The sequence below is a fragment of the Pseudomonas sp. CFBP2511 genome, from assembly GCF_030209255.1.
GTDB classification, from domain to species: domain Bacteria; phylum Pseudomonadota; class Gammaproteobacteria; order Pseudomonadales; family Pseudomonadaceae; genus Aquipseudomonas; species Aquipseudomonas avellanae.
Map to the genome: position 1 here is coordinate 1 of NZ_JARVSI010000026.1, position 50,462 is coordinate 50,462.

General features: G+C 59.1%; 45 protein-coding genes and 3 pseudogenes. 16 read left to right on the top strand and 32 right to left on the bottom strand.

Annotated elements, in window-relative coordinates:
* Nucleotides 1-219 precede the first annotated feature (219 nt).
* The 3 genes from QRN38_RS21775 to QRN38_RS21785 all read left to right on the top strand — a co-directional run bounded on the left by QRN38_RS21775 (nucleotide 220) and on the right by QRN38_RS21785 (nucleotide 5,141).
* Nucleotides 220-837 carry a TetR/AcrR family transcriptional regulator gene (locus QRN38_RS21775; RefSeq protein ID WP_057418191.1) on the top strand — a complete coding sequence of 206 codons (618 nt, stop codon included), beginning with the start codon at nucleotides 220-222 and terminating at the stop codon, nucleotides 835-837.
* An 81-nt stretch (nucleotides 838-918) separates the two neighbouring features.
* Nucleotides 919-2,034, top strand: a complete 1,116-nt coding sequence (locus QRN38_RS21780; RefSeq protein ID WP_005769274.1) for an efflux RND transporter periplasmic adaptor subunit — start codon at nucleotides 919-921, stop codon at nucleotides 2,032-2,034.
* On the top strand, nucleotides 2,031-5,141 hold the full coding sequence (locus QRN38_RS21785; RefSeq protein ID WP_057418192.1) for an efflux RND transporter permease subunit: 3,111 nt from the start codon (nucleotides 2,031-2,033) through the stop codon (nucleotides 5,139-5,141). Before QRN38_RS21780 ends, QRN38_RS21785 begins: the two co-directional genes overlap by 4 nt.
* On the opposite strand, the pseudogene QRN38_RS21790 reads toward QRN38_RS21785, so the two are convergent.
* The 9 genes and pseudogenes from QRN38_RS21790 to QRN38_RS21830 all read right to left on the bottom strand — a co-directional run.
* Nucleotides 5,138-5,896, bottom strand: a pseudogene (locus tag QRN38_RS21790) (NADPH-dependent F420 reductase); the annotation flags it as partial. The gene QRN38_RS21785 and the pseudogene QRN38_RS21790 sit on opposite strands and share 4 nt — an antisense overlap.
* A 27-nt stretch (nucleotides 5,897-5,923) precedes the next feature.
* Nucleotides 5,924-6,367 (bottom strand): MarR family winged helix-turn-helix transcriptional regulator, encoded by a 444-nt coding sequence (locus QRN38_RS21795; RefSeq protein WP_057418194.1) that lies wholly within the window; start codon nucleotides 6,365-6,367, stop codon nucleotides 5,924-5,926.
* Nucleotides 6,368-6,497: 130 nt separating this feature from the next.
* Nucleotides 6,498-7,601, bottom strand: coding sequence for a glycine oxidase ThiO (gene thiO / locus QRN38_RS21800; RefSeq protein WP_057418195.1), 1,104 nt, complete (start codon nucleotides 7,599-7,601; stop codon nucleotides 6,498-6,500).
* A 28-nt stretch (nucleotides 7,602-7,629) separates the two neighbouring features.
* Entirely contained in the window at nucleotides 7,630-8,028 is a 399-nt protein-coding gene (locus QRN38_RS21805) for a type IV pilin protein (RefSeq protein WP_057418196.1), read from the bottom strand.
* An 11-nt stretch (nucleotides 8,029-8,039) separates the two neighbouring features.
* Nucleotides 8,040-11,246: a pilus assembly protein gene (locus QRN38_RS21810; protein ID WP_057418197.1), complete on the bottom strand. Its 3,207-nt coding sequence runs from the start codon at nucleotides 11,244-11,246 to the stop codon at nucleotides 8,040-8,042.
* Nucleotides 11,230-11,736, bottom strand: coding sequence for a pilus assembly PilX family protein (locus QRN38_RS21815; protein ID WP_057418198.1), 507 nt, complete (start codon nucleotides 11,734-11,736; stop codon nucleotides 11,230-11,232). The genes QRN38_RS21810 and QRN38_RS21815 overlap by 17 nt, the downstream gene beginning before the upstream one ends.
* 11 nt (nucleotides 11,737-11,747) lie before the next feature.
* Entirely contained in the window at nucleotides 11,748-12,455 is a 708-nt protein-coding gene (locus QRN38_RS21820; protein ID WP_057418199.1) for a PilW family protein, read from the bottom strand.
* Nucleotides 12,452-12,967, bottom strand: coding sequence for a type IV pilus modification protein PilV (gene pilV, locus QRN38_RS21825; protein ID WP_032710841.1), 516 nt, complete (start codon nucleotides 12,965-12,967; stop codon nucleotides 12,452-12,454). Before pilV ends, QRN38_RS21820 begins: the two co-directional genes overlap by 4 nt.
* A complete protein-coding gene (locus QRN38_RS21830) occupies nucleotides 12,967-13,440 on the bottom strand; it encodes a GspH/FimT family pseudopilin (protein ID WP_057418200.1) in 474 nt (157 codons plus the stop codon). Before QRN38_RS21830 ends, pilV begins: the two co-directional genes overlap by 1 nt.
* Before the next feature lie 131 nt (nucleotides 13,441-13,571).
* Here QRN38_RS21830 and QRN38_RS21835 point away from each other — a divergent pair, with 131 nt between their 5' ends.
* The gene (locus tag QRN38_RS21835) at nucleotides 13,572-14,072 is read left to right on the top strand and encodes a GspH/FimT family pseudopilin (RefSeq protein WP_057418201.1); all 501 of its coding nucleotides are present in this window, start codon (nucleotides 13,572-13,574) and stop codon (nucleotides 14,070-14,072) included.
* 6 nt (nucleotides 14,073-14,078) lie between these two features.
* Here QRN38_RS21835 and ispH read toward each other — a convergent pair whose 3' ends face one another.
* The 6 genes from ispH to murJ form a co-directional block, all read right to left on the bottom strand.
* Nucleotides 14,079-15,026, bottom strand: coding sequence for a 4-hydroxy-3-methylbut-2-enyl diphosphate reductase (ispH, locus tag QRN38_RS21840; protein ID WP_057418202.1), 948 nt, complete (start codon nucleotides 15,024-15,026; stop codon nucleotides 14,079-14,081).
* A gap of 83 nt (nucleotides 15,027-15,109) precedes the next feature.
* Nucleotides 15,110-15,586, bottom strand: a complete 477-nt coding sequence (locus tag QRN38_RS21845) for an FKBP-type peptidyl-prolyl cis-trans isomerase (RefSeq protein ID WP_003381292.1) — start codon at nucleotides 15,584-15,586, stop codon at nucleotides 15,110-15,112.
* On the bottom strand, nucleotides 15,579-16,100 hold the full coding sequence (lspA, locus tag QRN38_RS21850) for a signal peptidase II (protein ID WP_005769261.1): 522 nt from the start codon (nucleotides 16,098-16,100) through the stop codon (nucleotides 15,579-15,581). Before lspA ends, QRN38_RS21845 begins: the two co-directional genes overlap by 8 nt.
* Nucleotides 16,093-18,924, bottom strand: a complete 2,832-nt coding sequence (gene ileS, locus QRN38_RS21855; protein ID WP_007246770.1) for an isoleucine--tRNA ligase — start codon at nucleotides 18,922-18,924, stop codon at nucleotides 16,093-16,095. The genes lspA and ileS overlap by 8 nt, the downstream gene beginning before the upstream one ends.
* Before the next feature lie 20 nt (nucleotides 18,925-18,944).
* Entirely contained in the window at nucleotides 18,945-19,871 is a 927-nt protein-coding gene (gene ribF, locus QRN38_RS21860) for a bifunctional riboflavin kinase/FAD synthetase (RefSeq protein WP_057418203.1), read from the bottom strand.
* A 133-nt stretch (nucleotides 19,872-20,004) separates the two neighbouring features.
* Nucleotides 20,005-21,543 (bottom strand): murein biosynthesis integral membrane protein MurJ, encoded by a 1,539-nt coding sequence (murJ, locus tag QRN38_RS21865; RefSeq protein ID WP_024667595.1) that lies wholly within the window; start codon nucleotides 21,541-21,543, stop codon nucleotides 20,005-20,007.
* Nucleotides 21,544-21,793: 250 nt separating this feature from the next.
* On the opposite strand from murJ, the gene rpsT reads away from it, so the two are divergent.
* Nucleotides 21,794-22,072: a 30S ribosomal protein S20 gene (gene rpsT, locus QRN38_RS21870; protein WP_003344603.1), complete on the top strand. Its 279-nt coding sequence runs from the start codon at nucleotides 21,794-21,796 to the stop codon at nucleotides 22,070-22,072.
* Between the two features lie 204 nt (nucleotides 22,073-22,276).
* Here the strand turns inward: rpsT and QRN38_RS21875 are convergent, their stop codons facing one another.
* From QRN38_RS21875 to rplU, 5 genes are all read right to left on the bottom strand, one after another.
* The gene (locus tag QRN38_RS21875) at nucleotides 22,277-22,747 is read right to left on the bottom strand and encodes a CreA family protein (RefSeq protein ID WP_005769257.1); all 471 of its coding nucleotides are present in this window, start codon (nucleotides 22,745-22,747) and stop codon (nucleotides 22,277-22,279) included.
* Between the two features lie 25 nt (nucleotides 22,748-22,772).
* Nucleotides 22,773-23,891 (bottom strand): glutamate 5-kinase, encoded by a 1,119-nt coding sequence (proB, locus tag QRN38_RS21880; RefSeq protein WP_003381304.1) that lies wholly within the window; start codon nucleotides 23,889-23,891, stop codon nucleotides 22,773-22,775.
* A gap of 90 nt (nucleotides 23,892-23,981) precedes the next feature.
* A complete protein-coding gene (cgtA, locus tag QRN38_RS21885; protein WP_005769256.1) occupies nucleotides 23,982-25,205 on the bottom strand; it encodes an Obg family GTPase CgtA in 1,224 nt (407 codons plus the stop codon).
* 216 nt (nucleotides 25,206-25,421) lie between these two features.
* Nucleotides 25,422-25,697: a 50S ribosomal protein L27 gene (gene rpmA, locus QRN38_RS21890; RefSeq protein WP_002551972.1), complete on the bottom strand. Its 276-nt coding sequence runs from the start codon at nucleotides 25,695-25,697 to the stop codon at nucleotides 25,422-25,424.
* A 32-nt stretch (nucleotides 25,698-25,729) separates the two neighbouring features.
* Nucleotides 25,730-26,041 carry a 50S ribosomal protein L21 gene (rplU, locus tag QRN38_RS21895; protein WP_003381306.1) on the bottom strand — a complete coding sequence of 104 codons (312 nt, stop codon included), beginning with the start codon at nucleotides 26,039-26,041 and terminating at the stop codon, nucleotides 25,730-25,732.
* 239 nt (nucleotides 26,042-26,280) lie between these two features.
* On the opposite strand from rplU, the gene QRN38_RS21900 reads away from it, so the two are divergent.
* The gene (locus QRN38_RS21900) at nucleotides 26,281-27,249 is read left to right on the top strand and encodes a polyprenyl synthetase family protein (RefSeq protein ID WP_005769255.1); all 969 of its coding nucleotides are present in this window, start codon (nucleotides 26,281-26,283) and stop codon (nucleotides 27,247-27,249) included.
* Nucleotides 27,250-27,321: 72 nt separating this feature from the next.
* On the opposite strand, the gene QRN38_RS21905 is transcribed toward QRN38_RS21900, so the two are convergent.
* The 3 genes from QRN38_RS21905 to selD are packed head-to-tail and all read right to left on the bottom strand — an operon-like array spanning nucleotide 27,322 to nucleotide 30,255.
* Nucleotides 27,322-28,086, bottom strand: a complete 765-nt coding sequence (locus QRN38_RS21905) for a sulfite exporter TauE/SafE family protein (RefSeq protein WP_007246772.1) — start codon at nucleotides 28,084-28,086, stop codon at nucleotides 27,322-27,324.
* Nucleotides 28,087-28,120: 34 nt separating this feature from the next.
* Entirely contained in the window at nucleotides 28,121-29,221 is a 1,101-nt protein-coding gene (gene mnmH / locus QRN38_RS21910; protein WP_057418725.1) for a tRNA 2-selenouridine(34) synthase MnmH, read from the bottom strand.
* A complete protein-coding gene (gene selD / locus QRN38_RS21915) occupies nucleotides 29,221-30,255 on the bottom strand; it encodes a selenide, water dikinase SelD (RefSeq protein WP_057418726.1) in 1,035 nt (344 codons plus the stop codon). Before selD ends, mnmH begins: the two co-directional genes overlap by 1 nt.
* A 236-nt stretch (nucleotides 30,256-30,491) precedes the next feature.
* On the opposite strand from selD, the gene QRN38_RS21920 reads away from it, so the two are divergent.
* Genes QRN38_RS21920 through phnE form a run of 4 tightly spaced genes read left to right on the top strand, consistent with a single transcriptional unit; the run spans nucleotide 30,492 to nucleotide 33,722 of the window.
* Complete coding sequence (locus tag QRN38_RS21920) at nucleotides 30,492-31,343, top strand: putative selenate ABC transporter substrate-binding protein (protein ID WP_057418727.1); 852 nt, start codon at nucleotides 30,492-30,494, stop codon at nucleotides 31,341-31,343.
* Entirely contained in the window at nucleotides 31,340-32,137 is a 798-nt protein-coding gene (locus tag QRN38_RS21925; RefSeq protein ID WP_057418728.1) for a phosphonate ABC transporter ATP-binding protein, read from the top strand. The genes QRN38_RS21920 and QRN38_RS21925 overlap by 4 nt, the downstream gene beginning before the upstream one ends.
* Complete coding sequence (locus QRN38_RS21930) at nucleotides 32,131-32,958, top strand: PhnE/PtxC family ABC transporter permease (protein WP_057418735.1); 828 nt, start codon at nucleotides 32,131-32,133, stop codon at nucleotides 32,956-32,958. The genes QRN38_RS21925 and QRN38_RS21930 overlap by 7 nt, the downstream gene beginning before the upstream one ends.
* Nucleotides 32,955-33,722, top strand: a complete 768-nt coding sequence (gene phnE, locus QRN38_RS21935; protein WP_057418729.1) for a phosphonate ABC transporter, permease protein PhnE — start codon at nucleotides 32,955-32,957, stop codon at nucleotides 33,720-33,722. Before QRN38_RS21930 ends, phnE begins: the two co-directional genes overlap by 4 nt.
* Before the next feature lie 80 nt (nucleotides 33,723-33,802).
* On the opposite strand, the gene ggt is transcribed toward phnE, so the two are convergent.
* Nucleotides 33,803-35,530 carry a gamma-glutamyltransferase gene (gene ggt / locus QRN38_RS21940; RefSeq protein ID WP_057418730.1) on the bottom strand — a complete coding sequence of 576 codons (1,728 nt, stop codon included), beginning with the start codon at nucleotides 35,528-35,530 and terminating at the stop codon, nucleotides 33,803-33,805.
* A gap of 292 nt (nucleotides 35,531-35,822) precedes the next feature.
* Here ggt and QRN38_RS21945 point away from each other — a divergent pair, with 292 nt between their 5' ends.
* The gene (locus QRN38_RS21945; RefSeq protein ID WP_007246780.1) at nucleotides 35,823-36,587 is read left to right on the top strand and encodes a response regulator transcription factor; all 765 of its coding nucleotides are present in this window, start codon (nucleotides 35,823-35,825) and stop codon (nucleotides 36,585-36,587) included.
* Nucleotides 36,588-36,616: 29 nt separating this feature from the next.
* Entirely contained in the window at nucleotides 36,617-37,963 is a 1,347-nt protein-coding gene (locus QRN38_RS21950) for an ATP-binding protein (protein WP_005769235.1), read from the top strand.
* A gap of 170 nt (nucleotides 37,964-38,133) precedes the next feature.
* Here QRN38_RS21950 and QRN38_RS21955 read toward each other — a convergent pair whose 3' ends face one another.
* From QRN38_RS21955 to QRN38_RS21965, 3 genes are all read right to left on the bottom strand, one after another.
* On the bottom strand, nucleotides 38,134-40,104 hold the full coding sequence (locus QRN38_RS21955; protein WP_057418731.1) for a TonB-dependent receptor domain-containing protein: 1,971 nt from the start codon (nucleotides 40,102-40,104) through the stop codon (nucleotides 38,134-38,136).
* A 114-nt stretch (nucleotides 40,105-40,218) separates the two neighbouring features.
* Nucleotides 40,219-41,109 carry a 3-hydroxyisobutyrate dehydrogenase gene (mmsB, locus tag QRN38_RS21960; RefSeq protein ID WP_011103280.1) on the bottom strand — a complete coding sequence of 297 codons (891 nt, stop codon included), beginning with the start codon at nucleotides 41,107-41,109 and terminating at the stop codon, nucleotides 40,219-40,221.
* Nucleotides 41,110-41,143: 34 nt separating this feature from the next.
* Nucleotides 41,144-42,670, bottom strand: a complete 1,527-nt coding sequence (locus QRN38_RS21965; protein WP_057418732.1) for a CoA-acylating methylmalonate-semialdehyde dehydrogenase — start codon at nucleotides 42,668-42,670, stop codon at nucleotides 41,144-41,146.
* Between the two features lie 157 nt (nucleotides 42,671-42,827).
* Here QRN38_RS21965 and QRN38_RS21970 point away from each other — a divergent pair, with 157 nt between their 5' ends.
* Both QRN38_RS21970 and tnpC read left to right on the top strand, forming a co-directional pair.
* A complete protein-coding gene (locus QRN38_RS21970; protein WP_005769228.1) occupies nucleotides 42,828-43,772 on the top strand; it encodes a LysR family transcriptional regulator in 945 nt (314 codons plus the stop codon).
* Nucleotides 43,773-43,825: 53 nt separating this feature from the next.
* Nucleotides 43,826-44,443 (top strand): annotated as a pseudogene (gene tnpC / locus QRN38_RS21975) (IS66 family transposase); the annotation flags it as partial.
* Nucleotides 44,444-44,605: 162 nt separating this feature from the next.
* On the opposite strand, the gene QRN38_RS21980 reads toward tnpC, so the two are convergent.
* The 5 genes and pseudogenes from QRN38_RS21980 to QRN38_RS22000 form a co-directional block, all read right to left on the bottom strand.
* Nucleotides 44,606-45,046 carry a hypothetical protein gene (locus QRN38_RS21980; RefSeq protein WP_005769225.1) on the bottom strand — a complete coding sequence of 147 codons (441 nt, stop codon included), beginning with the start codon at nucleotides 45,044-45,046 and terminating at the stop codon, nucleotides 44,606-44,608.
* A complete protein-coding gene (locus QRN38_RS21985; RefSeq protein ID WP_375233353.1) occupies nucleotides 45,043-45,201 on the bottom strand; it encodes a DUF6402 family protein in 159 nt (52 codons plus the stop codon). The genes QRN38_RS21980 and QRN38_RS21985 overlap by 4 nt, the downstream gene beginning before the upstream one ends.
* A gap of 129 nt (nucleotides 45,202-45,330) precedes the next feature.
* Entirely contained in the window at nucleotides 45,331-45,771 is a 441-nt protein-coding gene (locus tag QRN38_RS21990) for a hypothetical protein (RefSeq protein ID WP_079216472.1), read from the bottom strand.
* Nucleotides 45,768-46,694, bottom strand: a pseudogene (locus QRN38_RS21995) (DUF6402 family protein). Before QRN38_RS21995 ends, QRN38_RS21990 begins: the two are co-directional and overlap by 4 nt.
* Before the next feature lie 5 nt (nucleotides 46,695-46,699).
* Nucleotides 46,700-47,284 carry a PAAR domain-containing protein gene (locus QRN38_RS22000; RefSeq protein ID WP_024666009.1) on the bottom strand — a complete coding sequence of 195 codons (585 nt, stop codon included), beginning with the start codon at nucleotides 47,282-47,284 and terminating at the stop codon, nucleotides 46,700-46,702.
* A 515-nt stretch (nucleotides 47,285-47,799) separates the two neighbouring features.
* Here QRN38_RS22000 and QRN38_RS22005 point away from each other — a divergent pair.
* The gene (locus QRN38_RS22005) at nucleotides 47,800-49,866 is read left to right on the top strand and encodes a type VI secretion system Vgr family protein (protein WP_054089626.1); all 2,067 of its coding nucleotides are present in this window, start codon (nucleotides 47,800-47,802) and stop codon (nucleotides 49,864-49,866) included.
* Complete coding sequence (locus QRN38_RS22010) at nucleotides 49,863-50,414, top strand: DUF4123 domain-containing protein (RefSeq protein WP_057418734.1); 552 nt, start codon at nucleotides 49,863-49,865, stop codon at nucleotides 50,412-50,414. Before QRN38_RS22005 ends, QRN38_RS22010 begins: the two co-directional genes overlap by 4 nt.
* Nucleotides 50,415-50,462: the final 48 nt, after the last annotated feature.

Genomic DNA, 50,462 nt, shown 5'->3' on the forward strand with positions numbered 1-50,462 from the left:
AGATTTGTGACGCAGAGCGTCACCCAAGGCATTCCTAGGCTGGAGCGTGAGGAACGATAGGTGTCTGGGCTGGAGCGTGGAACGATAATCTCGACTATCGTGCGGCGCTCTGTGTCCGGTCCTGTTGGGTGCAGCGGGCGTTGAGGCGAGAATATTCGTGACCCTATTCCGTAGAAGTCACTTATTGTCCACTCACCTCAATGTCAGTAAGCTGCGCCCATGAACAAAACCATCAGCAATCCCGCAGCAGGCCGTGGTCCGGTGGACCATGAGATTCGTGATCAGATCGTGATTGCGGCCACAGAACATTTCAGTCAATACGGTTACGGCAAGACCACTGTGTCCGATCTGGCCAGGGCTATCGGGTTTTCCAAGGCGTACATCTACAAGTTCTTCGAGTCCAAGCAGGCCATCGGCGAGATGATCTGCGCCAACTGTCTGAGTGAAATCGAAGCAGAGGTCAGAGCAGCAGTCAACGAAACCGACCGCCCGCCCGAAAAGCTGCGACGCATGTTCAAATCAGTCGTCGAAGCCAGCATTCGCCTGTTCTCGCATGACCGCAAGCTGTACGAGATTGCTACGTCGGCAGCGACCGAGCGCTGGCAGGCGACGTTGATTTACGAGGACAACCTCAAGGCCATGCTTCAGAACATTCTGCAGGAAGGTCGGCAAACCGGCGACTTCGAGCGTAAGACGCCCCTTGATGAAACCGTCATGGCGATCTATCTGGTAATGCGTCCCTACATCAACCCGCTGCTCCTGCAACACGCCTTCGATCACACCGACGAAGGCCCGAGTCAGCTATCCAGCCTGGTGCTGCGCAGCCTGTCGCCGTGACAAAACAATGATTGTGACCATTGACTAATTTGGTCACTGGAATCAAAGTGCAGATATCGATCACTGCACGTTGAGATTCCCATGCTCCGGCACCGCTTTGCTTTGCTTGTTCTTGCCAGTGTTCTGCCGGTGGCCCTGACCGCCTGCAGCGAAAAAACGCAACCGGACCCACGCACAGACGCGCCGTTGGTGCGCGTGGCGATCCTCCAGGAAGCCAGCGTAGCGCCCCGCTCGTTCACCGGCACCGTGGCGGCGCGGGTGCAAAGCGACCTCGGTTTCCGGGTGTCCGGCAAGGTGCTGGAGCGCTTTGTCGATACCGGGCAGGCCGTCAAGCGCGGCCAACCGCTGATGCGTATCGACCCTGCCGACCTGAAGCTTGCTGCGCACGCACAGCGCGAAGCAGTGACGGCGGCCAAAGCGCAGGCAAAGCAGGCAGCGGACGAAGAGACGCGCTATAGAAGCCTGCGCAGCAGCGGCGCAATTTCAGCCTCCAGCTACGACCAGATCAAAGCGACGGCGGACTCGGCCAAAGCTCAACTCAGTTCGGCCCAAGCGCAGGCTGAAGTGGCCCTCAACGCGACCCGATACGCAGACCTTGTAGCGGATGCCGACGGTATCGTCATGGAAACCCTCGTTGAACCCGGTCAGGTCGTCAGCGCAGGGCAAGCAGTGGTGCGCGTGGCGCACGCCGGGCCGCGTGAAGCCGTCATCCAGCTTCCGGAAAACCTGCGCCCTCTCATAGGTTCTGCCGCCCAGGCCACGCTGTTCGGCAACAAAGACCTGAGCACCACGACCCGGCTGCGACAGCTGTCGGACGTCGCGGACCGCCAGACCCGCACCTTCGAGGCACGTTATGTGCTGGAAGGCGAGATGGCAAATGCACCGCTCGGCACCACCATTACTGTGAAGATCCCCAGTGCCGATGTCGCCGGGCAGAGCACGCTGCAGGTGCCCATCGGTGCGTTATACGACGCTGGCAAAGGACCGGGTGTCTGGGTCATTCAAGGGGAGCCGGCTCAGGTCAACTGGGCACCGGTAGTGGTTCAGCACCTTGATGACGAGCACGCCCGCATCAGTACGCAACTCAAGCCTGGCGCGCGGATAGTCGCACTCGGCGCGCACCTTCTGCATGAAGCCCAGCAGGTCAGGGTGATCGCTCCAGCGAACGTCGCTGTGGCGGAGGGTGCGCGCCCATGAGCGAAGGTCGTTTCAACCTGTCAGCGCTGGCCGTGCGCGAGCGCTCGATCACCCTGTTCCTGATTTGCCTGATTTCGCTGGCCGGGGTCATTGCCTTTTTCAAACTGGGCCGCGCCGAAGACCCGGCCTTCACGGTCAAGGTAATGACCGTGGTGTCGGTCTGGCCGGGCGCAACCGCCCAGGAGATGCAGGATCAGGTGGCGGAGAAGATCGAAAAGCGCCTTCAGGAACTGCGCTGGTACGACCGCACCGAAACCTACACGCGGCCTGGCATGGCATTCACAACCCTGACCCTGCTCGACAGCACGCCGCCGTCGCAAGTGCCGGATGAGTTTTATCAGGCACGCAAGAAAATCGGTGACGAGGCCATGACGCTTCCGGCCGGGGTGATCGGGCCGATGGTCAACGACGAGTATTCGGACGTTACTTTCGCGCTGTTCGCGCTCAAGGCCAAAGGCGAGCCGCAGCGCGTGCTGGCACGTGACGCCGAATCGCTGCGCCAGCGCCTGCTGCATGTGCCGGGTGTGAAGAAGGTCAACATCGTGGGCGAGCAGCCCGAGCGCATCTACGTCGAGTTCTCCCACGAGCGACTGGCAACGCTGGGTATCAGCCCGCAAGAGGTATTTGCCGCGCTGAATAATCAGAATGCGCTTACCCCGGCAGGCTCGGTCGAAACCCGTGGGCCGCAGGTGTTCATTCGGCTCGACGGCGCTTTCGATGAGCTGCAGAAGATCCGCGATACGCCGGTTGTGGCTCAGGGCCGCACGCTGAAGCTGGCGGACATTGCCACGGTCAAACGCGGTTACGAAGACCCGGCAACGTTCATGATTCGCAACGGCGGCGAGCCGGCACTGTTGCTGGGGATCGTCATGCGCGATGGCTGGAACGGGCTGGACCTTGGAAAGGCGCTGGATCATGAGGTGGGCGCGATCAACGCCGAGCTGCCCTTGGGCATGAGCCTGAACAAGGTCACGGACCAGGCCGTCAACATCAGTTCGGCGGTCGATGAGTTCATGATCAAGTTTTTCGTCGCATTGCTGGTGGTCATGCTGGTCTGCTTTATCAGCATGGGCTGGCGTGTGGGCGTTGTGGTGGCTGCCGCCGTACCGCTGACCCTGGCGGTGGTCTTCGTGATCATGGCCATGAGCGGCAAGAATTTCGACCGCATTACATTGGGTTCACTGATTCTGGCGCTCGGGCTGCTGGTCGACGACGCGATCATCGCCATCGAAATGATGGTGGTGAAGATGGAAGAAGGTTACGACCGCATCGCGGCCTCTGCGTACGCCTGGAGCCACACCGCCGCGCCCATGTTATCCGGCACCCTGGTCACCGCTGTCGGCTTCATGCCCAACGGTTTTGCGCGCTCCACGGCAGGCGAATACACCAGCAACATGTTCTGGATCGTCGGTATCGCGCTGATTGCCTCGTGGGTGGTAGCGGTGTTTTTCACACCGTATCTGGGCGTGAAACTGTTGCCTGAGGTGAAGCAGGTCGAAGGCGGCCATGCCGCACTTTACGACACGCCACGCTACAACCGTTTCCGCCGGGTGCTGGCGCACGTCATTGCAGGCAAGTGGCTGGTCGCAGGTTCGGTCATCGGGTTGTTCGTCCTGGCCGTGCTGGGCATGGGGCTGGTCAAGAAACAGTTCTTTCCGGTGTCAGACCGCCCCGAAGTGCTGGTCGAACTGCAGATGCCTTACGGCACCTCGATTGCTCAAACCAGCGCGGCCGCGGCCAAAGTGGAAAGCTGGCTGGCCGAGCAGGCAGAAGCCGGGATCGTCACCGCCTACATTGGCCAGGGCGCGCCACGTTTCTACATGGCGATGGGGCCGGAATTACCTGACCCGTCATTTGCCAAGATCGTGGTGCGCACCGACAGCCAGGAACAGCGCGAGACACTGAAACACCGCTTGCGTCAGGCTATTTCCGAAGGGCTGGCTGGCGAGGCGCAAGTGCGCGTCACGCAACTGGTCTTCGGCCCGTATTCACCCTACCCGGTCGCCTACCGCGTTACCGGCCATGACCCGGACACACTGCGCAGCATTGCGGCGCAGGTGCAACAGGTGCTGAGCGCCAGCCCGATGATGCGCACCGTCAATACTGACTGGGGCACGCGCACCCCAACGCTGCATTTCACCTTGCAACAGGACCGGATGCAGGCCATCGGGCTGAGTTCCAGCCAGGTCGCGCAACAATTGCAGTTCCTGCTGACCGGCCTGCCGGTTACGGCGGTGCGCGAGGACATTCGCACCGTGCAGGTGGTTGCCCGCTCGGCTGGCGACACCCGACTGGATCCGGCAAAAATCATGGACTTCACCCTCACAGGCGTCGATGGGCAACGTGTTCCGCTGTCGCAGATCGGTGCAGTCGATGTGCGCATGGAAGAGTCGGTCATGCGCCGGCGCGACCGCACGCCAACCATCACCGTACGGGGCGACATCGCCGACGGCCTGCAACCGCCAGATGTATCGACGGCCATTACCCGGCAGTTGCAGCCCATCATCGACACGCTGCCCAGTGGCTACCGGATCGATCAGGCAGGTTCAATCGAGGAATCCGGCAAGGCAATGGCGGCGATGTTGCCACTGTTCCCGATCATGCTGGCGGTCACGCTGATCATCCTGATTCTGCAGGTGCGTTCGATATCGGCCATGGTCATGGTGTTTCTGACCAGCCCGCTGGGGCTGATCGGTGTGGTGCCTACGCTGATCCTCTTTCAGCAGCCCTTCGGCATCAATGCACTGGTCGGGCTGATCGCACTGTCCGGCATTCTGATGCGCAACACGCTGATCCTGATCGGCCAGATCCACCACAATGAACAGGCGGGGCTCGACCCGTTTCAAGCCGTGGTCGAAGCCACTGTACAACGTGCGCGCCCGGTGATACTGACAGCGCTGGCCGCCATTCTGGCGTTTATCCCCCTCACCCATTCGGTGTTCTGGGGCACGCTGGCCTACACGCTGATCGGCGGCACATTCGCCGGTACGGTGCTGACCCTGGTGTTTCTGCCGGCAATGTACTCGATCTGGTTCAGGATCAGGCCCGATGGCAACGAGCGGCCGCAAGGCGGTCATTCCTTGTCCACAGGTAAAGGGGTGAGCTAGTGCAAGACCGTTCCGGTGACTGCACGATTCAAGGCAACGGTCTGAGTGTGGCTCAGGGGCTCGGGTGCAGACATAAGCGCTTTCAGCACCGTTTCACGATGCTGCGCGGCTTGAGTTTTATCAGCAGCGGCCAATGCGCGCTCCAGCTCACCAACCAGCAATTCGGTGCAATAAGCCGGAGTGCCCGGCTGCTGACGCCATGAGTCGGATAAACTGCCCGAGTCCACGGCATCAAAGCCCGTTGCATCGACCAGCTTCATCGCTACTGCCTTGGCTTCGTCATTATCGCCAGCAACCGGAAGGGCCAGTCGCAAAAGCGAACCGATTGGCAAGCCCTTGCTGGCAAGCGTCTCGGCCAGCAAAGCATTCCAGGCTTTAACCACCGGGCGGCCGATCTGTTTACTGACCCACACGCTTTCGGGCTGGCCATCGTCAATACCCTCTATCACGCCGTCGCGGATGGGGTAGTAATTGGACGTGTCGATAACCACAACATGCGCAGGCACCTGGCTGAACAGGTTAGCCAGGTCCGGATAGTTTGCGAACGGGATCGATGTAATCACCACATCAACGCCGTTGACCGCCTCTTCCTTACTGACCGCATTGGCCCCCACATCGCGGGCAAGATCGCCAATGGAATCGGGGCCTCTGGAGTTGGCCAATTTGATTTCATGACCACTGGCGGCCAGTTTACGGGCCAGGCTCGCGCCAATCGGGCCTGTGCCGATAATTCCGATCTTCATGTGTTCGTCCTCTTTCGGGGGATAAGTACCGCGCGCCGTTCAGTCAGTTGCAGGACGCGCAAAGTCGTTCAGCGTGTCGCGAAGTGTCTCCAGCCCATCATCGGTAAGCTGACAAGCGCTCTTTATTTGCTCGGTGACGCTCCACGTAGCCTCACGTAACGCCTCTCCGGCCTCGGTCAACGCGATCAATACCCGGCGCTCATCACTCCGATCTCGAGTACGCGTGACCATGCCCGAGACTTCCAGGCGTTTGAGCAGTGGCGTGATGGTGCCGGTGTCCATCGCAAGTCTGGCGCCCAGTTCGCCCACGCTTCTGGGGGCGGCGCTGAACAGCTCAAGCATGACGAGGTATTGCGGAAATGTGAGACCCAACGGCTCCAGCAGAGGCTTGTGCAGACGGATCATTCGATTGGCGGCGCCATAGAGTGCGAAGGACAGTTGAGTCCCGACTTCTCGGCGCGCTTTTGATTTATTGGCACTCATTGCGTTTTCTAGCTCGCTACTATCTAGTGCGCTAGACAATAGCAGCAATAACCGGTTCAGGCAAAACAGGCGGACTTGAATGACAGCATCAGACTCAGGCGAATGTGCTTTGCCGCGTGAGCTCAGTCAGTCAAAAATGCAGACGGCCTAACGGTGAGTAAGGTGCAGGATCGATGATCGGTTTGCGGCCCAGCAGCAAGTCGGTGAGTAGCTGACACGAGGCAGGCGCTAGCACCAGGCCGTTGCGGTAGTGGCCGCAGTTGAGCCAAAGCCCATCGAAGCCAGCCAGTGGCCCGATGAAGGGAATCCCTTCGGGCGAGCCGGGACGCAGACCCGCCCATTGGGCGATGGGTTCGGCGTTGGCCAGTTCGGGAAGCAATTCGATGGCCGACGCCTTGAGACTTTCCAGCGCGGCCTGCGTGGTGGTCTTGTCGAACCCTTCATGCTCCAGCGTGCTGCCGATCAGAATGTGGCCATCGCGACGCGGGATTGCGTAGCGCCCTTTGGCCAGGACCATGCTGGAGAGGAAGTCAGATGCGCATTTGTAGAGGATCATCTGCCCTTTCACCGGCTCGACCGGCAGGTCCAGGCCGAGGGTTTTGAGCAAGTCACCGCTCCAGGCTCCCGCAGCCAGAATCACCCGATCACCGGTCACATCGCCTGACGGCGTGCTCACGCCTGAAACCCTGCTGCCTTCGCGCACAAAGCCGCTGACGTCGCACTGCTCGCGAATGTCCACGTTGGGCATCGCCAGCAGCGCGGCTTTGAGCGACTTGACCAGCCGAGGGTTGCGCACATTCGCCACGTCGGCCATGTAGATCGCCCGCGAGTACCCTTCCCCCAGCGCCGGCACGGCATCGTTCACTGCCGAGATATCGACACTGCTCAATGGCCGGTTCTCACGCGCAGCCCAGTCGAGCGCGCCCTGTTCGTCGTCGAGGTCGAGCCAGTACAGGCCAGTCTTGTGCACTTCGGGGTCGATGCCGGTTTGCGCAAGCAGACGCTCGGCGAGGTGCGGGTAGAAATCCTGCGACCAGTGCGCCAGCGCGGTGACTGCCGGGCTGTAGCGCCACGGATAAAGCGGCGAAACAATCCCGCCGCCTGCCCAGGAGGACTCTTGCCCGACACCCGAACGATCCAGCAATACGACGTTGACCTGCTCGGAGGCGAGATTGAAGGCGGTCAGCAGACCTATGACACCGCCGCCGACAATGACTACTTTTTGCTTGGGCATCTTGGTCTCGGGACAAGGGAAAACGGTTTCAGCGGCCCCAGCAGTCTTTGGTGGTGACGCCAGTGGTGGCGCCTGAGTTGCTGCGCGCACCGGTATTGGTGATGACGAAACTGCCGCATTTGTCGCCGGCCATCAATGTATTGGGGATAGGTGTTGCGGTCAGTGTGAAGTCGGTGGCGGTGGGGGCCGACGCTATTGTGTAATAAGAGTTACCCCCGCTTACCCCTATTCCAACATAGGTTGCTGTTCGCGAAAACCCACGCTCAAGTGCCTGGGTCTGCTCGGAAAGCAAACTGGCGATTGCCGAGCGCTGAGTACGCCTCACGTACTCGGTATAACTGGGATACGCGATGGCGGCCAGAATACCGACAATCGCCACGACGATCATGAGTTCGATCAACGTAAAGCCCCTGGATGTCGCTCGCATGATTCGTTTCCCTATTGGATTTGTCGCCACATGATGCGCTGGTTATTCCCGGCCTCAGGCAGTCCCGACGGAGCGGCACCGCTGGAATCTTGCCAGACCTTGGTCTCATTACCGCCACCACCGGTGTTATTAAAAACAGCGGCTACTACGGGTATACCTGAACCGACAGCAAACCCTGCCACACCCAGATCAAAACTGTTGACAAGGTTATCGCCGTTTGTATCAAGCACCTGATAATTAAGCATGCTTCCGGTAGCAGCATTCAGCTCAAACACCCGCCCGGTCCCCGTGCTTTCGCAGGGATCGGCTGAGTTCACGGAAGCAGTGGAAAATATTATCCGGTCTCGGCTGGTGAGCGCAGGGTAGATAATCCGCTCCCCCACATAAGGCGCAACCGTGGCGAGCGGCATGAACCACCCCTTCTTGACTGACCAATCTACATCGTTGGAAGTTGACGTGAAGTAGGTAGTCCCGTTACTGACAATACTGCCATTGACCGCCTGCGCCTGCAGGTTTGCTTCGACAATACTTCCTGTTGCGCTGTCGGCATCCCAGATGGCGTAGAAGTCCTGCAGGCTTGTAGTTTGTTTGTCTGCAACCTCAAGAAACTTGCCAGTGCCAAAATAAACGATCTTGCCGTTGAGTGGATGATCGAGCAAAAACGGCTGAACCGTTATCGGCTGATTGGCACCGCGCGGTGCGGTAAACAGTGGCGCACCCGAAAATGCCACTTTCCAGCTTGCAGCACTGGCCCCACTCATGTCGAACTTCCACAGCCGCCCTTTCAGATCCCCTGCGTATGCAGCCTGAACCACATTCTGAGAGTTGACCCGCAGCTTGACTGATGACAAACCGTTATCGGTTTCGTTGTTCAGGACAGGCGTCTGAATCTCGGCAATCAATGCTCCGGTATTGGCATTGAGCACAAAGAGCGAAGCTCTGCCGGTGAAGCTGCCATAACCGTTGCCAACCACCACGATCCCGGTACCATTCGCCATTCGAGCGACATCGGGTTCTGAATATGCGTACCCCAGATTATTAAATTTATTGGTGGTATCCGAGGTGTCAGGCGCTTTAACTTCCCACAGTGCACCGATGGTGTTACTGACGCCCTCAAACAACTTGATCGCGAAAAACGCTTTGCCACCCGCTCCAGTACCGCCATAAGCAACGGTTCGCCATGCGGAACCAGCGGAAAGCTGCGTGTCGAAAACGGCTATTTGACCATCCACCGTAAACTTGTGAACGCCAGATCCATAAGTCGTCGATGCGATGGTCGCCAGCGAGGTCAGAGCAGTCGATGGCATATAGGCATACCGTCTGGAGCCATCCGCTGGATTAATTACGTTGAAAAATCCGTCGTTGGCATTGGCCAGAATACTGGAATTCATGCTGCCAGCCTTGGTAGCCAGATAGGTGATGTAACTGGTATCGCCTAACAAGCTGGTAGCTGTCTTTTGCGCAGGTATCGCCACGCCAAGTGATGAATTGACAATATCGCCCAATAGCCGGGTGCGTGTACGCAACTTTGAATTGGCAGTGCCCTTGGCCCAGGAAATCAGCTCTGTCCCGCTGACATTGGTCGGCAAGGTGGCATTCAAGGCAGCTTGCTGGGCAGCGCTGAAGTTTGCGTAATCCAAAGTTATTTTCACCGGGGTGGCGACCGTGCTCCATGACTCGAATACCGGCGCAGTTGATCCGCTGACAATGGCCGTGTCGGTGGTCCAGACAGGCGCACTCAACGCCTTCGTTGTAGGGTCCACATTAAAAGCCCTGATGGTGCCGTGCCAGTCAGTCGGATCGTAAAGCGCTTGATAGAACTGAGTGCCCACCTGGAGCGTTGAAGAATTGCCTGTCCCGGCAGCGCCCGATCCCATCCTGGCATAGATGTCACTCAGCGCCAGATTCAACGCCGAGCTAAGCCCTGAGCTGTCATTGGCTTGAAAGTACTTGCCATGACCATGATCATTGTCAGCCGCATCAATCAGCATCTGGTTTGAAAGAGTAAAACCCACGGTGTAAGTGCTGACGTTCTGCTTGGCGAAACCTGCCGTATCCCAGCTCTTGCCGGTCAGATCACCCCCGGCATTCACGGCATCACGGCGCAGATCAATGTCGTAGGCAAACTTGGCCAGATCATCCAGATACAGTGTATCCCCCTCCCCGTCGCCAGCCAGATTGTCACCGTCGTTGACGGCGTTCAAATCCCAATTGGGCAGTGACCGGGTGGTATCCAGAATGTCGTCAGGGTCGTTGATCGGGAAGGTTCGGTCGTAGGTTGGCAAGCCGTCAGTGATCACGACGCCATAGTTTTTCTGGCAGCGATACTGGATAGGGCTGACATACGTCGAGCCACTTTGATAGAACGGCGTCATGCCTCGAAAGTATCGGGTAATCTCGTAATAGGTTTCAGCCAAAGGCGTGTTGGCCGAGGGCGTCAGGTTGGCAATCGCCTGTTTCAGGGCATTGACGTTGGCCGTTGCCTGGGCCTGAGTGACACCTGTCGGCTGATAGGTCGTTGCAGTGACTGGCGACAGATCCGTAATGACCCGGGCAACCTTTCCCCCGGGACCGGGATCGCCGCTAATGGGTTCATTGTAGGAAGCGAGCCCAATCCTGAGGGTCAGGTTGTTTGAAACCAGATTGGTCGCTACTGTTTTCGCGACATTCATTCGATAATCATTGGGAATTACGTTATTGGTGTAGTTGCGAACCCCCAGCAGATTGGGGCTGACCAGATCGATCAGATAGGACAAATAGTCAGCGGTATAACGCGTCAGCCCATTCCCGGCAGGATCAGGCAGGTTCAGGCAATACTGAAGTCCGTTGCGAAATACTGCGCGACCGCCGAACGGACACATCAACGAAAAGTTGAATATGCTGTTCGCATTGATATCGCCCAGCGACAGGGTCTGATCCTCCGAGATTGTACTCATGAACGGACAAACCACAGTGATAAGACCGCTCAGGCACTGCGTCGAGTAGTAGCCGATATCCGGACGATTGACCGAGGCGTCAAACCCTGAAGCCCAGATAATGTTGTACATGCTGCCCGAGTTATCCACGAGCAGCATCAGGTTGGGGGGCACCGCAGGTGCGCTGAGCAGCGGCACCTGCACTGGCGTAAATGCGTAGACCGGGGTTGTCAGATACAACGCCAGCAAAATCCCGTAAATATGCCTGGAGAAGTGGCGGAGCGACTTAGCAACCCGTGACATAGATACTCTCCAGAACAGTGCGTGATGGCCCTTGAATGGCGACAGCCGTCACCCGGTATACCGTCTTTTTGAGCAGATCAGGGTTTATGCATTTAACAAGAGGGCCGAACGGGGCACCCAGGTTCTGAATGCCGTAAAACGCGCCATTTCCACCAATCCATTTCACACCGGAAGCACCTACGCCAGCAGCTGTAATCACAGTGGACTCCGCAGGCGGCGCGCAGCTGAAAGAAGTGTTACAAGCCGCAAGCGAAAAATTGGCGACCAGTATCGAGGACTCTCCCAAGCGCAACTGCGCTTCAGCAGACTGGAACGATTGATTGCGAATCGTTACGCTACCCGCCATTTTTTCCTGCAGGGTAGCGTTCTGCATCGAAGAAATCCCCAACAGCGTGAGAAGTAAAAGGAATACAAGACTGACCAGCAACACCATGCCACGCTGCTTTACGGGAAAAGGCCTTATCGTTTGATATCGCACGGTCTTGTTCATGCTCGGCCCGTTCAAAAGCGGTTACGCAGGTAGGCAACAACGTTGTACTGCTGATTCTTGACCACGCCGTTCTGCCCATCCTGCAGCGTCAGACTTATGCGAACGCTGCGTACGTTAACAGCGTTGGCGTTGGTGACGGCCGTGGTATAGGACATCGGGTTGCCTGCCATTCCAAAGGAAACTGAAAAGTCCAAGACATTCTGCAACAGCGGTTGTACAGCGCCCCCCGTCCCGTACTGGATGTTCAGGTTCGTTCCTGTGAGCGTGTAGAGCAGTTGCCGCAGCGGAAAAGCCGTCTGCCCTGCGAGCGGAGCCTGGGCACCCGCATAAAGCTGAGTATCGGTCCTGCAATCCGAAACGATGGTCCACGTCGGTTGACTGCCTGAAGCACCCACATCGTTGGTGATCAAGGTCAGCGTCTTGCCTGCGTTGTCCCAGAGGATGGGATTATCGAGCGTTACAGGCCAATTGATTGCTGGGGGGGTAGGCGCATAGTCTTTGAAACTCAGGCATCCATACATACCCGTCATCCTGATTTCCTGAATCAGTTTGCTCAAGATGAACCGGGCATCTTCCTGCATCCGGGCAGCTGCGTTCTGGCTCTGATAAGTGGCTCTGGAAGCGCTGAATATCTGGATGATGCCCAGGCTGACCACCAGCCCCAGCACCAGCGCCACCATGATTTCGACCAGCCCGAAGCCTCTGGAAAGCTTTCTCATGGGTTGACCCCGATGCGGGACGTCAGGGTGAAGCTCTGGGTCGTCGGGCTAACGGTCGTGCTGCCCGTGGCCTGATTGCTTGCACCCGCAGCTCGCGTGTCGCTCCAGCCAATAGTGATGGTCACTATCGGAGCAGTGTTGACAACAATGCTGCCTGTGCCGCTCGCGCCTGCAAAATTAACGATATTGGTTTTGAAATCGTACAGATCCTGCGCCCGCGCATCATTCGGGTTGGCAGCCGGGGCATCAGCCAGGTTCGCCAGTGCATAAGTCGCCAGCACGTTGGTCGAACCATTGGCGCTGGCGTTGCCATCAACATTGGCGCGAATGCGGTCCATCATGTCGTAGGCGATGAAGCTGGCCTGGCTGGTCATGGCGGAACTGTCGGTGTACTTGAGGGCGTTAAGCTGGATGGCGGCAGCGCCCAGCAGGCCGATCGCCAGGATCAGAACCGAGACCAGCACCTCGATCAGGGTCATGCCGGCTTGGCGATGTCGAGCGTGACAGGGCATCAGCAGCCCCCATTGAGGACGATTCTACCGGTCAGGCAAATATTCATGGTTCTGACAATCGTGCCTCGGGTATAGGTCATCACTACCGCCGCGGCCGGGTTGATAAGCCCGCCCAGGTTGTTGAAATCAATTGCCGCCACACTATTGGTTGCCACCAGCGTACCGCCGCTGCTCATGGCCGCGACTTTACGAAGGGCTGTGGGCGTCGCCTTGGTGTCGGAAGCCGGATACACCTGCAATTCGCCCGTCCACGCCGTGCCGCTGGTCGGCGCAATGCGCACCGTTACTCCCCTGTTTATCGCCTCAAGTCGCGCATAGTTGAGCGCGCGCTGCAAATCACTGAGTTCGGTGTCGGCCTTGTTGCTTTGAATGGAGCTGGTAAAGCTCGGGACAGCGATAGCCGCAAGGATGCCCACCAGGGACACAGTGACTAACAATTCGATGAGGCTGAATCCCTTGGCTATATGACGCATTGAGTGTCTCCTAGACGTTACGACTATAAGGCAGCAATGCCGCTGGAAAATCCATAGCGGGACGTACGGTTGTTTTGCGACGACGAACGCCCGCAAGGTTCTGTAACGGCGGTTTCCAGGGAGGAACGCACATGAAGCATGCAGGGTTCACACTGATCGAATTATTGATCGTCGTTGCACTGGTGGCCATTCTGGCCAACGTGGCAACACCTTCCTTCAAGCAACTGATCGACTCCAATCGGGGGCTCGTCGCCGCTCAGGAGCTGGCCAGCGGTATCCGTTCTGCAAGAGTCGCCGCTATTACACGCAATCAGATTGTGACGATTCACGCCATTGAAGAGGACTGGAGCAACGGCTGGCGGATCATACTCGACCTGGACGGCAAAGGCCCCGACGAAAAAGATACGCTGCTGGTAGAGCGCGCCAGTGGCGGCACGCCTCGGGTGGTCGGCAACAGTAAAGTGACGGAGCGACTGAGCTTCAATGGTCTGGGCAACCTGCGAAACAGAACCAACGGCACGTTCCACGTCTGTCTCGAAGGCCAGCCCGTCAGCCACTATCGCGTGATAGTGGCGCCGACTGGACGGGTCAGGATCGAGGACACCAAGCGTGACGTTGCGTTGTGCGGGTAAGCAGCCTTAGAGCAGCGACTTGACCCGCAGCTCTTTGGGCATGGAGAACGTGATGTTCTCTTCGCGACCAGCCAACTCATCCGCGCCGGTTGCGCCCCAGGCCTGCAATTGCTGGATCACGCCGCGCACCAGCACTTCCGGGGCCGACGCGCCAGCGGTGATGCCGATGCGCTCGACGCCGTCGAACCAGCCCTGCTGCATATCCTCGGCACCATCAATCAGGTAAGCCGGGGTGGCCATGCGCTCGGCCAGCTCGCGCAGGCGGTTGGAGTTGGAGCTGTTCGGGCTGCCCACCACCAACACCACGTCGCACTCGTCGGCCAATTGCTTGACCGCGTCCTGGCGGTTTTGCGTGGCGTAGCAGATGTCGTCCTTGCGTGGCCCGCCGATGGCCGGGAAGCGCCTGCGCAACGCGTCGATCACCCGACTGGTGTCGTCCATCGACAAGGTGGTCTGGGTCACGAACGCCAGCGACTCGGGGTTGCGCACCTCAAGGCTGGCAACGTCCGCTTCATCTTCGACCAGATAGATCGCCCCGCCATTGACGGCATCGTACTGGCCCATGGTGCCTTCGACTTCCGGGTGACCGGCGTGGCCGATCAGGATGCACTCGCGACCATCGCGGCTGTAGCGGGCGACTTCGATGTGCACCTTGGTCACCAGCGGACAGGTGGCATCGAAGACTTTCAGGCCACGACCGGCAGCTTCGGTGCGCACGGCCTGGGAAACACCGTGGGCACTGAAGATGACGATGACGTCGTCCGGAACCTGTTCAAGCTCTTCAACAAAGATCGCGCCACGAGAGCGCAGGTCTTCGACGACAAATTTGTTGTGAACAACTTCATGGCGCACATAAATCGGCGGACCAAACACTTCCAGAGCACGATTGACGATTTCGATCGCGCGGTCCACTCCGGCACAAAAGCCGCGGGGGTTGGCGAGTTTGATTTGCATGCTGTGCCTCATGGTTGCGTGCAGAATTGCGTACAGAGTTACGTGCGTAGCAGCCCGGCCGAAACCGGGCTTGATGGCGCCGGTCAGGAAGCCAGGATTGCCTTCACTTCGAAGATCTCCACTTCAAAGCTCAGTGTCTTGCCTGCCAGCGGGTGATTGAAGTCGATGGTGACCTGCTCGTCATCGAATGCTTTCACCACGCCGGGCAACTCGGTGTTGGCCGCGTCATTGAAGATCACCAGCAACCCTTCGGACAGTTCCATGCCCACGAACTGCGAGCGTGGCATGATCTGTACGTTTTGTGGGTTGGGCTGACCAAAGGCGTTTTCCGGCAGAATCTCTACCGTCTTTCGATCGCCGGCTTTGAAGCCGAAAATCGCCATTTCAAAACCGGGCAACAGGTTACCGTCGCCGACCTTGAACGTGGCCGGGGCCTTTTCAAAGGTGCTGTCGACGGTGTCACCGTTTTCCAGGCGCAGGGCGAAGTGCAAGGTGACCTGCGTGTTCTGACCGATACGCAACTCGTCAGACGAGCCCTGAGTCGACGACTGTTCAGTCATTGACGGTTTCTCCGGTTTTCTTGCTCTTGAACATGTCCAGCGCCAGCATGATTGCACCGACGGTGATTGCACTGTCCGCGACGTTGAACGCCGGGAAATACCAGCGGTTTTGCCAATGCACCAGAATGAAGTCGATCACATGACCTAACACCACGCGGTCATACAGGTTGCCCAGCGCGCCGCCCAGTACCAGCGCCAGCGCAATGGCCAGCCAGGTATCATCGCGACCCAGACGCTTGAGCCAGACCACCAGCACCGCACTGACCACGACCGCGATCAGGGCAAACAGCCAGCGCTGCCAACCGGCACCGTCCGCCAGAAAACTGAAGGCGGCGCCTGTGTTGTAGGCCAGTGTCCAGCTGAAGTAGTCCGGGATCACAATGATCTGCTGATAAAGGCTCAGCGCGTTCTCGAAGTAGTACTTGCTGACCTGATCTACAGCCACAATCAGTACGGTCAACCACAGCCAGGCCAGGCGGCCGAGCGAGGTATTAGACAAAGTGGCGTCAGGCATAATGACGCACCTCGCCCGCACCGCTGATGTTGTCTACGCAACGACCGCAGATTTCCGGGTGCTCAGGGTTCACCCCCACATCCTCGCGGTGATGCCAGCAACGGGCACACTTGGCGTGGCCGGACTTGACCACTTTCAGCTTGAGGCCCGCAACCTCGGTGACCACGGCATCCGCCGGAGCCGACACGAACGGTGCAACGCTGGCGGTGGAGGTGATCAGCACGAAACGCAGCTCGTTGCTCAGTTTCGACAGGTCAGCAACCAGCGAGTCTTCAGCGTACAAGGTCACTTCGGCCTGCAGGTTGCCGCCGATTGCCTTGGCAGCGCGCAGGTTTTCCATTTCCTTGTTGACCGAGGTCTTAACCGCCATGATCCGCTCCCAGTAGGCGCGGTCCATTTCAAAGTCGGCAGGCAGTTCGGTCAGGCCTTCGTACCAGGTGTTGAGCATTACCGACTCGTTGCGCTCGCCCGGCAGGAACTGCCACAGCTCGTCGGCGGTAAACGCCAGGATCGGCGCGATCCAGCGCACCAGCGCTTCGGAGATGTGGAACAGCGCCGTCTGGCAGGAGCGACGCGCAGTGCTGTCGGCAGCCGTGGTGTATTGACGATCCTTGATGATGTCCAGATAGAAACCACCCAGCTCCTGCACGCAGAAGTTGTGGATCTTCGAGTACACGTTCCAGAAACGGTATTCGCCGTAATGCTCTTGCAGCTCGCGTTGCAGCAGCAGCGTGCGATCCACGGCCCAACGGTCCAGCGCGAGCATTTCTTCGGCGGGCAGGATGTCGGTCGCCGGGTTGAAGCCCGACAGGTTGGAGAGCAGGAAGCGTGCAGTGTTGCGGATACGACGATAGGCATCGGCGCTGCGCTGCAGGATCTGATCGGACACCGCCATTTCGCCCGAATAGTCAGTCGCCGATACCCACAGGCGCATGATGTCCGCACCCAGTGAGTCGTTGACCTTTTGTGGCGCAACCACGTTGTTCAGCGACTTGGACATCTTGCGGCCGTTCTCGTCGACCACAAACCCGTGGGTCAGCAGTTCGCGGTACGGCGCGTGATCGTCCAGCATGCAACCGGTCAGCAGCGACGAATGGAACCAGCCGCGGTGCTGGTCAGAACCTTCCAGGTACAGATCGGCACGCGGGCCGGTTTCGTGGCCCATCGGGTGTGAGCCGCGCAGTACGTGCCAGTGCGTGGTGCCCGAGTCGAACCAGACGTCCAGTGTGTCGGAGATCTTGTCGTACTTGGCGGCCTCGTCACCCAACAATTCGCTGGCGTCCAGCTTGAACCAGGCTTCAATGCCCTCTTTCTCGACGCGCAGGGCCACTTCTTCCATCAGTTCGACGGTACGCGGGTGCAGGTCGCCGCTCTCCTTGTGCAGGAAGAACGGAATCGGCACGCCCCAGTTGCGTTGACGCGAGATGCACCAGTCAGGACGATTGGCGATCATCGAATGCAGGCGCGCCTGGCCCCAGGCCGGTACGAACTCGGTGTCTTCGATGGCCTTGACCGCGCGCTTGCGCAGGGTTTCGCCGCTTTCAGGCTGCTTGTCCATGCCGACGAACCACTGCGCGGTGGCGCGGTAGATCAAAGGCGACTTGTGGCGCCAGCAGTGCATGTAGCTGTGGCTGATGGTTTCGGTGTCCATCAGGCTGCCGACTTCGACCAGCTTGTCGATGATGTTCTGGTTGGCCTTGAAGATGAACTGGCCACCGAAGAACTCCAGCGATTCGACATACACGCCGTTGCTCTGCACCGGGCTGATGATGTCGTCGTTGCTCAGGCCGTATTGTTTGCAGATTGTGAAGTCGTCCACGCCATAGGCAGGCGAGCAGTGAACAATACCGGTGCCGGCACTCAGCTCGACGTATTCGGCCAGGTAGATCGGCGACAGACGATCGTAGAACGGATGGCGGAAATTGATCAGTTCCAGCGCCTGACCGGTGGTGGTCGCAACGACCGTGCCTTCCAGCTTGTAACGGGCCAGACAGCTTTCAACCAGCTCGGACGCCAGCACCAGCAGTTTGTCGCCTACATCGACCAGCGAGTATTCGAACTCGGGATGGACGTTCAGCGCCTGGTTGGCCGGAATGGTCCACGGCGTGGTGGTCCAGATGACGATGGACGCAGGCTTGCCCAGTGACGGCAGACCGAAGGCTGCGGCCAGCTTCGCCTCGTCGGCAATCGGGAACGCCACATCGATGGTCGAGGACTTCTTGTCCTGGTATTCGACTTCAGCTTCAGCCAATGCCGAACCGCAATCGAAGCACCAGTTGACCGGCTTCAGACCCTTGAAGACGAAACCGCCCTTGACCATTTCGGCCAGCGCACGGATTTCTCCGGCTTCGTTGGCGAAGTTCATGGTCAGGTACGGATTGCTCCAGTCGCCCAGCACACCCAGACGGATGAACTCGGACTTCTGGCCTTCGATCTGCTCGGCCGCATAGGCGCGGCACAGCTCACGCGTGCGGTCTGCGGAGAGGTTCTTGCCGTGGGTCACTTCGACCTTGTGTTCGATCGGCAGACCATGACAGTCCCAACCCGGCACATAAGGGGCATCAAAGCCCGCCAGGGTCTTGGAACGCAGGATCATGTCCTTGAGAATCTTGTTGACCGCATGACCGATGTGAATAGTGCCGTTGGCGTACGGAGGACCGTCGTGCAGGACGAACTTGGGACGATCCTTGCCAATCTCGCGCAGCTTCTGGTACAGGCCAATGCTGTCCCAGCGCTGCAGAGTTTGCGGCTCGCGCTGGGGCAGGCCGGCCTTCATAGGGAAGGCGGTGTCCGGAAGGTTTAGCGTGGCTTTATAATCAGTCATTTCAGGCTCTTGTTTAGCGGTTAGCCATGCCAATGGGCACGGGCGGCGGCGACGTCCGCATTGATCGCCGTCTTGAGCGCCTCCAGTGAGGCGAAACGCTGCTCATCACGCAGCTTGTGGTGGAAAGCCACCGTTAAACGCCGACCGTAAAGATCGCCGGCAAAATCCAGAAGATGCACTTCGAGGTGCGCGCTGCCATCACCCGCCACCGTCGGACGCACACCGATGTTGGCGACGCCTGGCCAAGGCTTGCCGTCGATGTCCATGCTGACCAGGTAAACCCCGCTCAACGGTACACGACGACGCTTGAGTTGCACGTTGGCGGTGGGCGTACCCAACTGACGCGCCAGCTTCTGGCCATGCAATACCCGTCCGGTTATCTGGAACGGGCGACCGAGCATGCGCTCGGCAAGGGCAAAGTCCGCCGCAGCCAGGGCTTTACGCACCTTGGTGCTGCTGACGCGCAGGCCATCGATTTCAACGGTCTGCGCCGCTTCTACGGTAAAACCATACGTCGTGCCGGCCTGCTGCAGAAAATCAAAATCACCGACCCGGTCGTAGCCAAAACGAAAATCGTCGCCTACTTCAAGGTGCTGCACGCCCAGACCGTCGATCAGCACGGTCTCGACAAAGCTTGCCGCGCTGAGTTTGCTCAGGCGCTGGTTGAAGGACAGACACAATACTCGGTCCACGCCCTCGGCACCCAGCAGTTCAAGCTTGTCGCGCAAACGCGCCAGACGTGCCGGAGCCGTTTGCGGCGCGAAGAACTCACGCGGCTGCGGCTCGAAGATCACCACGCAGCTGGGCACACCCAATTCGACGGCACGCTCACGCAAACGCGCCAGGATCGCCTGGTGGCCGCGGTGAACACCGTCGAAATTGCCAATCGTGGCGACGCAGCCCCGATGCTCGGGGCGCAGGTTGTGAAGGCCTCTAACCAGCTGCATAACGCACTTCTTGCTCATAAAGTGGCCGATTATAACCACACACGGCCGTGGACGACAGGCAACACACCAAGAGCGGATGAAGGTTCTCGGCCCGCAACGAAAAAAAAACGACGATCAACCCGCAGGAAGCGGCCTACATAATGGCCTTGCGGGCGAAATCCCTCAGGCGAAAGCCCAGCATCAGAAGCATGGCGAAATACGTCACCACCCCCGCCGCGACCAGCGCACCCAGACGCAGAAAACGCTCCAGCATATGACCTTCGTCCCAGGCCGGCATGACATGCATGAGCCCCAGCAGCACAGCAGACATGACCGCGACAGCAACGATCAGCTTGAACAGAAATTTCGTCCAGCCCGGTTGCGGCTGAAACAGATCCTGTCTGCGCAATTGCCAGAACAGCAGCCCCGCATTGATGCACGCCCCCACGCTGATGGCCAGCGCCAGACCGGCATGCTGCAAAGGCACGATAAACGCCAGGTTGAGCAACTGAGTCACTATGAGGGTGAAAATCGCGATTTTCACCGGGGTGCGGATATTTTGTTGGGCATAAAAGCCTGGGGCCAGCACTTTGATCAGGATGATACCCAGCAAACCGACCGAATAGGCGACCAGCGCACGCTGGGTCATGGCCGCGTCCAGCGCATTGAACTGGCCGTATTGAAACAGCGAAACGGTCAACGGCTCAGCGAGCAGGCCCAGCGCCAGTGTGCAGGGCAGCACCAGCACAAAACACAGACGCAGGCCCCAGTCGAGAATCCGCGAGTATTCCTGACGGTCGCGCTGCGCGTAGGTCTTTGACAGGATCGGCAGCAGAATCGTCCCCAGCGCGACGCCCAGTACACCGGACGGCAGCTCCATCAGTCGGTCAGCGTAGTACATCCACGACACGGAACCGGCGACGAGGAACGAGGCGAATATCGTGTTGATGATCAGAGAAATCTGACTGACGGAGACGCCCAGAATCGCGGGCAGCATCTGCTTCATGACCCGCCAGACGCCGGTATCGCGCAAGTTCAGACGCGGCAGCACCAGCATGCCGATTTTTTTCAGGTGCGGCAGTTGATAAAGCAATTGCAGCAAGCCACCGACCAGCACCGCCCAGCCCAGCGCCATGACCGGCGGGTCAAAGTACGGGGTGAGAAACAGCGCGAAGAAAATCATGCTGACGTTGAGCAGGGTCGGCACGAACGCAGGCACCGAGAAACGATTCCAGGTGTTGAGGATCGCGCCGGCCATCGAGGACAGGGAAATCAGCAATATATAAGGAAAGGTCACCCGCAGCAGGTCCGAGGTCAGGGCGAATTTTTCCGGCGTGTCGGCAAAGCCTGGTGCCGTCGCCCAGATCACCCAGGGCGCAAAGATCACCCCCAGCAGCGTCACCACTGCCAGCGCCAGGGTCAACAGCCCGGTGACATAGGCGACAAACGTGCGGGTCGCCTCCTCGCCCTGCTGGCTCTTGTATTCGGCCAGAATCGGCACGAAGGCTTGCGAAAAAGCCCCTTCCGCGAAGATGCGACGCAGCAGATTGGGCAGTTTGAAGGCGATGAAGAACGCATCCGTGGCCATTCCGGCGCCGAAAGTGCGGGCAATGATGGTGTCGCGCACGAAGCCCAAAACCCGGGAAACCATGGTGATAGAGCTTACGGCGGCGAGTGATTTGAGTAGATTCATTGAAAGAGTTGTGCGCCTTGGCAAAGGATGGGCGATAAAGCCAGCCATTTATGCGATACTTCGCGCCGCAAAAACGCCCGAAGCAAAGGCCGCGAGTTTACAGGTCACAGGCCGGAAATAAATCATCCGGTCAAATGTAGCAACCACTCAGCGGAACACCTTAACTGCCCTTGACAAGACTTCAACTCATCGGCATGATTCGCGGCCTATTTTGTTTGCTATTTCACAAAGTCTTTCGAGGAGCTCGACGGTGGCCAACACACCTTCCGCCAAAAAACGTGCAAAACAGGCTGAGAAGCGTCGCAGCCACAACGCCAGCCTGCGTTCCATGGTTCGTACCTACATCAAGAATGTAGTTAAAGCCATCGACGCAAAAGACGCAGAAAAAGCGCAAGCCGCTTATGTTCTGGCAGTGCCTGTTATCGACCGTATGGCCGATAAAGGCATCATCCACAAGAACAAGGCTGCTCGCCATAAAGGTCGTCTGAACGGTCACATCAAGGCTCTGAGCCTTGCTGCTGCAGCCTAAGCGATCCGCTTGTTAAAAAACCGACCTCAGGGTCGGTTTTTTATTGCCTGCGGGAAAGTAGCGTGGCGCGACGAAAACGTGTGACGCAGAGCGTCACGACAGGCATTCCCACGCTGGAGTGCAGGTAACGATAATTTTAACTATCGTGCGACGCTCCGCGTCGGCATGCCGTTCTGGACGCTCTGCGTCCGGCCGCGAGACACATCAAGGTGCGGGCGCGGTTACCCATGGCAGGATCGGGATCGCGGTGACGGCGTTTTGCGGGCTGCCTTCGATGACACGGTCGCTGTAGACCAGGTACACCAGCGCATTGCGCTTCTTGTCGAAGAAACGCACCACCTGCATGGTCTTGAAGACCAGCGATGTGCGCTCCTTGAATACCTCGTCGCCATCCTTGAGGGTTTCCTTGAAGCGGATAGGCCCTACCTGACGGCAGGCGATGGACGCCTCGGCGCGGTCTTCAGCCAGCCCCAGGCCACCCCTCACGCCGCCAGTCTTGGCACGCGACAGGTAGCAGGTCACGCCGTCCACCTTGGGGTCATCAAACGCCTCGACCACAATGCGGTCGTTAGGCCCCACCATTTTGAACACGGTCGACACCTGACCAATCTCTTCTGCCGAGACCAGGGCCGGCACAAAAAGCAAAGCAGCCAGAAATCCGTTGATAGCGCGCATTGAATCTTCCTTTTAACGACCGTAATCAGACAAGAATCAGATTATCCCGATGAATCAGCTCCGGCTCGGCCATATAGCCCAGCTCGCGCACGATGGCCTCGGATGAGTGACCAATGATCTTCTGCGCCTCGATGGCACTGTAGTTACTCAACCCGCGAGCGATCTCCCGACCGTCAGGCGCGACACACACCACCATCTCGCCGCGACGGAAGCTGCCCTGCACCAGCTTGACGCCAACCGGCAGCAGGCTTTTGTGATCGCTGGCCAGCGCGGAAACCGCGCCGTCGTCCAGCACCAGCGTACCGCGGGTCTGCAAGTGGCCAGCCAGCCATTGCTTGCGCGCCGCGAGCATTTCGCGCTCGGGCGACAGCAATGTTCCCAGCCGCTCGCCCCCCTTGAGCCGCGCCAGCACGCGCTCGATGCGCCCGCCGACGATCACGGTATGCGCACCGGAACGCGCAGCCAGGCGCGCAGCACGCAATTTGGTCTGCATGCCGCCACGCCCCAGCGCACCGCCCGTACCGCCCGCTACCGCATCCAGCGCCGGATCATCGGCACGCGCTTCGTAAATCAGCTGCGCATCAGGGTTGTTGCGCGGATCAGCGTCGAACATGCCATCACGATCAGTCAGGATGACCAGCAGATCGGCCTCGACCAGGTTGGCAACCAGCGCCGCCAGTGTGTCGTTGTCGCCAAAACGGATCTCGTCGGTGACCACTGTGTCGTTTTCGTTGATGACCGGCACCACCCCAAGCTCGACCAGCGTACGCAGGGTGCTACGGGCATTCAGGTAGCGTTTGCGGTCCGACAGGTCGTCGTGGGTCAGCAGGATCTGCGCGGTATGCCGGCCATGCTCGGCAAAACTCGACTCCCACGCCTGCACCAGCCCCATCTGACCGATTGCAGCGGCAGCCTGAAGCTCGTGCATTGCACTGGGTCGCGCCGTCCAGCCAAGGCGACTCATACCGGCAGCAACAGCCCCGGAAGAAACCAGCACCAGCTCGACGCCCGCTTCATGCAGCGCCACCATCTGCTCTACCCACACACCCATGGCGTTGCGATCCAGGCCCTTGCCATCCGCGGTCAGCAAGGCACTGCCAATCTTCACAACCCAGCGCTGGGCGCCCGTCACTTTGCTGCGCATCTTCTTCCAACCTTAGCCAGAGAGTTTTCAAATTCAAGATACAAAAACGCCGCTAACAATCGTAGCGGCGTTCAAGTTTACTTCAAGCGATCAGTCGCGGACGTAAATGATTTCCGGACCGTCTTCATCATCCACATCTTCTTCGTCCCAGTCATCTTCACCGATGTCATGCACGCTCTTCACGCCACTGCGACGCAGGGCACGCTGATCGTCCAGGGCCTGCAACTGCGCGCGCGCTTCGTCTTCGATGCGCTGATCGAGCTCGGCCAGCTCTTCGGCGTAACCAGGCTCTTCGGCGATGCGCAGGCTGCGCTCTTCGAGGTAACGCATGATGTCGCGAGTCAGCTGCTCGGTGCCTTCTTTGGCAATGGCAGAGATCACGTAGACAGGGCCGGTCCATCCCAGGCGATCAACGATCTCCTGCTTGCGGGCTTCCTGCTCCTCTTCAAGGATCTGGTCGCACTTGTTCAGCACCAGCCAGCGATCACGCTCTGCCAGCGACGGGCTGAATTTTTCCAGCTCGCTGACGATCACTTCTGCAGCATCCGGGGCACTGGTTTCATCCAGAGGCGCCATATCGACCAGGTGCAGCAGCAGACGGGTACGCGCCAGGTGCTTGAGGAAGCGAATCCCCAGACCGGCACCGTCGGATGCACCTTCGATCAAGCCCGGAATGTCGGCGACGACAAAGCTCTTCCAGCGATCGACACTGACCACGCCCAGGTTTGGCACCAGCGTGGTGAACGGATAATCGGCAACTTTCGGCTTGGCAGCCGATACCGAACGAATGAACGTGCTCTTGCCGGCATTCGGCAAGCCCAGCAGGCCAACGTCGGCCAGCACTTTCAGCTCAAGCTTGAGATCACGCTGATCACCTGGCTTGCCCGGGCTGGTCTGACGTGGCGCACGGTTGGTACTGGATTTGAATCGGGTGTTACCCAGACCGTGCCAGCCGCCCTGGGCAACCATCAGGCGCTGACCGTCTTTGGTCAGGTCACCGATGATTTCCTGGGTGGTGGCGTCAATGATGGTGGTGCCCACCGGCACACGCAGCACCAACTCTTCACCTTTACGACCGGTGCAATCGGCGCTGCCGCCATTGGCGCCGCGCTCGGCATCGAAGTGTCGGGTGTAGCGGTAGTCGACCAACGTGTTCAGGTTGACGTCGGCGATCATAAAGACCGAACCGCCATCGCCACCGTCGCCGCCGTTTGGACCACCGTTTTCAATGAATTTTTCGCGACGGAAGCTCATGCAACCGTTGCCGCCGTCACCGGCTTTTACTCGAATGGAAACTTCATCTACAAATTTCATAACGCACGCCTCCCGCCACAGGGACGAGCAGAACCACATAAATTACATAAGACTCTTGCAAAAATGAGCGTTGCGATACCGATCAGAAACCAGCGACCCCAAGGGTCAACATCACAACAGCCCGCACAAACAGTTTTGCAAGAGACTCACCTGCCTCTCTACCTCTACAAACAAAAAAGCCCCGTCGCAAGACAGGGCTTTTAAGCAACTGCGTGATTACGCTGCGGAGACTTCAGTCTTCGGAACGATGCTCACGTAGCGACGACCGAAGGCGCCCTTGACTTGAAACTTGATCACGCCTTCCACTTTCGCGAACAGGGTGTGATCTTTACCCATGCCAACGCCGTAGCCAGCGTGGAATTGGGTGCCGCGCTGACGCACGATGATGTTGCCAGGGATGATAGCCTGGCCGCCATACATCTTCACGCCAAGGCGTTTGGCTTCTGAGTCGCGCCCGTTACGGGTACTACCACCAGCTTTTTTGTGAGCCATGAGTCAATTCTCCAGTTGAGGATTAGGCTGAATTAAGCCTGAATACCTGTAATTTTGATCTCGGTGTACCACTGGCGGTGGCCCATGCGCTTCATGTGGTGCTTACGACGACGGAACTTGATGATACGAACCTTGTCGTGGCGACCTTGCGAGATCACTTCAGCTACAACGGTAGCGCCAGCAACAACTGGAGCACCGATGTTGACGTCGTCGCCATTGCCAACCAGCAGAACGCGGTCGAAAGTGACGGATTCGCCAGTAGCGATTTCCAGTTTTTCAATTTTCAGGTATTCACCTGGGGCGACTTTGTACTGCTTGCCACCGGTAACAATTACTGCGTACATGGTATTTCTCCGAAAATCCTGCTCACCCAGCTCTTTATAAGAAGAGTATTGGCTGGCATGGCTGCATGGGGCTGGAACGGCCCGTTTGCATTGCGTAAGGCAGGTGCTGCCCAGGAAAGTTAGGGTGCGCGATTGTACGCAAGGGATTGGTGTGTTGCAAGAGGCCGCTCGTCATACCTTGACACGCTCTACCCCGCGACCTAGCATGCGGCGCAACCTATCCGGAGCACGTGTCGCTGATGCAACCCCAAGCCTTCTACCGCGCGGTGGCGGACGACTTTAGTGCCGTTGACCTTATCATCAAAAAGCAACTGACGTCGCGTGTACCGCTGGTCTCCAAGATCGGTGATTACATTACGTCGGCAGGTGGCAAGCGCCTGCGCCCGCTGCTGGTGCTGCTGTGTGGCAAGGCTCTGGGCCGCGAAGGCGACGACATCCGCCTGCTGGCCGCCACCATCGAATTCCTGCACACCGCCACCCTGCTGCATGACGACGTTGTCGACATGTCCGGCATGCGCCGCGGCCGCTCCACTGCCAACGCCCTGTGGGGCAACGCGCCCAGCGTGTTGGTGGGTGACTTCCTTTATTCGCGCTCGTTCGAAATGATGGTTGAACTGGGCTCGATGGAAGTCATGAAGATCCTGTCCAAGGCGACCCGCATCATTGCCGAAGGCGAAGTGCTGCAGTTGTCCAAGATCCGCGACGCCAGCACCACCGAAGAAACCTACATGGAAGTGATTCGCGGCAAGACAGCCATGCTGTTCGAGGCCTCGACCCACAGCGCCGCAGCCCTGTGCAAGGCCTCCGAAGCGCAGACCGAAGCCCTGCGCACGTTCGGTGACCATCTGGGTGTGGCCTTCCAGCTGGTCGATGACCTGCTCGACTACCGCGGCGATGCCGAGACCCTGGGCAAGAACGTCGGTGACGATCTGGCAGAAGGCAAGCCGACCCTGCCGCTGATCTACACCATGCGCGAAGGCAGCCCGGAACAGGCCGCACTGGTTCGGCAGGCAATCCAGAAAGGTGGCCTGGAAGATCTGGAAAGCATCCGCAATGCCGTGGAAAATGCCGGTGCGCTTGATTACACCGCACAACTGGCCCGCGACTACGCTGCGCGCGCCATTGCCTGCCTGGACGCCTTGCCGCCCAGCGAATACCGCGATGCCCTGATCGAACTCAGCGAGTTCGCCGTCGCCCGCACACACTGACAGCCAGCGCAGTCAACAGCCCGTCCAGCGACGGGCTGGCATGTTGCTGATCTGTCTGTGTCGCGCTCGTGATCAGCCTTTTATCAGCAGATGCAGCCCCAGCAGTCCCATCCCGATAAAGAACACCCGCTTGAACAGCGCCGCGCTGATGCGTTGCCGCAGCCATTGGCCCAGCAGCATGCCCAACAGCGCCGGAGCCAGTGCCAGCAGCGACGCGCCCAGCTCGGTGCCGCCCAGCGCACCATTCCATGACAAGCCAACCGCCAGCGCCGCAGTCGAGACGGTGAAAGACAGCCCCAGCGCCTGCACCAACTCGTTACGCTCAAGCCCCAGCGCTTGCAGATAAGGCACCACGGGAATCACAAATACCCCGGTGGCCGACGCGATAACGCCGGTCACAAAACCACCCAACGGCCCCAGCCAGCGCTCGGCAGCCTCCGCGACCTGCAACGTCGGCAGGAACAGGCCACTCAACGCATAAAGCAGCAGCGCCGCGCCCAATGCCCGCGTCATCGAATGGCTGCCACTCATGCCCAGCCAGAACGCACCGGCGCAGGTGCCGATGAAAATCATGCTCAGCATTGGCCACAGGCGTTTGAGCAAGGGTCGCAGGCTCCCGCCAGTAGCCAGTTGCCAGACGTTGGTGAACGCCGAGGGGATAATCAGCAAGGCCGCAGCCTGCGGCGGCAGCATGACCAGCCCCAGCAAGCCCATCGCCACCGTGGGCAGGCCAAGGCCGATAACCCCCTTGACCGTGCCTGCCAGCAAAAAGGTGCCGATCACCAGCGCCGAAAGGCCCCAGCCGAGGGTTTGGTAGAAATCGAAGACTGCGCTCATGGCATCCCTGTCCGCCAGCTAAAAAACCATCAGACTAGCGCCGCGATGAACGCTCGCTTAAATAGCCCGACACTTCAAACTGATTGCCCGCGAACTCGATTCGCGCGGCTTTATGTTCGCGCTGATAAGCATACATCGGGTCGTAGTATTCGCCGAGCAAGCCTTCGATCCAGCCCCGATGCAGCTCAACCGCGCCGCTGCGCTGTTGCTCTTCCAGCGCCGTCTGCAGGAGCGCCAGCAAACGCTGGTGACGCTCGCCGCCCAGGCGTTTGTGAATGTTGTTCAGGCTCTGCAGCAGGCGATCGGCAAACAGCCCGAAGCCGAGTTCTTCGCCCTTGACGCTGATGAACTCTGCGCAGAGGTTGACCACGTAATCGGCCAGAATACGCTCGACGCGGTGCTCGAAGCTGTCTTCCAGCCAGACCACCGGACAGCCTTGCATGGCCTGGTGCAATTCCAGCGGCACGTTGCAACTGCCGACCAGACGGCTTTCGTCTTCCACAACGAACTGTTCGATACCGGCGGCGCGCTTCTTGAGCAGGTCGATGGCCAGGCGGTTCTCGAAGTCGATCTGCGCCGGTTGCCCGGTGGCGCGCTTGCCGAAGCTGGAGCCGCGATGATTGGCGACGCCTTCCAGGTCCAGGCCGTTGGGCAATTGCGTCAGCACTTCGGTTTTGCCGGTGCCGGTCATGCCACCTAGCACCACCAGATCGCACTCGGTCACGGCTTCATGCAGGGTATCGAGCAAAAACGTGCGCATCGCCTTGTAACCGCCGAGGATACGCGGGTAATCAACCCCTGCATCTTTCAGCCAGCGCTGCACAGTCTGTGAGCGCAGGCCACCGCGAAAGCAGTACAGGTAGCCATTCGGGTTGGCTCGGGCGAACTCGACCCAGGCCTCGACCCGCTCATCCTTGACCTGCCCGCAGACCAGTTGATGCCCGAGCTGAATGGCCGCGTCCTGGCCATGTTGTTTGTAGCAGGTGCCGACCTTCTGCCGCTCGATGTCGTTCATCAGCGGCAGATTGATCACGCCCGGAAATGCGCCCTTGGAAAACTCCACCGGAGCGCGAGCGTCCATCATCGGCACGTCATTGAGGAACAGTGCCCGGTAGTCGCTGCTGTTGTCGGCCATCAGAACACCTCGACGGCGTGGGTCTGTCGCTCGAGCAAGGTGCCGATCGGGTTAAGTTGCAGGCCCAGTTCGGCCGCCACCGCCAGAAACTCCGCTTCACCTTCAGGGCTGACCGCGACCAGCAAGCCGCCGCTGGTTTGCGGATCGCACAACAGGTCCCGCCGGGCATCGCTCAGCGCGGCAATCTTGTCGCCATAGCTTTCGAAGTTGCGCAACGTGCCGCCCGGCACGCAGCCCTCCGCGATGTAATGCTCGACACCCGGCAGACGCGGCACAGCGGCATAATCCAGACGAGCGGTCAGGCCCGCGCCGTCAGCCATTTCCACCAGATGCCCGAGCAGACCAAAACCGGTGACATCGGTCATCGCCGCCACGCCGGCCAGTTTGCCGAAACGGCTGCCCGGCGTGTTCAGCGTGCACATCCAGTCCCGCGCCAGGCCGATGTCTTCTTCACGCAGTCTGGCCTTCTTTTCAGCGGTGGTCAGAATGCCGATGCCCAATGGTTTGGTCAGGTACAGCACGCAGCCGGCCTGCGCGGTGTCGTTGCGTTTCATGTGTTTTTTCTGCACCACGCCGGTGACGGCCAGACCGAATATCGGCTCCGGCGCATCGATGGAATGGCCGCCCGCCAATGGGATACCGGCAGCGTCGCACACGGCACGACCGCCACGGATCACTTCGCGAGCCACTTCGGGCGGCAGCACATTGACCGGCCAGCCGAGAATGGCGATGGCCATCAGCGGATCACCGCCCATCGCATAGATGTCGCTGATCGCATTGGTCGCGGCGATGCGGCCGAAGTCGAACGGGTCATCGACGATGGGCATGAAGAAGTCGGTGGTCGAGACCACGCCGCGCTCGTCGTCCAGCGCGTAAACCGCTGCATCGTCACGCGAGGTATTGCCGACCCAGAGTTTCGGGTCCAGGTTCTGCGCGCCGCTGCCGGCAAGGATCACGTCCAATACCTTGGGGGAAATCTTGCAGCCACACCCTGCTCCGTGACTGTACTGGGTCAGGCGGATTGGCTCATTCATCGCGACACTCTCGGTAACCGGGGAACAGGCTGCGGAGTCTAGGGGCTGTTCGCGTATCAGCGCAAACCGCAGCGCCCGCCGGGCGTGTCAGCCGACAGTGAAGCGCTGAACTGGCCTTTCTCGCCATGCCTCTTATAATCCCCGCGCACGGCTACCCAACTCTGCGCGGCGCTGGCTGTCCATTCATGCACGCGCTGCCTTGCTTGTCTTCCTGCTCTCGACCCGGAGAAACTTCCATGCTCAAGCGTACCCTGGCGCTCGCCGCCGGCCTTGCCCTGTCCTTCTCCGCGCTGACCAGCCATGCGGCCGATACCCTGCGCGTCTCGGCCATCCCCGACGAAGCGCCCACCGAACTGCTGCGCAAGTTCAAGCCGCTGGGGGCTTATCTGGAGCAACGCCTGGGCATGAAAGTCGAGTTCGTGCCGGTAGCGGATTACCCGGCCGTGGTCGAAGCACTGGCCACCGACCGCCTCGACATGGCCTGGCTGGGCGGCTTCACCTTTGTTCAGGTCAACCTCAAGACCGGAAATGCCATGCCTCTGGTACAGCGCGAACAGGACGCCAAATTCACCAGCAAATTCATCACCTCCGATCCGGCCGTGAAGACTCTGGCTGATTTGAAAGGCAAGACGTTTGCCTTCGGCTCGGTGTCGTCCACTTCCGGCAGCCTGATGCCGCGCTATTTCATGCTCAAGGAAAACATCAAGCCGGAGACGTTCTTCAGCCGCGTTGCCTATTCCGGCGCACATGACGCGACAGCTGCCTGGGTTCAGGCCGGCAAGGTCGATGCCGGCGTGCTCAATGCCAGCGTGTGGGACAAACTGGTCGCCAGCGGCAAGGTCGATACCAGCAAGGTGCACGTGTTCGCGACCACGCCGACCTATTTCGACTACAACTGGACTGTGCGCGGCAGCCTCGACCCGGCGCTGGCGGCGAAGATCAAACAGGCCTTCCTTGACCTTGACCCAGCCAACCCTGAGCAGAAGGCGATTCTCGATCTGCAGGCTGCCAGCCGCTTCATCGAAACCAAACCCGAGAACTACAAGGGTATCGAAGAAGCCGCACGCGCTGCCGACCTGCTGAAATGACCCTGCACCTGTCCGCCATCGACCTGCGCCACAGCAATGGCACGCTGGCGTTGCGCGGGCTGGACCTGAGCATTGAGCGCGGCGAGCGGGTCGCAATCATCGGCCCGTCCGGTGCGGGCAAGACCACCTTGCTCAACCTGCTGGCCAGCGCGCTGCCGCCCAGCGCCGGGCAGCTGGAAGTGCTGGGCGTCAATCCGTGGCGACTGTCCAGCCGGCAACGCCAGCAATTGCGCAGCCGCATCGCCCTGATTCATCAAGCGCCGCCGTTACCTGCGCGTCAGCGTGTGGTGACTGCTGTGTCGGCGGGCAAGCTGGGGCAATGGGGGCTGGGCAAAAGCCTGCTGAACCTGTTGCACCCGCTGGACGTGCCCGGCGCACGCGCGGTGCTGGCGCGCCTGGACCTGGCCGACAAACTGTTCGAGCGTTGCCAGCAGTTGTCCGGTGGCCAGTTGCAGCGCGTCGGCATCGCCCGCGCGTTGTATCAGGCCCCTGAGTTGTTACTGGCCGACGAACCGGTTTCGGCGATGGACCCACGTCTGGCCGATCACACCCTGGCGTTATTGTGTCAGCACGCCATCGAACACAACGTGACGCTGGTCGCGAGCCTGCACGCAGTGGAACTGGCGCTGGCGCACTTTCCGCGCATCATCGGGGTGCGCGACGGTCGTATCTACTTTGATCTCCCGGCCGGCGAGGTCGAACGGCAACACCTCGACACGCTTTACGCCAATGAACAACTGAGCCCGCAGCAGGTTTGCGAGGTTGCAGAAACGGTATGGGCGCCGCGATGCTGAGTCGTGACCGGCGTGACCCGGCAGCAGTGCCGCGCCTGTTGCTGGCGCTGCTGGCTATCGCACTGCTCTGGCCAGGCATTCGCCTGGCCGAGCTGAATCCGTTTGTGCTGCTGCAAGCCGACAACGCCCGGACGATGGGCAACTTCCTTGCCGGGTTCTGGCCTGTGGCGCACTCCACAGAGTTCCTCGGTCTGCTGCTGCAAGCCACCCTGCAAACCCTTGCGATCGCGACTGCCGGTATCGCCCTTGCCCTGCTGCTGGCCATACCGGCAAGCCTGCTCGCCAGCAATGCACTGTCTTTGTCGGCGGCCTCGCGTGGCGGGCGGCCGGGCTGGCTCGGCCAATGCCTGCGCTGGCCGGTGCGCGGCGTGTTGATCTTCCTGCGCAGCGTGCCGGAAATCGTCTGGGCGCTGCTGTTCGTGCGCGCAGTCGGTCTCGGTCCTACAGCGGGCGTACTGGCCATCGCCATCACTTATGCAGGCATGCTCGGCAAGGTCTATGCCGAGATATATGAATCAGTGGACCAGCGCCCGGCTCACGCCTTGCTCCAGGCAGGCAGCGGGCGGCTGGCCGCGCTGGCTTACGGCATTGTGCCCAACGCGGCGGCAGAGCTGACGTCTTACACGGTGTATCGCTGGGAGTGCGCAGTGCGTGCATCGGTGGTGATGGGCTTCGTCGGCGCGGGCGGTCTGGGCCAGCAGATCGACTTGTCGATGCGCATGTTCGCAGGCGATGAGGTGGCGAGCATGCTGCTGACCTTCTTGTTGCTGGTGCTGCTCGCCGATCAGCTCAGTCGCTTGTTGCGCAGGCGGTTCACATGAGGCGCACAGGCAACGTGGTGCTGTTGCTGGCGATTGTGGCGGCGGTGACCGGATCGTGTGTGTACCTCGGCCTGGACCTGTTCACGCTTGGCAGTCACGACAACCTGACGCAGATGGGCCGTTATGCATTGCGCTTCATGAGCCCCGACCTGAGCCGCGATCACGTGCAGGCCATCGGCAAAGGCGCGCTGGAAACGCTGGCCATGTCGGCCCTGGGTACGTTGCTGGCAGCCGTCGCCGGCTTGCTGCTCGCCTTGCCCGCTGCCGGGCGTCTGGGCTGGCCGCTGCGCAGCCTGAGTCGCTTGCTGCTCAATGCGCTGCGCGCCATCCCGGAGCTGGTCTGGGCCGTGCTGATGGTGTTGGCAGCAGGGCTTGGCCCCAACGCGGGCACGCTGGCGTTGGCGTTGCACACCACCGGCGTGCTCGGTCGGCTGTTTGCAGAGGCGTTGGAAAACACCGCGCCGGAGCCCGCCGCTGCGATTCGTCTGCAAGGTGGCAGCGCCTGGCAGGCCTTCGGCTACGGCACGCTGCCCAACCTCTGGCCGCAGTTGCTGGCTTACACGCTGTACCGCTGGGAAAACAACATTCGTATGGCAAGCGTGCTGGGTTTTGTCGGCGCGGGCGGGCTGGGCCAGATGCTTTACGTCAGTCTCAGCCTGTTTCAGGAAGCGCAGGCCAGCAGCGTGATTCTGGCGATGCTGATACTGGTGTTCGCCGTCGATGCGTTGAGTGGCTGGAGCCGTCAGCGCTGGGTGCGCAACTGACTCACCAGCAACAAACAAAAACGCCACGACCCTGGGGCCGACTCTAAAGCTCAGTGCCGTGGCGTGGTCAGCAGAATGACTCAGTAACCCAGCGACAACCCGGTGTTGCGGCGCGGGTCGTTGGCGCCGTAGAAACGGTTGTTACCGACCGGCTTGCCACCCAGCGAGGGCGCACCGACCAAAATGGCCGCCACGTGGTTGAGCGGTTGCGGGCCGGCAAACTTGTGGCCCCAGCTCTCGAGAATCTTCAGCGTGTCGGGGCTCACGGCGAAGGTGTCGATGTTGGTTGCTTCCGGCTGCCATTGCTGATGGAAACGCGGCGCGTCCACGGCTTCCTGAATGTTCATGCCGTAGTCGATGACGTTGAGCATGGTCAGCAGGGTTGCGGTGATGATGCGACTGCCGCCCGGCGTACCGACGACCATGACAGTCTTGCCGTCCTTGGTGACGATGGTCGGGCTCATGGATGACAGCGGCGTCTTGCCTGGCGCGATGGCGTTGGCTTCGCCCTGCACCAGCCCGTACATGTTGGGCACGCCGACCTTGACGGTGAAGTCATCCATTTCGTCGTTGAGAATCACGCCGGTCTTGCTGGCCATGACACCCGCGCCGAACCAGTTATTCAGGGTGTAGGTCACCGAGACCGCGTTGCCCCATTTGTCGACAATCGAATAATGGGTGGTGTTGCTGCCTTCGTGTGGCGCGACGCCCGGCTTGATCTTGTTCAAGTCACCGGCTTTCTGTGGCTCGATGGCTTCGCGCAACTTGGCCGCGTACTTGACGTCCAGCAGATGTTCGACCGGGTTCTTGACGAAATCGGGGTCGCCCAGGTAGCTGTTGCGATCCACGTAGGCATGGCGCATGGCTTCGATCTGATAATGCATACCCTGCGCCGAACGGAAACCCAGTTCTTTCATCGGGTAGCCTTCAAGAATGTTCAGAATCTGGCAGATGACCACACCGCCGGAACTCGGCGGCGGTGCCGACACTACGTGGTAGCCACGGTAGTCACATTCGACCGGCGCCAGCTCGCGGGTCTTGTAGTGATCAAGGTCAGCCTGGGTGATGATGCCCTTGCCGGCCTGGCTCGAATCGACCAGCGCCTTGGCCACCCAGCCTTTGTAGAAACCGTCGCTGCCCTTCTCGGACACTTCCTTGAGGGTCCTGGCGAGGTCTTTCTGCACCAGCTTCTGACCGACCTGCATCGGCTTGCCCTTATCGAGGAAGATCGAGCCGGAATCAGCCATGTCGGCCTTGAACACATCGGTGGCGCTGGACAGCATGTCAACGTCGCCCTGCCCCAGTACAAAGCCGTCTTCGGCCAGCTTGATCGCCGGGGCAATGACCTCTTCGCGCTTGCGCGTGCCGTATTTGTTCAGCGCCATTTCCATGCCGGACACGGTACCCGGCACGCCGACGGCCAGGTGGCCTTTGGCACTTAGATCAGGAATGACCTTGCCGTCCTTGTCCAGGTACATATTGGCAGTCGCTGCCAATGGCGCCTTTTCGCGGAAGTCGAGAAAGGTCTTGCGCCCGTCAGCCAGCTGGATGGTCATGAAGCCGCCGCCACCGAGGTTACCGGCTGCGGGGTATACCACTGCCAGCGCGTAACCGACTGCAACAGCGGCATCGACCGCGTTGCCGCCATTCTTGAGCACATCGACACCCACATGGGTGGCCAGATGCTGGGCAGTCACGACCATGCCGTTTTCGGCAGCAACCGGGGCTTGTGACGCGGCGAATGTGGGGGAGTACGCGACAATCAATGCCGTCGCGATCAGCGACCTGGCGAGGGGTTCGAACTTCATGATCGATCTCTTCTTTTTCTGAGTCAGGGACGTTTGATGAGTGCAGCGTCAGCCTCGGGCGAGGGATGCTGCACTTCTCATCGAAGCGTACCGGGCATCCCTGCGCGGGTTTGATGAGGGTCAAAGTAGCCGGTTCTGGCGCGTTTACCTAGTGTAAAAATATCGATACACAACGCGAATCGGCGGTGCGGAGTAATGGCTTTTCGCCGTGCGGCGACTCTCCAGCCACAAATGGGATAAGATCGCGCCACTCAATGAGAATCATCCCCGGCTGTGCCGCAGGAACATCATGATGTGCGCTACTCCTCAGCTTCGTCCTGCTCCGCGCGTTCTTGTCGTGGATGATCACCGCAAGATCCGCGACCCGCTGGCCGTCTATCTGCGCCGTCATTTGTTCGACGTGCGCACGGCCGAGGACGCGGCGGGTATGTGGCAATTGCTCAGGCAACAGCCGTTCGATGTCGTGGTGCTGGACGTGATGCTGCCGGACGGCGACGGATTTGAACTGTGCAGCCGTCTGCATCGACGCGAGAACATTCCGGTGATTCTGCTCACCGCACGCGACACGTCTGCCGACCGGGTGCGTGGTCTGGACATCGGGGCAGACGATTACCTCACCAAGCCGTTCGAGCCGCGCGAACTGGTGGCACGCATCAACAGCGTGTTGCGCAGGCGCGGGCCGGTGCCGACGGTCATGGAGGCTACACCTGCCGAGGCTGCGCTTGCGCCGACGCAACACTATGCGTTCGCAGGCCTGAGTTTCATGAGCAGTACCGGAACGCTGCGGCGCGGTGACGGCTCGGCGGTCAGGCTCAGCACGGTGGAAGCCCGTCTGCTGGGCGTACTGCTCAGCCATCCCAACACCATTCTCAGTCGCCAGCGCCTGATCGATCTGACTGCGCGCCCGGGCTGCGAAGTCTACGACCGCGCTATCGACCGGCAGATCAGCCGCCTGCGCCGCAAGCTCGATGACAACCCGCTTGAGCCCCAATTGCTGCGCACCATCTGGGGCGACGGCTACATGCTCGCGGCCAGCGTCGCAGCGCTCGACGCATGACCGTGCCGAACTGGCTGTGGCCAAGGCACATGACGCAGCAACTGGCGCTGTTGCTGCTGCTTGCCTTGCTGGCTTCCAATGCCATCGCGATGCTTTTTCTGCAACGTACCGGCGCGCTGATTCATCCACTGTCGCGCACGCTTGCCGTCGAGCGGCTGATCACCGCGTACCACGCCACGCAGGGTTTGTCGGCTGAAGACGCTTCGCGCTTGCTGGCCGCCATGCAGACGCCGGATTCAGAGTTGTGGGTGTCCGCCTGGCCCATCGCCAATACGCTGGACATGCGCGCCGAAGAATATCGACTGGTCGCCGACCTGAGTCATCGCCTGAAACTGCCCGCAGAAACCACCATCGGCATGCAGCTTGAACGCATCAGCGGTGGGCCGGCGCGCGAGCATGTGTTCGTTGCGGCGGGCTGGGCCCCGTTGCGGCTGCGCACCAGTATCGACCTGCTGAACGGCTCGTACCTGAATGGCATTCAGCACCCGGCGGGCGGCTATGAGTGGGGCCGAATGCTGGCCTATACCCTGCCGGTGACGACCATTCCGGTGCTGCTGATCGTGGTGTTTTTCATGCGCCGTATCGTGCGGCCGGTCAAGACCCTGGCCAAGGCAACCGAGCGCGTCAGCCGCGGTGAATGGATCCCGCCGCTGCCGCTGTCCGGCCCGCAGGAGGCCCGTGATCTGACCACGGCGTTCAACATCATGCAGGCGCGCATTGCCCGCCATGTGGAAGGTCGCACGCGCATGCTGGCCGCCATCAGTCATGACCTGAACACGCCGATCACCGAACTGCGCCTGCAAATGGAGCTGCTTGACGACGGGCCAGAGCGCGATGACATGCTCGACAGCCTTGATGAGCTGCGTGCGATGGTGCGCGAGACCCTGAACTTTGTGCGCGGAGATGCGGTGCAGGAAGCCACGGTAGAGATATCGCTGACCGTCCTGATTGATGATCTGGCAAAGCGTTACACGACGATGGGAACACCGATTGGCTGGCACGGCGCAAGCGAGATCACCTGTCGCTGTCGGCCCTTGGCGCTGAAACGCGCACTGACCAACTTGATCGACAACGCACTGAAGCACGCCGGGGATGCCACGGTGAGTTTATTCAAAGCGTCCGACGGGGACATTCACCTGGAGGTCCTCGATCACGGCACGGGCATCGAACCGGCATGGCTGACTCAAGTGTTCGAACCCTTCGTGCAACTGAGCCAGACCGGCACAGACCACCCTCAAGGCGGCGGACTCGGCCTTGGGCTGGCCATCGCCCGCGCCTGCGTGCAAGCCCACGGCGGCGAACTCACCCTGGAAAACCGCCCGCCCGCGGGGTTGTGTGCGGTGGTGCGGCTGCCTGCGGGCGTCGCAAACCTGTGACGCAGAGCTTCACGCAATGCATTCCGACGCTGGAGCGTGCGGAACGATAATCTCAACGATCGTCCGACGCTCTGCGTCCGGTCTTGAGTACGGCGGGACGCCGCAAATCTGTGACGCAGAGCGTCCTCCCAAGCATTTCCACTGGGGCACAAGGAACGATAAGTACCACCTCAAAACCGTACAGTGGTGCTCGCCCACAGCGTGCGGCCGTAGTTGACGGTGCCGTAGGTTTCGTCATCCAGTCGCTTGTCTCCCACGTTGTACAGCGCGGCGTTGAGCGAGATGTTTTTGCTCAGTTCATAAGAGCCGCCCAGGTCGGCTGTGGTGTAGCCTGGCGCGGCCACGTCAGTGAGGGTGTTGCCGTATTCCTTGCCGTAATAATTGGTCGAGGCCCACAGTTGGGTACGGTCGTTGAGTTTCCACTCGGCGCGCAGATTGGCTTTTTGCTCCGGCGTAAGCGCCAACGGAGCACCGGCGTTGGCGCCGCTTTTCTGCTCGGAGTCGGTGTAGGTGTAATTGCCCTTGATCGCGACCGTAGGCGTGATGTCCCAACGGCCATTGAGCTCGACGCCCTTGATGACGGCCTTGTCGACATTGACCCGATCCATGACGATAAAACCATTCCACACTTCGGTAGTGGTCACGGTAGAAAGCTTGTCCTGAAAATCGTTGTAGAACACCGTCGCACCCGCCGACAGGTCGTTGCGGTTGGACCACAGCGCCGACAGCTCGTAGTTGGTGCTGGTTTCCGGCTTGAGGTCCGGGTTGCCGAACATCACGAACCGGTTGCGACGCAGGTAAGAATAACCCGGCACCACGGCGCGCACTTCAGGGGCCTTGAAGCCTCGCGCAACACCGCCCTTGATGGTCCAGTCATCGGTAGCGCGCCAGACGCCATAAACCCTAGGGCTGAAATGCACGCCGTACTGTTCGTGGTGGTCCATGCGCAGGCCGGTGGTCAGCGCAAAAGTGTCGGTCATCGACCATTCGTTTTCCGCGAACAGCGCCTTCTGCACCACCGAGAACTCGTAGTCCTTACGGTCGCCCAGCCCTTGATTCCAGTCGGTCACCGTGGTGTCGTTCCACTGCAGGCCGGTGGTGGTGATATTGCGTTCGGTGGGCATCACCAGCTTGGCGTCGAGCACCCGGTTTTCAACTTCAGGCTTGCGTCCCAATACGTCCGTCTGGGTTGCGCTAGCCTCGCCTTCACGGCTGGATTTTTCATACGCCAGCGACACGTCCGAGGTCGCCCAGCCCCAACGGCCCTGGTGCGAGATCGACCAGTGATCGCGGTTGTTTTCCTGCTCACGGGTGGCCCAGTTGGCGCTCACGCCATCGCCATTCTTGAGGCGCGTGGCACCGGCTTCCAGGAGGATGTCGTGGTCGACAGTCGGCGTGAACGACAGCCGTGCAGTCAGGTCGCGATGGTCTGCCTTGCTGAAACCGTTGGTGGTTTCGACGTCGTCGTCAGCCTGACGATCCAGGTAGCGTCCCCAGACCTGCAAGCCCAAAAAGTCTTCCTTGATCGGGCCACTGAGGAAGAACTGGGTCTGGCGCGCGTTGCCCTGATCGCTGTGCTGACGCGCCGAGTAATCGTAGGTGACCGAACCGCCCCACTCCGACGTGACCTTGCGTGTGATGATGTTGATCACCCCGCCAATCGCATCCGAGCCGTACAACGATGACATGGGCCCGCGAACCACCTCGATACGCTCGATGGCCTCGGCGGGCGGAATGAAACTCTGCTCATAACCGCTGTTGCCGTTGACCCGCGATTCACGGGCGCTCTGACGTTTGCCATCGACCAGAATCAGCGTGTAATCAGCAGGCATGCCGCGAATGGAAATATCGGTTTCGTTGGCCCCGCCATTGACGGTCACGCCCTCGACGTCGCGCAATGCATCCGTCAGATCGCGAAAGGATTTCTTGCGTAATTCGTCGCCGGTAATCACCGTCATCGAAGCCGGTGCATCCTCCAGGTTCTGCTCGAAGCCGGAAGCGGTGACCACCACGTCATCAAGCGACAGCACATTGGCGGGCTCGACCACGGGCTCGGCAGCATGAGCGTGGCCCGCAGCCAGGCAGGCCAGCGCGAGTTTGACCATCACAGCCGCAGGCCGCAAACGAAGAGGAGAATGCATGGAGCTTCCTTACGATTCACAAGTAAAAGAGAATCGTATGCATCTGCATTCAGGAAGGTTGGACAAGATGTGACAACATTTCGGGGCAGCAGGGCCGCCCCGGCCTCTTTTCTGTCAAAGCGCTTTTTTACGATAGCCCTCGATGATCGCCGAGAAGTCCTTGCCGCCATCGCCGCGCAGGCTCATCGCCTGATAAAGCTGCTGGGCGATGGCACCGAGAATCACCGGCTGATGCGCAACGCGCGCGGCCTCGGTTGCCAGCCCCAGATCCTTGAGCATCAGCTCCGCGCCAAAGCCGCCGCTGTAGCCGCGCGATGCGGGCGCAGTTTCGACGATGCCAGGCCAGGGGTTGTACGCCTCGGAGCTCCAGCAACGGCCGGTCGAGGTATTGATGATGCTGGCCAGCACCTCGGTGTCGATGCCCAGCGCGCTGCCCAAGGCCATCGACTCTGAAACACCGATCATGGAAATCGCCAAAAGCATGTTGTTGCAGATTTTGGCGATCTGCCCTGTGCCCACTTCGCCGCAATGCACGATGTTGCGGCCCATTATTTCCAGCACCGGCTTGAGCGCTGCAAAGTGCTGCGCCGAACCGCCGACCATGAACGTCAACGTCCCGGCCTGCGCGCCGCCGGTGCCGCCCGATACTGGCGCGTCACCCAATACGACACCTTGTTGCGCAGCTATAGCGGCGATGTCGCGGATCGTTTGCGGGTCGATAGTGCTGCAATCAACGGCCGGGACGCCGGGCGCAATCCCCTTCAACACGCCGTCGTCGTTCAGGTACACGCTGCGTACATGCGCAGCGGCAGGCAGCATGGTGATGACCAGTCCACTGCCCTCAGCGGCTTGCCTGGGTGAATCACTGACCTTTGCGCCCAGCCCGGCGAATTCGCTCAGTACATCCTTGTTCAGATCGAACACATGCAGGCTGTGCCCGGCGTTGATGAGGTTGCGAGCCATGGGCGCGCCCATGTTGCCCAGACCGATAAATGCGATGTTCATTATTGTTCTCCTTGGCCTGGCTGACAGGCAGCACTCAACGCAGATTGATCGTGGTATTCACGCCATCATTCACGCTGTCGTCATCGAACCAGCGGCTGGTGACGGTCTTGGTCTGAGTGTAGAACTGCACCACCTGTTTGCCATACGGCCCCAGATCACCCAGCTTGGAACCCCGCGAGCCGGTGAAACTGAAAAACGGCACCGGTACAGGAATCGGTATGTTGATGCCCACCTGGCCGACGTCGATCTCACTCTGAAACTTGCGCGCTGCGGCACCGCTTTGTGTGAACAAGCCCGTGCCGTTGCCGAACGGGTTGGCGTTGACCAGCGCAATCGCTTCATCCAGCGTGTCGACCTCCAGCACCACCAGCACCGGGCCGAATATTTCCTGGGTGTAGATCTGCATGTCGGTGGTCACACCCGAGAACAGCGTCGGCCCCACGAAGTTGCCGCCTTCATAGCCCGGCACCGAGACTTCCCGGCCATCCAGCTCAAGGGTCGCCCCTTCGCGCACGCCGCTTTCGATCAGGTCGAGAATGCGCTGCTTCGCCCGCTGGGAAATCACCGGACCGATGTCCGTGCCCGGCTCGTGACCGGCATTGACCTTGAGTTTCTGCGCCAACGCTTTAAGGTCCGACAGCCACTGCTTCGACGCGCCGACCAATACCACCACGGACGTCGCCATACAACGCTGCCCTGCTGCGCCAAAGCCTGCGCCCACCAGCGCGTTGAGCGTCTGCTCACGATTGGCATCGGGCAGCACGACGGCATGATTCTTCGCCCCCATCATCGCCTGCACGCGCTTGCCATGCCGTCCGGCCAGGTCATAAACGTGCGTGCCGACAGCGGTCGAGCCGACAAAGGAAATCGCCTTGATGTCCTTGTGCATGCAGATCGCGTCCACCACGTCCTTGCCGCCATGCACCACGTTGAGTACGCCCGCTGGCACACCCGCCTCGACCGCCAGTTCGACCAGCAGCAGGGTCGATAGCGGGTCCTGTTCGGAGGGCTTGAGGACAAAGGTGTTGCCGCAGGCAATCGCCATCGGGAACATCCACAGCGGAATCATCGCCGGAAAGTTGAAAGGGGTGATGCCCGCGCACACGCCGATGGGTTGGCGCAGGGTGTAAGTATCGACGCCACTGGCGACGTTCTCGGCGAACTCGCCCATTTGCAGCGTACCGATCGAGCACGCATGCTCGACCACTTCAAGACCGCGAAAGATATCGCCTTCGGCATCCGCCAGCGTCTTGCCCTGCTCGGCGCTCAACACCGCCGCAATGCGTTTGGAGTGCTCACGGATCAGCGCCTGCAACCTGAGCATGATGCGCATGCGAGCGCCGACGGGCGTGTCACGCCAGGTGCGATAGGCGGCGTGGGCGGCCGCAACGGCAGCGTTCACTTCATCGCTCGTCGCGAACGGCACTTGGGCGAGAATTTCCTGAGTGGCCGGGTTGACGATGTCTTGCCATTCACCGCTTTGCGAGTCGATCCACTCGCCGTTGATCAGCAGTTTCACGCGAGCAACGGTGGTCGAAGTGTCGTTCAATGAGGCATTCATGGCAGCGGTCTCCCTTCAGAAAAGCCACGCGTCCGGTGCATCTGCAAGCGGATCGCCGTGGTTTCCCGGCAGTATTGTTTTGAGTTGGTCAGGGGGCGTGCTTTGGAGTATAGATGTGCAAACTTCTAACAAGAACGCAGATAAAAGCAGGGTCAACATGCAAAAAAACATCACATCCCTGAGCGGGTTGAACTGGGATGACCTGAAATTTTTCCTTGAAGTGGCACGCACTCGCAAAGTCAGCAGCGCGGCCCGGCGCCTGGCGGTCGACTACACCACCGTGTCGCGGCGTATCAATTCGCTGGAAACTTCGCTCGGCACATTGCTGTTCGAGAAGTCGCGCAACAACGGCTTCATCATGACCGCCGAAGGTCAGCGCCTGCTGGGCTACGCCGAGTCCATCGAAAGCACGCTGCACATGGCCTGCGAACAGGTTTCCGGCTCCAGCGTGGCCTTGTCCGGGCATATCCGCATGGGCTGCACCGAGGGTTTCGGCAGCTTCTTCATCACCCCGCAACTGAGCCACTTTCTCGACAATTACCCGAGCATCTCGGTGGACATCCTGCCGCTGCCGCACTTCATCAGCCTGTCGAAACGCGAAGCAGACATCGTCATCGCCTTGGAGCGCCCGGAACACGGCCCGTACGTGTGCTGCAAACTCTGCGACTACAGCCTGCGCCTGTACGCGACCCAGGAATACCTGGACAACCACGCGCCGATCCAGCGCAAGGCCGACCTCAGCGAACACGTATTCATCAGCTACGTCGACGACCTGGCGTTCAGCTCAGAGCTGCTGTACCTGAGCAACCTGCTCCCCAACGCCCAGGCGCAACTGCGCAGCACCAGCGTCATCGCCCAATACACCGCCGCCTTGCAGGGCCGCGCACTGGCAATCCTGCCGTGCTTTCTCGCCGCGCAGGACCCGCGCCTGCTGCCGGTGCTGACGGAAGAGGTGAACATTACCCGGCAATTCTGGATGTACTGCCGGGAGGATTTGAGGAAGCTGAAACGGATCACGTTGTTGTGGGATTACATTCGCGAGGTGACGGAGTTGAATAAGGGTTTTTTGTTGGGGGAAAACCGCGCCGCTCGCTTTGTGTAATCGCAGATTTTCAAGGAATCAGGTGGCCGTATCTTAACGAGGGAAGGAGGCGGTACGCCGGTTGCAACGCGCTTGGCGCGCAAGCCGGGGTCGAGCGCCTGGGTTGCTGGACGCATGCTCGTCGCAAGTTCGTAGAAGCACAAAAAGTGCAGCCCAAGGGCAAAACCGGGCGGGTTGATGTTGCTCTGAGTTTTATCAACAAGCTTTACGGTATAGAGCGGGCGTTAAAAGAAGGCAGCGATGAGCAGCGTTATGAAGCTCGCCAGCAAAACAGCGTACCAGTGCTGACTCAGTTGCTCGCCTGGATAGAGAAAACGCCGTCTCACGTCACTGCGCAAAATGAGCTGGGTAAGGCGATCAGTTATCTAGCCAGCAACTGGCAAAAGCTGGTGCGCTATACCGAAGCTGGATTTTTGCCTATCGACAACAATACGGCCGAGCGTGCGATCAGACCGTTTGTGATCGGACGCAAGAACTGGCTATTCAGCGATCCCCCCAAGGGCGCAACGGCCAGTGCTCAACTCTACGGCTTGGTCGAGACCGCTAAAGCCAACGGCCAAGAACCCTATGCGTGGCTGCGCCACGCATTAGAACGGCTGCCACTGGCGACATCAGTTGAAGATTACGAAGCCCTGCTGCCTTGGAACTGCAAGCCTCGTTTGCATTCCTAAACGCGCTGTCCGTTTTTGGCAGATGGGGTTTATGGAGCGCTTACGATCGAATCGACCAGCGCCGCCTGGTAATCAAAGACGTTCATATAGTCCGTTGCGCATGGTTCTCGGAATTCTCTATCCACCCCAAATCCGTTTTCTGAAGCGCCCCCCGGCCCGCCATCATTGAGGGTGCACGCGAGTAGGAACATCATCCATGCAGTCAGGGAGATTAGGACCAATCGAGATCATTCCAGCTGATATTTCACCAGATCTGTCCCCCCAAGACATTTGCCCACCCGCAGACTCCAGATCGTATATCTCGGTCTCTGAAATCAACTCGCCAGTACGATGGTCATAGAGCCGAAAGAACGCAGGATAGCCCCAGGAGGGAAGCCACTTTCGTGGTACCTCACTATCTGGGTGTGGCATCGAATGAAACATCATCGGAAGAATCCAGAATGGTTTGTACAGTTCCACTCGATAACAACCTCCGGGGCTGATGTCAGGCTCGCCAGATCGTTGCGCCAAGCCCTTTTCCCACAATTCCGATGCGATCCAGATGCTGCTGGCGATAATAATGCAAGCTATAAAAAATTTGAGCCGGAGTGGTAGCAATTTCATTTCCTGACTCCCAACCTTATAATTCGATCAAACCCCCGCCATAATATGCCTGAATAAATAATAAAGTCGCCTCCATTTTTCGTTTTTTCTCGATGCTTGCGAAAGTCATAGTTTGTAATCGCAGCAAAAGGCCCGTCTTTTAAATTGATGATCAAGTCCCCTTGTAGCGTCAGTGCTATAGCTGATGATTCGCATTATTTAACTTTCTTAGGACCATAGACATCTAAAAGCCCATAACATTTCTCTTTAGCGGCCTGAGTTAAGTCTACAGTCATGTTACGTTTTCATTGCGCTTTCTGTTGTGCGGGCCGATCACGCATGCAATCAGGAACATTCGGGCCAATAGGAATCAGCCCTGAGTAAACGAAACCCGAGCCTTCACCCCAATCCATCCCCCATGCTCCTGACTCACGATCATAAATCTCGGTTTCTGAAATCAATTTTCCGTTTCGATGATCGTACAGCCTATAAAAGCCGGGACTGCCCCACCATGGAAACCATTTTGGCGATCTAACCCCATTAGGGTCCGGCTCTCTATGAAGTATGTCAGGCAGTACCCAAAAAGGTTTGAAAGCTTCCAATCGATAGCACCCACCGGGACTGACGAGTGGAACTCCTGATCTTTTAGCTAGCGCTTTCTCCCACCACTCGGAAGCAGTCCAAAGACTACAAGCCATTATAATATATGCCAAAAAAAACTTTATCCTTGTCGATGACATCTTCATTGGCGTGTTCCTAAATCAATCGTCCTATCAATTTTTTTCCACAATATATCGGAATAGATAACAAAATCTCCTCCCTTACCCATTTCACTTCTATACTCCCGAAAATCGCTATTGTAAATTGCTGCAAAGGGTCCATCTTTCAGTCTAATCACTAAATTCCCCTGTGGCGTCTTGGAAATCACGGTCTCTGCTTTCGTTAATGCATGATCTTCTGTCCAAGCACCCAGATATTGAAAGCCATTGAAATCATAGTGATCGCGAATATAAAACCCTATCTGATCTATATGAAAACATTCGTGCCTCTCTTTTGTTAGGCTATCTATCTTGCTAAAAGCGCTCCCTACAACACCTACCTTTAATGTCGCCTTCCCTAATGCGCCATACATATCGTCCAGTACATCCCAGACGTTACCGAATTTAACGAAGTTTAATTGAGATACGGAATCCATCTGTAACGCAGTCATGGCATTGGACCCTAGTTCAACTACTCCTATCCCGCTCCAGCCTGCCTTTTTTAGCAGCATATTTAAACGAGCTTTAGCATTGACCGTGGTCAGAAGTAACTCAGCTTCCTCAACAGCCTGCCTGCATCGCTCAAACTGCATTGCCCATTCCATCTTCACGATGCTTTCATCGCACTGCGCGGGAGACAGGCTCATTGGGTCAGGCTGTGTTTCCTGCACCTTTCACTCCTCCGGCATCTCCCAGGTAGGACTGTCAAACCATCGCTGCATCAGCGCCGCTGCCGTATCCCAACCCATATTGCGCATGGCTGCCGGAATTCTGGAGAGAGCCAAGCTTTGGATAATGACTTCTTTGGCTGGTGTGTCTGTCGGGGCGTAGGTGTGCGAGGCTCCTTGGGGCAAGGCATAGTAGGTGTCAGGGCCTAAGGCGTTGGTGCGCTGGAAATCATTTAGAGACATTGGTGTTATTCCATGACTGGTCGGGGGGCGTGGGTAGCGAGTTGCAGAGCGGTAACCGCGGTGCTTGTATGGCTGCGGCTATAACCCTGCACGTCAAGCGTGCTAACGGCAGTGCAACGTTGGTCTTGCACAACCACGTATCCCAGATGGCCAAGGCTGGAGCGTTTCTCATTGAAAAGACGAAAACGCTCATCGCACACCTTAGACTCCTGTTGACCCATAGCTGAATCAACTGGCTGCACAACCGCATCTGCCACAAGCTCGCTAGCCGCCCCCTCACCGCTACTGACCAAAATACCAGGCGCGGACACTGTAGCGCTCGACCGTCTCTCAACCCGAAAGAAGTTCTGCTGTCGAGATATCAGGCGTGCTCCGCAACTGGTCAGGTCGCCCTCCAGCGCGATAACGTATCCTTCGATATGGAAGTTGCTTTCTTCGCCAATAATTTTGCTAGCGCCGTGCAGTGGGCAGGTTACGTCACAGCCTCTATGCGCTGCGGGAAAACCATTGATGCGCTTTGTTTGATCGCCGTTGATAACATACCCTCCGTGGTCTGTGATATCCCCCTGAACTATGGCCAGTAGTTTCATACAACTCTCCCTGATAACTGTTTTTCCAACTTCACGAATCCTTGTTAATTTTACAGTATTCACCAGCAAGCCTATTGATTTTGCCTGGTAAAAAACCTCAAGATATTGCAGGCAGATGTAGTCTGATCTGAAAATTGAGGAGCGGTCGAGCATTTTTTGAAATGCTTCTGTGTAGTCGTAACAGCCCTATAGTAGCTGACTATCGCCATATTTTGTCGATGCGGATGGCAGAAGCGCGATTCTGAGCATACTAACTATGCACTGTACGAAAAATGCGCGGGCGCAGGTCAGATAAGGCAAAAAGCAGGTGAGACGTAGAAGAGTGCGCAACATCGCGTAAACACGCGCAGAATCTTGCGCAATTTTTATGATTTTTCGCCTGAAAAAAATCTCCAAAACGAGAAAATGAATTTTAAGTCTTTGATTTATATACATAAAAAATAACTGGCACCTTTCTTGTTATCTCTCTCGTCATTCAACGGGCACACGGCCCGTTTCTGCGGAGAGATTTCGGCATGCTTGCATCGGCCCACCAGGCCCGTTTCAGTCTGATCCTCAACGGTATCGATCACGACTTTCAGGTCCTGTCGTTCACCGGGCACGAAGCCATCAGTCAACCCTTCTGCTTTACGCTGGAGCTGGTCAGCGAGCGCACGTCGCTGGATCTGGAGAGTTTGCTGAATCACCCAGCCTATCTGCAATTCGCGCCCGATGGCGGGGGTGTTCACGGCTTGATCGACCGGATTGCCCAGGGCGACTCCGGGCGACGTCTGACTCACTATTCGATCACGCTACGCCCGCATCTGGCCCGACTTGCTCATCGCACCAATCAGCGCATCTTTCAGAGGCTGACGGTGCCGCAGATCATCGAGCAGGTATTGAAGGACCACGGCCTGCTGGCCAATGCCTTTCACTTCCATGCCGGTACGCCTCACGCCGAACGCGAATACTGCGTGCAGTACAACGAATCAGATCTGCACTTCATTCAGCGCCTGTGCGAAGAGGAAGGTTTGCACTATCACTTCGAGCACAGCGCGACGGCGCATCAACTGGTGTTCGGCGATGACCAAACGGTGTTCCCGAAACTGGGGCCTGTGATCTATAAACAGGACACCGCCCTGCTGGCCGAAGAGCCGGTGATCAAGCGCTTCAAACTACGGTTGGAGACTCGCCCCGAGAGCACCGCTCGCCGTGATTACCATTTCGAGAAGCCGTTTCTGACCATGGAGGGAGCGGCTGTTGGCAACAACAGCATCGGGCTTGAAGACTACGATTATCCGGGGCGGTTCACGCACCGGGACCGTGGCACTCATCTCGCGCAGCGGGCGCTTGAACGTCATCGCCATGACTACTTGCTGGGCGAAGGGCACAGCGATCAGCCGCGATTGGTCAGTGGCCATTTTCTGACCCTGAGCGAACACCCCAACGATGACTGGAATGAGTTGTGGCTGCTGATTGAAGTTCGCCATGAAGGCCGTCAACCGCAAGTACTTGAAGAGTCCGTGCACGAGATCCAGAGCCCTGACAACTTTCATCAGGGCTACCGCAATACTTTTCTGGCTACGCCCTGGAAAGCAATCTTTCGCCCGCCCTTGCGTCACCCCAAGCCACGAATATCCAGCAGCCAGACCGCCGTGGTCGCCGGCCCGGAGGGCAAGGAAATTCACTGCGACGAGCACGGGCGGGTCATGGTGCGGTTTCATTGGGATCGTTCAGGCCAGAGCAGCTGCTGGCTGCGGGTGTCGTCGAGCTGGGCGGGTAATGGTTATGGCGGCATGGCCATCCCGCGAATCGGCATGGAAGTGCTGGTGACTTTTCTTGACGGCGACCCTGACCGGCCGTTGATCAGCGGCTGCCTGTACCACGCCGAGCACCTTCCGCCCTATGAACTGCCCGCGCATCAGACGCGCAGCGTGTTCAAGACCCTCAGCAGCCCAGGCGGCGGGGGCTCCAATGAATTACGCATCGAGGACCGGGCCGGGCAGGAGCAGATCTATGTTCATGCTCAACGCGACTGGGATCAGAACATCGAGCACGACCAGCGTATCTACGTCGGCCATGAGCGTCACGACCGGGTCGAAGCCAACAGTTACAGCGAGTTCAAGGCTCAGGAACACCGTACTGTCGAGGCTGACCGGCTGACGGAAGTCAGAGCGGATGATCATCTGACCGTGGGTGGGGCTCGGCATATTCGGGTCGGCGATGGCCTGCTGGTAGAGGCCGGAAAGGAAATCCACCTGAGCGCCGGGAATAAAATAGTGATCGAGTCGGGAATGGAGATCACCGTCAACGTTGGCGGCTCTTTTATCAAGATCGATGCCAGCGGCGTGACCGTGGCAGGCCCGCTGACAAGGCTCAATTCGGGCGGCCAGCCGGCAACAGGTACGAAGGCAGCGCCTCTGTTGCCGGGGCTGGTGAAACAGGCCAGTAACGACGGACCGGGGGAGTTGCTGATGCAGCGCCTGAGCGGGCCTGGACCGATAGTGGAGCTTTGTCAGAAACCCAAGGGCGGAACGCCTGCGGACTGCCCACTTGCCGATTGCGGCTGTCGCAAAGCCTTGCTGTCGGGTGGCCAGCGATGAGCGTTTACGTACTGCTGGAACGAACCGACCGGTTACTGGAACACCTTTATAAACTGCTGCCCGATCCAGCGCCAACGGCACTGTTCGACAAGACCGAACTGGTCCCCTACCGGGAGCAGAGCCCCCTCTGGCTAGAGGCGACCAGCCCTTTGCTGGAAGCCATTCATGACGCACCCGACGCCTGGCCCGGCCTGATCATCGAAAGCGACGCGCCCGCCGACGTTGTGCTCGCCCATCTCAGGCACATTTTGTTTATCAGGTTCGAGGGGCAGCGCCGAGGCGTGCTGCGCTATTCGCACCCTGTCACCGCCAGCTACTTCTTTACGGCAGAGCCCCCTCAAACCAGTGCCCAGTGGTTCGGCCCTATTTCCAGGCTTGGCTGGTACGGCGGCACCTGGGAGGACCTTGCACAAGGCAAGCAGCGCTGGTTCGACGTTCGCAATCCCCACGCATCCGATTGGCAACCGCCACAACCTCAAGTGACGTTCGGTTTAAACCAGCAGCAGGAAGACGCGTTGCGACGCCAGACCAAGGAATTCGCACAATGACCACCGGCAGACTGAGCGATGGCCCTTCCTGCGAAATGGACAAACTGA

Excerpts from the sequence above, each read along its gene's own strand:
- QRN38_RS21970 (WP_005769228.1), top strand. The coding sequence starts at position 42,828 with ATGCAAAAAAACATCACATCCCTGAGCGGGTTGAACTGGGATGACCTG.
- QRN38_RS21875 (WP_005769257.1), bottom strand. The coding sequence starts at position 22,747 with ATGCGCGCTATCAACGGATTTCTGGCTGCTTTGCTTTTTGTGCCGGCC.
- cgtA (WP_005769256.1), bottom strand. The coding sequence starts at position 25,205 with ATGAAATTTGTAGATGAAGTTTCCATTCGAGTAAAAGCCGGTGACGGC.
- QRN38_RS22000 (WP_024666009.1), bottom strand. The coding sequence starts at position 47,284 with ATGAAACTACTGGCCATAGTTCAGGGGGATATCACAGACCACGGAGGG.
- QRN38_RS21950 (WP_005769235.1), top strand. The coding sequence starts at position 36,617 with ATGACGCAGCAACTGGCGCTGTTGCTGCTGCTTGCCTTGCTGGCTTCC.
- QRN38_RS21830 (WP_057418200.1), bottom strand. The coding sequence starts at position 13,440 with ATGCGTCATATAGCCAAGGGATTCAGCCTCATCGAATTGTTAGTCACT.
- QRN38_RS21845 (WP_003381292.1), bottom strand. The coding sequence starts at position 15,586 with ATGACTGAACAGTCGTCGACTCAGGGCTCGTCTGACGAGTTGCGTATC.
- selD (WP_057418726.1), bottom strand. The coding sequence starts at position 30,255 with ATGAATGAGCCAATCCGCCTGACCCAGTACAGTCACGGAGCAGGGTGT.
- QRN38_RS21955 (WP_057418731.1), bottom strand. The coding sequence starts at position 40,104 with ATGCATTCTCCTCTTCGTTTGCGGCCTGCGGCTGTGATGGTCAAACTC.
- QRN38_RS21965 (WP_057418732.1), bottom strand. The coding sequence starts at position 42,670 with ATGAATGCCTCATTGAACGACACTTCGACCACCGTTGCTCGCGTGAAA.
- lspA (WP_005769261.1), bottom strand. The coding sequence starts at position 16,100 with ATGCCTGACGCCACTTTGTCTAATACCTCGCTCGGCCGCCTGGCCTGG.
- QRN38_RS21900 (WP_005769255.1), top strand. The coding sequence starts at position 26,281 with ATGCAACCCCAAGCCTTCTACCGCGCGGTGGCGGACGACTTTAGTGCC.
- QRN38_RS21920 (WP_057418727.1), top strand. The coding sequence starts at position 30,492 with ATGCTCAAGCGTACCCTGGCGCTCGCCGCCGGCCTTGCCCTGTCCTTC.
- proB (WP_003381304.1), bottom strand. The coding sequence starts at position 23,891 with ATGCGCAGCAAAGTGACGGGCGCCCAGCGCTGGGTTGTGAAGATTGGC.
- phnE (WP_057418729.1), top strand. The coding sequence starts at position 32,955 with ATGAGGCGCACAGGCAACGTGGTGCTGTTGCTGGCGATTGTGGCGGCG.
- QRN38_RS21905 (WP_007246772.1), bottom strand. The coding sequence starts at position 28,086 with ATGAGCGCAGTCTTCGATTTCTACCAAACCCTCGGCTGGGGCCTTTCG.
- QRN38_RS22010 (WP_057418734.1), top strand. The coding sequence starts at position 49,863 with ATGAGCGTTTACGTACTGCTGGAACGAACCGACCGGTTACTGGAACAC.
- QRN38_RS21925 (WP_057418728.1), top strand. The coding sequence starts at position 31,340 with ATGACCCTGCACCTGTCCGCCATCGACCTGCGCCACAGCAATGGCACG.
- rpmA (WP_002551972.1), bottom strand. The coding sequence starts at position 25,697 with ATGGCTCACAAAAAAGCTGGTGGTAGTACCCGTAACGGGCGCGACTCA.
- ileS (WP_007246770.1), bottom strand. The coding sequence starts at position 18,924 with ATGACTGATTATAAAGCCACGCTAAACCTTCCGGACACCGCCTTCCCT.
- QRN38_RS21980 (WP_005769225.1), bottom strand. The coding sequence starts at position 45,046 with ATGAAATTGCTACCACTCCGGCTCAAATTTTTTATAGCTTGCATTATT.
- QRN38_RS21945 (WP_007246780.1), top strand. The coding sequence starts at position 35,823 with ATGTGCGCTACTCCTCAGCTTCGTCCTGCTCCGCGCGTTCTTGTCGTG.
- QRN38_RS22005 (WP_054089626.1), top strand. The coding sequence starts at position 47,800 with ATGCTTGCATCGGCCCACCAGGCCCGTTTCAGTCTGATCCTCAACGGT.
- QRN38_RS21805 (WP_057418196.1), bottom strand. The coding sequence starts at position 8,028 with ATGCGAGCGACATCCAGGGGCTTTACGTTGATCGAACTCATGATCGTC.
- thiO (WP_057418195.1), bottom strand. The coding sequence starts at position 7,601 with ATGCCCAAGCAAAAAGTAGTCATTGTCGGCGGCGGTGTCATAGGTCTG.
- mnmH (WP_057418725.1), bottom strand. The coding sequence starts at position 29,221 with ATGGCCGACAACAGCAGCGACTACCGGGCACTGTTCCTCAATGACGTG.
- murJ (WP_024667595.1), bottom strand. The coding sequence starts at position 21,543 with ATGAATCTACTCAAATCACTCGCCGCCGTAAGCTCTATCACCATGGTT.
- QRN38_RS21775 (WP_057418191.1), top strand. The coding sequence starts at position 220 with ATGAACAAAACCATCAGCAATCCCGCAGCAGGCCGTGGTCCGGTGGAC.
- ispH (WP_057418202.1), bottom strand. The coding sequence starts at position 15,026 with ATGCAAATCAAACTCGCCAACCCCCGCGGCTTTTGTGCCGGAGTGGAC.
- QRN38_RS21780 (WP_005769274.1), top strand. The coding sequence starts at position 919 with ATGCTCCGGCACCGCTTTGCTTTGCTTGTTCTTGCCAGTGTTCTGCCG.
- ribF (WP_057418203.1), bottom strand. The coding sequence starts at position 19,871 with ATGCAGCTGGTTAGAGGCCTTCACAACCTGCGCCCCGAGCATCGGGGC.
- QRN38_RS21810 (WP_057418197.1), bottom strand. The coding sequence starts at position 11,246 with ATGTCACGGGTTGCTAAGTCGCTCCGCCACTTCTCCAGGCATATTTAC.
- pilV (WP_032710841.1), bottom strand. The coding sequence starts at position 12,967 with ATGCCCTGTCACGCTCGACATCGCCAAGCCGGCATGACCCTGATCGAG.
- rplU (WP_003381306.1), bottom strand. The coding sequence starts at position 26,041 with ATGTACGCAGTAATTGTTACCGGTGGCAAGCAGTACAAAGTCGCCCCA.
- QRN38_RS21815 (WP_057418198.1), bottom strand. The coding sequence starts at position 11,736 with ATGAACAAGACCGTGCGATATCAAACGATAAGGCCTTTTCCCGTAAAG.
- ggt (WP_057418730.1), bottom strand. The coding sequence starts at position 35,530 with ATGAAGTTCGAACCCCTCGCCAGGTCGCTGATCGCGACGGCATTGATT.
- QRN38_RS21795 (WP_057418194.1), bottom strand. The coding sequence starts at position 6,367 with ATGAGTGCCAATAAATCAAAAGCGCGCCGAGAAGTCGGGACTCAACTG.
- QRN38_RS21785 (WP_057418192.1), top strand. The coding sequence starts at position 2,031 with ATGAGCGAAGGTCGTTTCAACCTGTCAGCGCTGGCCGTGCGCGAGCGC.
- QRN38_RS21835 (WP_057418201.1), top strand. The coding sequence starts at position 13,572 with ATGAAGCATGCAGGGTTCACACTGATCGAATTATTGATCGTCGTTGCA.
- QRN38_RS21990 (WP_079216472.1), bottom strand. The coding sequence starts at position 45,771 with ATGAAGATGTCATCGACAAGGATAAAGTTTTTTTTGGCATATATTATA.
- mmsB (WP_011103280.1), bottom strand. The coding sequence starts at position 41,109 with ATGAACATCGCATTTATCGGTCTGGGCAACATGGGCGCGCCCATGGCT.
- QRN38_RS21820 (WP_057418199.1), bottom strand. The coding sequence starts at position 12,455 with ATGAGAAAGCTTTCCAGAGGCTTCGGGCTGGTCGAAATCATGGTGGCG.
- QRN38_RS21930 (WP_057418735.1), top strand. The coding sequence starts at position 32,131 with ATGCTGAGTCGTGACCGGCGTGACCCGGCAGCAGTGCCGCGCCTGTTG.